Below are 49,620 nucleotides of genomic sequence, written 5' to 3' on the forward strand. Positions count from 1 at the left end.
GGGCCCGCGGGGGGGCCCCAAAACCCCCCCTTTTTTTTTCCCCCCCCGCCCCCCCCCCCACGCCACCCCACAACAAAAAACTGTCCCCAACCCGCTTTCGGGGGTTTAAAACCCCCCAAAACCGGCGATTTTGTTTTCAAGCCTGCGTTTCGCTCGAGCGACGAGGATCATGAACCCCAGGCGAATCCGGGGCATAAAAGGCGCCGAATTTCGAATATATAGGCATTGACAGCGGTGAACGATTGTCTTTTTACGCAACTTATTCTATGATGGAATCGAACCATTCAAGTCGCAGCCGTGATCGTCACGGTCAGAGAAAGGAGCCAGATCATGACACCGAATGATCTCGACGCACTACTCCGTGAAACACGCACCTTCGCCCCGTCGGAAGAATTTCGCCGTCAAGCGAATTACAGCGATGAAAGCATTTACGAAGAGGCCGCTCGCGATCCGGAAGCCTACTGGGCCAAACAAGCCCAAAATATCACCTGGTTTCAGGAATTTGAAAGCGTTTGCAGGTGGGATCCGCCCCACGCGCAATGGTTCATCGGCGGAAAGCTGAACGCCGCGTACAACTGCGTGGATCGCCATACGCTGAATCACCGCAAGAACAAGGCGGCCATCATCTGGGAGGGCGAGCCCGGAGACAGCCGGGTGCTCACCTACGACATGCTGCGCCGCGAAGTCGACAAGGCCGCGCACGCGCTCACACAGCTCGGCGTCAAGAAGGGCGATCGCGTCACCATCTATTTGCCCATGGTGCCGGAACTCCCCATCGCCATGTTGGCGTGTGCCAAAATCGGCGCCATGCACTCCGTGGTGTTTGGCGGCTTCTCCGCCCAGGCGTTGAAGGACCGCATTCTGGATGCCGGCAGCAAGCTGCTCATCACGGCGGACGGAGGCTGGCGGCGCGGCAAGGTCATTCCGCTCAAGCAAAACGCGGACGAGGCGGTCGAAGGCACGCCTATCGAGAAGGTCGTGGTCGTCAAGCGCATCGGGGACGCGGCGAATGCAGCGATGACTCCCGAGCGCGACGTCTGGTGGCACGAGCTGATGGCGAGCGCGCCCACGAAGCCCTTCCCCGCTGAACCGATGGACGCGGAGGACTACCTGTTCCTGCTGTACACGTCGGGCACGACGGGCAAGCCGAAAGGCATCGTTCACAGCACCGGCGGTTACCTGGTCGGCGTCAACACGTCCATGCGAACCGTGTTCGATCTGAAGGACGACGACGTGTTTTTCTGCACCGCGGACATCGGCTGGATCACGGGCCACACCTATATCGTCTATGGGCCGCTGTCGGCCGGTGCCACGGTGGTCATGTACGAAGGTTCGCCGGATTATCCAGACCGGGATCGCTACTGGGCCATCGTGGAGAAGTACGGCGCGACCATTCTTTACACGGCGCCGACCTCCATCCGGATGTTCATGAAATGGGGTCCGCAGTATGTCGAGAAGCACGACCTCAGCACGCTGCGGTTGCTCGGGTCGGTCGGCGAGCCCATTAACCCGGAGGCCTGGATGTGGTACCACAAATACGTCGGCCAGGAGCGCTGCCCCATTGTGGACACGTGGTGGCAGACGGAGACGGGGTGCGCGATGATCGCGCCGCTGCCGGGCATCGTCACGACGAAGCCGGGTTCCGCCACCAGGCCGGTCCCGGGCATCTCGGCCGACATCCTGGACGACGACGGGAACCCGGTGCCGCCCGGGCACGGAGGAAATCTCGTCATCACGAAGCCGTGGCCGTCCATGTTGCGCACGGTCTGGGGAGATGACGAGCGCTTCCGCAAGACGTACTTCGGCAAATTCGAGGGGATTTATCTCCCCGGCGATGGAGCATACCGCGATCAAGACGGGTACTACTGGATTGTCGGCCGCCTGGACGACGTGATCAACGTGTCCGGCCACCGCATCGGCACGGCCGAGGTCGAGAGTGCGCTGGTGGCTCACCCCGCCGTGGCGGAAGCGGCCGTCATCGGGCGCGCTCACGAAGTCAAGGGCCAGGCGATCACGGCATTCGTCATCCTCAAGGAGGGCTACACGGGCTCCGACGATCTCGTCGCCGAGTTGAAGCAGTTCGTCGTCGAGCAGATCGGCGCGATGGCGCGTCCAGAAGAGATCCTCTTCGCGGCCGATCTCCCCAAGACCCGAAGCGGCAAGATCATGCGCCGCCTGCTGAGGGACATTGCGGAGGGCCGCGTGGTCGGCGACACCACCACGCTTGCCGACCCGGCGGTCGTCGAGCAACTGAAGTCGCAGTACAAGGATCAGGAATAAGAGCGATGCGCCAGGATGGCAACGCCCTGCGCCTGGAAGGAGGTGATCCGGCAGGCGCAGGACGCCCACTCGTTTTCATGCCGAGCCGTAGTCAACCCACGAAAAGAGACGGAAAAGAGGGTGAAATCTATGTCCGATCAGGTGAAAATCGCTGACCCCGGCCCGCTTGGACTCGCCGGATTTGGCATCACCACGTGTATCCTGAGTCTGATCAACGCTGGCGTCACGAGCGCCGGAGCGCTGGGGGTCGTGCTGGGACTCTCCATCGCCTATGGCGGCACCGCTCAGTTCATCGCCGGGCTTTGGGAATTCCGCAAGGGCAACACCTTCGGCGCGACCGCGTTTTGCTCGTACGGCGCGTTTTGGTGGGCGTTTTATCTCATCAACAAATTCGCGCCCACGGCGGGGCTGGGACTCTTTCTCCTGTTCTTCGGCATCCTCACGCTGTTCCTTTGGTTCGGAACGTTCTATCTGAACAAAGCACTCTGGTTTGTCTTCCTGTGTCTGTGGATCACGTTCTTCCTGCTCGCCGCGCACGCCTTCGGCATCATCGGCAGCAGCGCCGCGGGCGGATGGGTCGGATTGATCTGCGGCTTGAGCGCGCTGTACACCTCGTTCGCGACGGTCTTGAACGAAACCATGGGCCACGTCTTCATGCCGTTGGGTCAACCGTTTGCGCAAAGGCGCACGTCTTCGAGTGGTGTAAGCGCTTAAACCTCTCGTTCGGAAATCGCTTATTTTGAACAGCAGTCCGATCCCGGTCGACTCGAGGCGGCCCTCGCCAGGCCGCCTCTTCCCGTTTGTCCCCTCCCCTCATGCCCACGGACATGTCACACTTCGTCTTGCGGACGGTAGGTAGGCAGACCGCCTTCAAGCAACCTGCGCGATTCATCGACATGCGACTGAATCACGCGCTTCACCCACTCCCCGTCGCCGGCGAGGACCGCCTCCGACAAGGCCCGATGTTGCGCAAGGGCACCACGCATGTCGGCATCCCCTCGCTGCATGCGCTTGCGCATCACCAGCGCAAGCGTGAGCTGTAACAGGCATCGAATATCTTCCCACAGCCGCATGATGCGGCGATGGTCCGCCGCGCGCACGATGGCTTCGTGATAGGCGAGATCGAGATCGGAAAACGCCTTCCAGTCCTTCCGGCGAACGGTTTCCTCCATGGTAGACACGATGGACGCGAGCAAGCGGGCGAGCGATTCTCGCTCCGGTCGGGGCCTTTCGCACACGCGGGCCGCGGCGAACTGCTCAATCAGGCTCCTGACGTCGTACAGTTCGCCGGCGTCGCCGAGATCGAGTCCCAGGACACGAGCGCCACTCCGGCTAAGTTCGATCAGCCCTTCGTATGCCAACTGTCTCAGGGCTTCTCGCACCGGCGATCGGCTCGTGCCAAAGCGGCGAGCCAAGACGTTTTCGCTTAACACATAACCAGCAGGCCATTCGCCATACACGATTTCCCTGCGGAGCACATCGGCAATGGCCTCTCCGAGCCTCTTGGCGCCTCCCAGATCCCGCTCCACGGCACCCCCTCCTTTTCCGACCCTTCAGACAGTTGACAGCTTCCACTCGGCCCTCTATGATGGATTCGCACCATACTTACGAATGGTAAGTATATGAGTGCGAGAGAGAAACCAGCGTGGAGGGCAGATCATGACCAACGTCCGTTTGACTATCCTTTACTATAGTGCAACGGGGACCAACTATCGAATGGCGCAGATCGCGGCGGAGGCGGCCCGCGAGCTTGGCGCGGAGGTTCGCGTGCGCAAAGTCGCAGAGCTCGCACCGCGAGAAGTCATTGAGACGTCTCCGGCATGGAAGGCTCATATCGAGGCCACCGCGCACGTGCCTGTCGCCACGCCTGACGATGTGGCGTGGGCCGACGCCGTCATCTTCAGCGTCCCAAGTCGGTTTGGAAACATCCCTTCGCAGATGAAGCAGTTTCTCGACACGCTTGGGCCGCTCTGGGCGAAGGGAGCGACGGCCAACAAGGTCGTGAGCGCGATGTCGAGCGCGCAAAATCCGCACGGAGGCCAGGAAGCGACGATTCTCTCGCTGTACACGTCGATGTACCATTGGGGCGCCATCATCGCTGCGCCTGGATTCACAGACGCTTCTGCGTACGCCTCGGGCGGTAACCCCTATGGAACCAGCGTGACGGTCTCGGAGAACGGGGAGATCGATCCCGGCACGCAAGAGGCCATTCGACATCAGGCGCGCCGAACCGTGACCATCGCGTCCTGGGTCAAACAAGGACAGGCCGTGACGGTCTGACACAAGGCCCGCCGTGCGGGCCTTGCTCATGTTCGCCGCGCGTCAGCGGAGAAAGTCCGGTTGTTTAAAACGGGGATTGGGATAGCGATAGAATCCCTCGCCGGACTCGCGGCCAAGTTTGCCCTGGTCGATCATGGCCTTCAGCTTGTCTGCGAGCTTCGCGTAGGCTTCGTTCCCCGACTTCGCCTTGCCCGCCGCAATGTTGTACGCGGTTCGGATACCCACCGTGTCCAGGATGGCAAACGGCCCCTCCTTCGCGCCGGTTGCAATCATCCACGTCTTGTCGATGGTCTCCGGGTCGGCCACATCGTTCACCCAGAGCATCTGCGCGGCTTCGAGGAACGGCACCAGCAGCGAGTTCAGGATGTAACCCGGCTGCTCCTTGCGCAGGGGCAACGGCACCATGCCAATGGCCCGAGCGAACTCGATCACGTCCTGAAACACCTGTTCGTCGGTTCCGGGATGCCTCATCACCTCGGCTGTGTTGTGCCGCCAAATGGAGTTGGCAAAGTGCAGCGCGAGGAACTTTTCCGGCCGCCCTGTCGCCTCCGCGAATTGACTGGGCAAGAGGGTTGAAGAGTTCGTGGCGAACACGGTATGAGGCGGCGCCACCGAAGCCAACTGTTCGTAGAACGCCCGCTTGACCTCTGGGATCTCGGGCACCGCCTCAATGACGAGATCCGCCGCGCGCACCGCATCGGCGAGATCGGCCGTCAGTCGAATCCGGCTAAGGGCTGCATCCACCTGCTCCTGGGACGCCCCTAGGTCCCGAACGTAGTTCGGTTTCAACTTCTCGAGCCGGTCCCTCACCTTGGCGAGCGCTTCCTCCGAGATGTCATAAATGACGACCGGAAAGCCGTGAAAAGCCGTCTGATAGGCAATCTGGCTTCCCAGCACACCCCCGCCCGCGACCGTGATGTTCCGAAACGTCATGTTCACTCACCCTTTCGCACGACAGGTCACTCGGGAACGATGGCCACGCGCTCCGACTCGACCGGTGCAGATTGATACGCCCTGGCGATCCCGACTTCCGCCGTGCGCCGCTTGTCCACCCATCGCACCGGCACGTCGCAGGCGAACGCGGCGCGGAAAGGAAACGGTTTCATCGCGATCCGGCCCGGCCCCGACCACCGGACCTCGATGGATGCCCCGACCACGTCCTCCAAATCGCCGAACGCGCCGTTCAACCACGGGACGAATGGACCGCGCCCGCTGCGGGGATCGCTCAGGCACACGTACAAGGATAGTTTATCGAGAAACTGAAGAATTCGCACATCGCGTTTCACATCGTCCGTCTTCACGCCCAACGCTCGCATCAGGCGAGTCTGCCGGGCTTGTTCGCGCGCCACGAACGCCATGGCGTCCGCATCCGTGGCATGGGCAAAGAAGGCGCAGTAGTGGCAACTGGCGAGGAGCGCCGCGTACGGGTCGCGCCTTTCGACCTCATCCACGCCCTCGCGGTAGTGAGCCAACTTCCAGGCGTCCGGAAGATCGATGAAACTGTACGGCGCGCCGCGGGCGTCATTCCATACGGGCACCTTGTCCATCCGGATCCAGGCCGCGTCGTGTTCCGACACGCCAATCAGAACAGAGGTTCGGCGGGATGGCGCTGAGAACAGTTCTTCGTCCAACCAGGCGCCCATTTCACCCGCGTGCAAACTGTGGTCGTACTGTGCAATCATGCGAAACGCGTTGTCCATATCCACGACGATCACGCGAGACCGCCCCTATCTCAAACGAAATGCCGCTTCTGGGAAGCGATGTTCCATCGCTTCGCCAGAGCGGCGCGCATTCCTGCCGGAACTTCACGAATTCACGGCCTCAGCGATGGCGCTTGCGAGCGCATCCTCGACGCGCGCTGCGACGGGATCGAGGGCGGGATCGCCAACCCAGCCGATGAGCGACGTCGGTCTGGGAAACGCGACCTTCGTCCGCTCGCCGTCTTGGTACACCACGACCTTGCAGGGGAGAAAATACCCGACCTGAAGGTTTTGCGACAGCACCTCGTGTGCAGCCTTGGGGTTACACACCTCCAGAATTCGGTACGGCGTCGAAAACGGCATACCTTTGGCGCTGAGCGTCTCGGGGACGTCCATCTGCCAAAGGACGCCGAACTGGCGCTTCTTCAGCTCCTGCGTGACTCGCTCAACCGTCTCATCCACCGAATGAGGGGAATCGTAAACGCGAGCCCAGGTTTCGCCCATGCTCCATCCCTCCCAACGTTTCACACCGACTTCAGGGCCCGAACCACGGCGTGTTTCGGCGTCAAACCCTGAACCCGAAACAAGGGCATTCCATCCCGACACCCGATCAGCGTCGGCATGCTCATCACCCCGCACGCCTGTGCAACGCGCGGACGATCATCCACATTCAGCTTGCCCACAACTCCCCGCCTTCTCACGACAGTCCTTGGTGTCAAGAAGACCGCCGCTTCGCGGCGTTCCAGGCCAGAATCCCACCCGTGACGTTACGGACGTCCTGGAAGCCATGGCGCGCAAGCCATCTTGCGGCTTGAGCGCTCCGCGCGCCTGATCGACACATCACCACCACGGGCTTGTCCTTCTTTAACTCCCCGCTCTTGGCAGGCAGCTCACCGAGCGGGATGTTCCGAAACCCTTGGACATGGCCGCCGCGGAATTCCGAAGGCTCGCGCACGTCGACGAACTGTGCGCCCGACGTTTTGTCCCGCATCAGCGCCTTCAACTCGTCGGGCGATATGGCGCGCACACCCCTCACGGGGCGTGATCGCCAAATCCAAAGCGCGGCGGCCGCGACCACCAACACGACCCAAAGCCAAGTCATCGCCGAACCCCTTTCGCGTGCTTCGTGCGCTTTCGATACCATACACGGTATAGTATATAGGTGCGCGGAAAGCCCGTCAATGAAAGCCGACAGGGAACGCGTCCCTGCCGGCCGCGAATCAGGGTGAGATGAACTGACGCGCCGCGACTCGCAGGCGCCACGCGAGGAGCATCGTTCCGGCAGCGAGGAAGATCATCGCCCCTGCCGCCACAAGGGGCCACGGCGCCCCTTCCACCGCATCGACCAACCGCCCGCCTTCGGCGAAGGCAGCCACCGCAACGGCGAGTTCGGCGAACAGCGCCCACCCGGTCCCGACGCTCCTGCCTGCCGTGAATAACGCCGCCGACATCATGGTGTTCCACGCGCCGGCCGCGACGCCCATGACAAGCGCCAGCAACACGGACAACGCGTCCTCGGTACACGCCGCCTGAGCCGCCTCGTGGTGCAGCAGAGCGACGGCGCTCGCCAACGCACCCACGCCGAGCCAAGGCAGCATGGTCACGGCTTCCGCAAGACCGAACCCGGCGATCACGCCATCCTTTCGAACGGGAAGCATGCGAAACCAATCGCCCATGTCACCGACGAGACCCGCAACGACGGCCCCTGACGCGAAGGACCACAGCCAAGCGCCCCCCATGAGCCCAGCTTCCACGCCCCTCACAAAAGCATGAGGATTTGAAGTTTTCCATCCGTACACCGCCACGGCGATCCCCGTCGCCAACCACGCCGTGAGGATGCCCCTCTGCGGAGCCCGGTTGGTCGTACGCGGGTGGAAGGACAACATCGCATGCGGAAACGCCAGACGAAACGCTTGGCGAGCCGCCTGGTATGCCTCGAGAAGCCCTGGGTGGTCAACCTTTCGGCCAGCCTGCACCGCCTGCTCGCGAGCGCCTGCGAAGCGAGAGCCCAGTGCCACCGGCCTGACGCTTTGCCGTGGCGCAGGGACGTCTTCCCCAAATGCCCAGGTCCCGCGGGTCAAGGCGCGAATCGCAAGCCCTTCACACGCGAGCGAGAGGATGACGTAGATGCACGCCAGCGCAAACCACACGCTGTGTTGGGTCGGAAGCGGTCCGCGCGCGGCGACGTCGTCTCCTACCAAGAGGATCAACACGGTCGACATGGTGCCCCATCCATTGCTGATCCAGCGGTACCCTGGCGTATTCCGCAGGACCACGAGGGCCGCGGCCTCGGCGGCCAGCCCCACCGCCGCGATGGCCAGCACCGCGAACATCGCCAGCCAAGTGTGCAGCGTGGCCGGATTGAGACCTCGCCCGATCACGGCAAGTTCCAGAAGGACAAGGAGTGCGCCTAACGCAAGCCACCCGAGCACTCGCAGGTATGACACGACCATGCGGGTGAAAATCAGGTCCCGTCGCCGGTAAGGCAAAAGCGCGAAGAGATAGAGATCGTCGCGAGATACGACCGCACGCGGAACAGTGACATAGCTCATCAGAAACCACGCGCATAGCATGACAAACGGAAAGCGGCTCCAAGGAAGCGATTCCAACCTGGTCAGCACTGCCGCGAGAACGACGGCAAAAGCGGCCGCCACCAAAGGGGCGGACCATCGCGCCTGAATCGTGTCGTATTTGCCCCTCGCGCGCGACCATTCAAAGCGAAACAGCGCTGCGAGATGCGACCATCGCGTCACTTGGCAAACACCTCCCTGTACCGCGCCGCAACCGACTGCCCGCGGGCACGGATGCTGTCGGCGCTCTCATCGGCGACAAGGCGGCCCTGGCCGATGAACAGGACGCGATCGAACAGCGATTCAAACTCGCGAACGTCGTGCGTGGCGACGAGCACGGTGCGGCCCGCCCCGCTGCACTCGCGCACGATGGCAGAAGCGATGGCCTCGCGAGACACCAGATCGATGCCGGTGAACGGCTCGTCGAGCAGCACCAGCGGCGCTCTCCGCGCGAGGCAAGTGACGAGCGCCAGCCGCACCGCCTCGCCTCGCGATAGCTTGGAGATCCAACCATCGAGGCGGATCTCGAACTCATCCGCCAAGCGCTTTTCCGCACGCTCGTCCCAATCCGGATAAAGCCTGCGCGCATGCGTCAACCAGTCGGCCGCCGTCAACCACTTGGGCAGATGGCCTCGCTCGGGCATGAGCGCCGTGTGGACGAGCGTCCGCCAGCTGGGGGACTCGCCGAACACGCGAATTCGCCCTCGATCCGGCAGCCCAATGCCTGCGATGGCTCGGAACAAAGTCGTCTTGCCGGCGCCATTCGGGCCAAGCACACCCACCATTTCCCCTTTTTCCACGCGAAACGTCACGCCGCGCAGAATGGGCCGTCCGCCGGCCGTCATGCACACATCGTCACATTCCACCGCCGCAAACATCCTCTTCAGCCCCTCCCTCCGAGTCAGCGCCGAGCCGAAGCAACTCCTCCAACTCCATGCCGAGATCGGCCGCCACCCGCCGGACGTGTTCAAGCGCCTGCGTGGCGATGCGCTTTCGGGCCCGGTGGGCCAACCGCTCGTCGCGCGCCACGAAGGTGCCCTGCCCGCGAAAGGTCTCAAGCAGGCCGTCCTGCTCCAGTTCCGCATACGCCCGCATCACGGTGTTCGGCGTGACGCGAAGCCTGGCGGCAAGATCGCGCACGGACGGAAGCCGCGTCCCCCTGCCGAGGCGCAGGGCGGCGATCTCGACCCGGATCCGATGCGCGATCTGCGCGTACAACGGCTGCGACGGGTCCAGTTCCCATGGCGGAGGTTGCCAAGGCGGATCCAAGGTCATACCGCTCCCTCCTCGCAGCCATGAATGTGTTGATTGTATTAAACCACGTGATACACGTCGGACGCAACGAGGCGTCTGTGCAGTCGTGCCGGGATCGAACGAAGCCGCGCGCAGCGCGGCCGATGGGCTTCGACCCGAGCTGAAATGCAGACGTGCCGGAAAACTTAGTTTTCCGGCACGTACACGTTGTTGTGGATGACATAGCCGGGCAGCGACATGGGGGGATGACCGTGGAACTGCTCGACCACTTGCTTCGCCGTGCGCTGGACGATTCCGTACGCGTCCTGCTGAAGCGGACTGTTGAGCATCGCGAGGATGGCCCGCCCCGCACTGTCCCGCTCTTCGGCCAGGGGCGATCCGGCGGGATAGGGGAAACGCAAGGCCCAGAGCAAGTCCGGAGGCAAATCGCCGTGGTTGACAATAGCCGGATCTTGATTCCACGCATGCAGCTTGCCCGTCTGATACGAGCGAAACGGCGGTACGCCCTGCACCTGAACCCCGACCTGGCTGTCCCAATAACTCGCGAGCATCTGCGCCGCGTCTCGCTCGTCGGACTGAAGATCGCTGAGCGCGGCGCGCGCCTCTCGATTCACATAGGCCGCGCTGGCCGCCCGTCGAATGGGATTTGTGCCGCGCACGACGGCGGACGCCCCCTTTGGCAAGTCCGGGACCGCCGGAAAGCACCCCACCCATTCTCCAAATGCCACCAGGACGTGATCGCCCGCCCTTGCGAACGCCGGCAGGACGGCATCCGGCGTCTCCATCTCGACCCATGCGCCATACCCGTAGCTCATGGGAATGCTGTATTCTACCGCCTGGCCGGTGAGCACGTTGAAGGCCACCAAACGGTCCCAATTGCGAAAGCCCCACAGAATGGGCTGCGAGTGCGGGTAGAAGGGCGGATTTTGCGGGCCCTTGAGCGCCACCCAGATCCAGTTGCCCACCTGCCCAAGGATGCGATTGTCCCATGCGCCCGGCGGCAGGGACTCCGGGTTGACGTCCGAGCCGTACATGGGGATGGCCGTGGGCCACTTTGCAGCGGGTTTCCCATGGACCTCCACGGTCACTGACACCGGATGAAACCGGGTGGGAAACGCGTCGGAAAAGGACAGTTGGACAGGGCCTGTGTAGGTGGGCTGCGCCTGGGCCCGGATGGTGCCTGCGGGCTGAAGCACTCCGGTGGCCGGGGTGAACCACACCACGTTCCACGTTTTTTGAGGGATGAATCCTTCGCCTTTGAGCTCATCGGTTCGCACCAGCAGGCGGAGTTTTTCGCCTGCGGAAGACAGACCTGCAATGACGGCCGCATCGCCGTAGCGTTGCCCGATAGGGACGAAATACCAGCCGTCACTCCATGATGAACTTGCGGCGGCCGCACCGACGGCGGGGCGGCTCGGTGCCGTCCCCGTCTCTGATGTCGCGGACCCTGCAGCCGACGCCGGCGATCCGCAGCCCGCAAGCGCCGCGCTGCCCAACACCGCGACGGCCATCGTACGAACAACACGCCCCATCATCATCCTCCCCCTCACCGGGAATGTTCGGCACCTCGCAAATCGGGCGCGCGACACGAGCCGGGCGCCGATGAAGACGCTGCCGACCGTCGTGCCATCCGAAAGTGGGCGATCACGCATTCAGCGCGTCCCATGCAACGGATGTCTCGTTATGGAGAATCGTGGTTCCGAGCGCGTTCGGATTCCACGTCACGCGGTCACCACGTTCCGAACCCAACAGGCACGACCTCTAGAACGGTCCCGGATAACGCTGCGATGTGCCGCTGTCTCCGGATTCACCGAACTCGAAACATCCGCTCATAAGCCCACCCCAAGGGCGTACCAACTCCGAATTCTGCGGCAACCTACACGAATGACAGTAAGATTTCGAACACAATCTACATCGTCGCCCGCTCCCATGATTCCATCAGGTCCTCGCGAAAGCCGAGGTGCGCAGCTGAGGAGATTGGATCGGGAGGTCTATCGACTCACCAAGTTTGAACTCGACAGGCCGCCTCTCATCATCTTTATGACGCTACTGCCCATGATACAGGAATCAGATTGAAAGATGGATCCACCTTTGGGTGAAACAACTGAGGGATCGGTAGCTTCCATGCGGGTGGCGTTCTCGGAGAAAACGGGTGTCGCGGCTGTGTCAAGAGCCCGTCCGCATGCGCGGCAGCACGGTCCTCTGTGCGTTGAGACCCAACACGGGTCATCACCATGCAGGCAACGGCTCTATCACCTCTAGACCTAGGACGCAGATGGAAGACGGTGAACCGCTGGCGCGGGCTTGCGCGCCGTCCCTGCACACCATTCGCCACGGAAAATGAAAAACGGGCAAACAGGCGCGCAACCCGTTGCCCTACATCCGCGCCACTGCGCGGTCCGTTTGGAGCCACCTGTCGGATTCGAACCGACGACCTGCTCATTACGAGTGAGCTGCTCTACCCCTGAGCCAAGGTGGCGTATGGTAGCGGCGGAGGGATTCGAACCCCCGACAGCACGGGTATGAACCGTGTGCTCTGACCAACTGAGCTACGCCGCCACGCGCAATCTGGCGGAGAGAGTGGGATTCGAACCCACGAGGCGGCGTTCACCGCCTACACGATTTCCAATCGTGCTCCTTCGACCACTCGGACATCTCTCCGCATTTCGCTGAAGCCAAGCGACGATTGTTATCTTAGCAGGATTGCGCTCTATCCGCAAGCACAAAATTCCCCAATTGGACCTTGGGCGACCGCGTTTTCTCCATCCCGGCCGCCTTCGGGCATGGATGCTCACCGAGGTGCTCCGCGCGGGCCGTGGGCCGCAGCCCGCGCTCGGCGTCACTCCACGGCCGCCAGGCTCAACACCCTGCGCAGCTCCAGGACGTTGTCGAGGATGTAGTCTGCGCCGAGGTCCTCAAACTTGGGCCGCGCCGCCTGACCCTCGAGTCCGGTCAGCACTGCGGCAAACGATGCCCCGAGCCGATCCGCGGCGAGCTTGTCGGCAATCGAGTCGCCGACAATCAGCACCTCGTCCCGAATGCCCTGCATGGGCAACTTCACCTGGAGCAGTTTCTCGACGTCCGGCTCGGCCATGAGAGATCGGAGATACGAGAACGGGTGCGGCTTCGACAGCGGCCGGGCGTGCGGCGCAGCCTCTTCGGCCGCAACCACGTCCGAGGCGTTCGTGACGCGCGCCGTATCAAAAAAGGACAGCCAGCCAAAGTGTTGAAGCGGCACGCGCGTCTCAATCTCCGGCCGCCCCGTCGCGATGCCCAACGTCACCCCCGCCGCCCGGAGATCCGCAAACAACCCGGCCAGTGCGGCCGGATCGACAATCGGGTACTCGCTCTTGAGAAAGCCCTCCTTGCCCGTCGCTCTGCCGCTGTAGCCGTCGCCGAGATACCAGGTCTGGAACGTCTCCTGGCCGATCTTCCACAGCGCGTGCGGATCCGCATCCGGGGCGTAGCGCAGGAGCGCCTCTCTCGCCCGCGCCATCAGGTCGGCGCGGGAGCCCGCCCCCTCATACAGCGCCTCGTACCCGCTCCACTCCACTGCGTAGCCCGGCAACGCCATGCGGACGATCTCGCCAAGCCGACGAAGGGCCTCTTCCGTCCATCCGTCCCGCAGCGCCTCGCGCGCAAGCGGCAGCACATCGCGATTCACAGCCTCGGCCTGGCGCAACGCCTGCACCAGCTCCGCCACGAACACGAAGTACACCATGTCCCAATTGGCGTTCACGCCGATGTTCTTCAGCCCCTCGAGCACCCGATCTCCCCGGAAGACGTGATCGCGGATAATCCGGATGATCTCGTCCGCGGGTTTTGGACTGAAGGCCGGCGAGATGGACCTGAGGCCGACGAAGGCCTCGTTCGTCAAAAGCTCGTGCACCGTCAGTGCCGAGGCGTCGAAGTATCGCTCCTCACTCAGCATCACGCCGTCCACGTCAAACAGAATGGTCTTGTACATCCCGTCCTCCTCGCTTCAATGCCGGCGGGCAAATTCGTCCATGAAGCCCGCGAGCCGCTCGGCGGCCTCCACCGGCACGGCGTTGTACAGCGATACGCGGCAGCCCCCGACACTGCGATGGCCCTTGAGCCCCACGAAGCCCTTCTCCTCGGCCTCGCGCAGGAACGCGCGCTCCAATTCTTCCGTCGCGAGCCGGAAGGTCACGTTCATCTGCGATCGCGCCCGCTTCTCGGCGTGCCCGCGGTAGATCTCCGGATGGCGGTCGATGGCTTCGTACACGAGCGCGGCCTTCTTCCGATTGCGCTCCGCGACGGCGGCCAGTCCACCCATCTCCTCCACCCACGCCAGCACCCGCTCCATGACGTAGATGGCAAACGTCGGCGGCGTGTTGTACAGGGAGTTGGACTTCACGTGCGTGCCATAGCGCAGCATCGTCGGCAAATCCTCGTTCGCCTCGGCCAAAAAGGCGTCTTTCGCGATGACCACGGTCACGCCGGACGGCCCGAGGTTCTTCTGGGCGCCCGCGTAGATGAGCGCAAAATCGGACACCTCGATGGGCCGCGAGAGGACGTCGCTCGACATGTCGGCCACGAGCGGCGACGCCGTCTTCGGCAGCACCGGCCACTGCGTGCCGTAGATCGTGTTGTTCGACGTGATGTGCACGTACCGAAAGCTCCCATCGTCCTCCGGGATGCCGTCGGGTACGTCGCGGTAGCCGCCCTTCGTCGCCCAGTCATTCACGGCGATCTCGCCAAAGCGCACCGCCTCCTCGCGCGCCTTCTCCGACCACGCGCCGGTCAGCACGTACAGGGCGCGCTGGCCCTCGCGCAAGAAGTTCATCGGGATCATCGCGAACTGCAGGCTCGCCCCGCCCTGCAGAAACAGCACGCGGTAATCGCTTGGGATGCCGAGCAGCCGGCGCAGGCGCGCCTGCGCTTCGTTGTGAATCGCTTCGTAATCCTTGCTGCGGTGGCTCATCTCCATGACGCTCATACCCGCGCCGCGGAAGTCGATGAGCTCCTCACGCACCTGTTCCAGCACCTCGAGCGGCAACGCCGCCGGGCCCGCATTGAAGTTATCCACCCGCCTCACGTTCTCCACTCCTTTAGCGCATCTCTCTCGCTGGCACAGGTACGCGCCTGCGCCTGTCTCTCACAGTTCAATCGCCCGCACCATGCGGATGCCCGGATGCTTGGCCATCTCGTCGATCACGTCCTGCGGCACGCTCTTGTCCACCGACAGAAGCATCACCGCTTCTCCGCCCGTCTCGCGCCGACCCACCTGCATGCCCGCGATGTTGATGTCGCGATCGCCCAAGAGCGTGCCGATGCGGCCGATCATACCGGGACGGTCCTCGTGCCGCGTGTAAATGAGAATGCCCTGGATGGGGGTATCAATGGGGTAGCCGTCGAGCTCGACGATGCGCGGGCCGTATTCGCCGAGAACCGTGCCCGTCACGCGGTGCGTGCCGTTGTCGGTGGCGACCGAGATCTCCACCTCGTTCGTGTAGACGCGCCCGCGCGACTCGCGCACCTCCTGCACCCGCAGGCCCGCTTCCTCCGCGTAGCGCAAGGCGTTCACATAGTTGACTTCGCCGTTGTACTGGAAGCTGAAGAAGCCCTTCAGCACCGTGCGCGTGAGATAGCCGCCGTCGGGATCGGCCGCGCCGCCGGCACAGCGGATGGTCATGCTGGAAGGCGCGCCCTGGGCAAGTTGCGCTGCAAAAAGGCCCAATTGCTCCGCCAGCGCCAGATAGGGGGCCAGGCGCTCCTTCTGCCGCGGACTCAGGCTGGGCAGGTTGACGGCGTGCTCGAAGGTGTCATCGCGCAACACCTGCACAATCTGCTCCGCCACCTGAATGGCGACGTTCTCCTGCGCCTCCACGGTCGAGGCCCCGAGGTGCGGCGTGAGCACGACGTTCGGGCAGCGCCGGAGCGGGTGATCCAGGGGCAGCGGCTCCGTCTCGAACACGTCGATGGCAGCGCCCGCCACGCGCCCCGCCTCGAGCGCCTCCGCCAGCGCCAGCTCATCGATGATGCCGCCGCGGGCGCAGTTGATGATCCGCACGCCCTCCTTCATGAGCGCGATCCGGCCGCGATCGATCATGTGATGCGTCTCTTTCGTCAGGGGCGTGTGCACCGTGATGAAATCCGCACGGCGGATGGCCGTCTCCAGGTCCGTGCGCTCCACGCCGAGGCTCTGCGCGCGCTCTTCCGTGAGAAAGGGGTCGTAACCGAGGACGGTCATGCCAAACGCCTTGGCCCGCTTCGCCACCTCGGTGCCAATCCGGCCCATGCCGAGCACGGCCAACGTCTTGCCGCGCAGTTCCACGCCAATCCACTTCTTGCGGTTCCACTGGCCCTGGAGGAGATCGTGATGGGCCGCGGGAATGTGGCGCGCGAGGCTGATCATCATCGCGAAGGTGTGTTCCGCCGCCGCAATGGTGTTGCCGTCCGGGGCGTTGATGACGAGGATGCCGCGCCGCGTGGCCGCCTCGAGATCAATGTTGTCGACGCCGACGCCCGCGCGGCCAATGACCTTGAGCCTGTTGGCGCGCTCGATCACGTCCTTCGTGACGCGCGTCTGGGAACGCACGACGAGCGCATCCGCGTCGGCAATGGCTTCCTTCAGCTCGTCCGGGGAAAGATTCGTCTTCACGACGACCTCCGCACCCTCTAGCCCGGAGAGGATGTCAATGCCCGCCTGGGAGATGTCGTCGGTTACCAAAATTCTGGTCGCCATGTTCGCTCTCACCACTCCATAAGTACAATGAACGGCCCCTAGTCACTGCGCGCAACGCGCGTGCAAGTGCCCAGGCGGCCGGCTCTCTGGCTGTCGCACTCCCCCGTGGTTCCCCACGTTCTCCGCCAGTCATGCGACAGCTTCTCTATCATCTTGGCTCACAGTTCTGACTATAAAAAACTATCGCGCATGGGTCAAGGGCGTGACGGCCTCTGCCTCGATAAACGCCTTGTGAAGCGCCTGCACGGCGGCCTCCACCCGATCGGCCGGAATCACGCACGACACCTTGATTTCGGACGTCGTCACCATGTGAATGGGCACCTTCGCGTCCCGGAGCGCCACGAACATCTGCGCGGCGACGCCCGGATTGGAGATCATGCCGGCGCCCACGATGGAGACCTTGGCGAGCGGCGACTCCTTTTCGATCTCCTTGAAGCCGAGCTTCGGTTGCAGGGAAGCGACGACCTGCTCGGCCTTGTCGAGATCGGCCTCGTTCACCGTAAACGACACGTCCACCGCCTGCGCGTCCACGACGCTCTGCACAATGACGTCCACGTTCACGCCGTGATCGGCGAGCGCCGAAAAGATGGACGCGAGCGCATGTTCTTCGACCGGCACCCCCACGACCGCGAGGCGCGCCACCTGCCGCTCGAACGCGATACCGGTCACGATCCTGCGGCCTTCCAGCTGATTCTCTGCCACGACTTCCGTCCCGTCCCTTTCTGTGAAACTGGATCGCACGACGAGCTTGACGCCGAAGTGCTTGGCGTTTTCCACCGCGCGGGGATGGAGCACCTGCGCGCCGAGATTGGCGAGCTCGAGCATCTCATCGTACGAGATGGCGTCGAGCTTCTGCGCCGCCTGGACCACGCGCGGATCCGTGGTGTACACGCCGTCGACATCCGTGTAGATCTCGCACAAGTCGGCGCCAAGCGCCGCCGCGAGAGCCACCGCCGACGTGTCCGATCCGCCGCGCCCCAGCGTCGTGACCTCGCCGTCGGCAACCCCTTGGAATCCGGTCACCACCGGCACCACGCCCTGGGCGAGGAGCGCACGCAAGGCCCCTGTGTCGATCCGCGCCACGCGCGCATTGCCATGCACCGGCTCGGTGGCGATACCCGCCTGCCAGCCGGTCAACGATTTTGCGGGCACGCCCAGCGAAAGGAGCCGCATGGCCACGAGGGCCGCCGACACCTGCTCTCCGGTCGCGAGCAGCTGATCCATCTCACGCGCGTCCGGCTTGTCCGTGACGGCGGCGGCGAGATCGACCAATTCGTCCGTGGTGTGGCCCATGGCGGAGACCACCACCACGACATCGTGCCCTTCCGCCTTGGTGCGGGCAATCCGATCCGCCACCGCCCGGATGCGCTCCGTCGATCCGACGGACGTGCCGCCATATTTCTGTACGACGAGCACCTTCTCCACTCCCTGTCTCCATGATGGCGCCATTTCGTCTATCTTACCTGATTCCACGTCGAGAGCGGAAGACAGGCGCAACCGCTCGAACCCGCGCCCGAGCGAAGGCGCCCGTGCACCTTAACTGTGTCCTTCGACCGCCTCTTTCGCGAGCGCAAGCTGCAGGCGCACCGCGGACGGCGCCGTGCCTCCGCGCGACTTGCGCGCTTCCACCACGCGCGCGATGTCGAGCGCCTCGTACGCGTCCTCGCCGATAAGGGGCGATCTCGCCCGCATCTCCTCAAGCGAAAGCCCCGCCAAATTGGTTCCCTTCGCGAGGGCGTCCGCCACGAGCCGACCCACCACTTCGTGCGCTTCGCGGAACGGAAGCCCTTTTCGCACCAGGTAATCGGCGAGATCGGTCGCGTTCGAGAAATCCCGGGCGAACGCCGTCCGCAGGCGATCCCGGCGGATGGTCATCGTCTCCACGGTGCCAGCCATGAGCTCGAGCGCCGGCACCACCGTGTCCACCGCGTCGAAGGCGCCCTCCTTGTCCTCCTGCAGGTCCTTGTTGTACGCGAGCGGCAAGCCTTTCAGCACCGTCAGGAGGGCCATCAGATGCCCGTACACGCGGCCCGCCTTGCCGCGAATCAATTCCGGCACGTCCGGGTTCTTCTTCTGCGGCATGATGCTGGACCCGGTCGCGTACGCGTCGGACAACTCGATCCACCCGAATTCTTCGCTCGACCACAGCACCAGCTCCTCGGCCAACCGGGACAGGTGCGTCATGATGACGGAGCAGTTGAAGAGAAGGCCGAGCAGATAGTCGCGATCCGACACGGCGTCCATGGAGTTTTCGTAGAGGCGCGAGAAACCGAGCTCTTCCGCCACCATCTCGCGATGGATGGGAAACGTCGTACCCGCGAGCGCCGCCGCGCCGAGCGGCATGCTGTCGATCTCGGCGCGCAGCGCGCGCAGGCGCGCCTCATCCCGCAACAGCATCCAGACGTACGCCAGAAGATGGTGCGCCAGGAGCACCGGCTGCGCCCGTTGCAGGTGCGTGAACCCCGGCACCACCACGTCCAGATTCGCCTCCGCCACGGCGATGAGCGCCCGTTCCAGGCGCTTGACGCCCGCGACAAGGGCGTCCACCGCATCTCGAGCCCACAGATGCATATCGAGCGCCACCTGATCGTTGCGGCTGCGGGCCGTGTGGAGCTTCTTCGCCACGTCGCCGATGCGCTCCGTCAGAATGCGCTCCACGTTCATGTGCACGTCTTCGTCTTCCAGACGAAACTCGAGCTTGCCCGCCTCGTAATCTGCCAGGATGGACTCCAGTCCGTCGATGATCGCCCTCGCTTCATGCGGCGCGAGGATGCCGGTCTCGCCGAGCATCCTCGCGTGCGCAATCGAACCGCGGATATCGTAGGGAAGGAGGCGCTTGTCGAACGAGATGGACGCCGTGTACTCGAGCACGAGCTGATTGGTGTCTTCGCTGAAGCGTCCGCCCCACAGCTTCATGCCTTGGCCTCCACCTCGTGGGCCAGCACCGAGTACGCGTCATCGCCGAGGCCCGAGGGCTTCTCCTCGCCAGCGTGCAGCGTGGCGTAGACGGTGGTCGGTAGGCCGTACAGCTGGATAAACCCGACGGCCGCGCCGTGATCGAACTTGTCGCCCGTCTCGTAGGTCGCGAGGTCGTGGCGGTAGAGCGAGTAGGGCGACTTGCGGCCCGTCGCCTGTGCCTGGCCCTTGTACAGCTTCACGCGCACATCGCCGGTCACGTACTTCTGCGTCTCGTCGATGAAGGCATCGAACGCGGCCTTGAGCGGAGAATACCACAGGCCGTTGTAGATGAGCTTCGCGTACTCGAGCTCGAGGCCCATCTTGTACTGCAGCACCTCGCGCGTCAGCGTGATATGCTCGAGCTCCTGGTGCGCGAGGATCAACACTTTGCCTGCCGGCGACTCGTACACCTCGCGCGACTTGATGCCGACCAGCCGGTTTTCGACGTGATCGATCCGGCCGACGCCGTGCCGCCCGGCGATTTCATTCACCCGGTGGATCAGATCGACGAGCGACAGCGGCTCGCCGTTCAGAGCGACCGGCTTGCCCTGCTCGAACGAGATGACGATCTCCTCCGGCTGATCCGGCGCCTTCTCGGGCGCCACCGTCCACTGGAACGCGCCCTCCGGCGCCTCTTGCCACGGATCCTCCAGCACGCCGCACTCGATGGCCCGGCCCCACAGGTTGGCGTCGATGCTGAAGGGGTTGTCGAGATCGACCGGAATGGGCACGCCGTGCTCCTTTGCATAGCGAATCTCTTCGTCGCGCGTGAAACCCCACTCGCGAACCGGCGCAATCACCTTCAGGTTCGGGTTCAGCGCGCGGATGGACACTTCAAACCGGACCTGATCGTTCCCCTTGCCGGTGCAGCCGTGCGCGACGGCCACCGCGCCTTCCCGCTCCGCCACTTCCACGAGCAGCTTCGAGATGAGCGGGCGCGACAGCGCCGACGCAAGCGGGTATTTGCCCTCGTACAGCGCGTTTGCCTTGAGCGCCGGCAGGATGAAAGACTCGGCAAACTGCGCCTTTGCGTCGATCTTGTACGACTTGACGGCCCCCACCTGGATAGCCTTGGCCTGCGTGGCGTCGAGGTCCTTGCCTTCGCCGACGTCGACACACATCGCAATGACGTCGTATCCGTAGTGATCCCGAATCCACGGGATCGAAACCGAAGTATCCAAACCGCCCGAATAGGCGAGCACCAGTTTTTCCGCCATCACAAATCCTCCCCGAATGCGCTCGCGTCCGCCATGGTGGCCGCGAGAACGGCTTTTTGCGCATGCAGCCGGTTTTCCGCCTGATCAAAGATGATGGAGTGCGGCCCGTCGATCACGTCCGGCGACACTTCCTCCCCGCGATGCGCGGGCAGGCAGTGCATAAAGACGTAGTCCGGCTTCGCGAGCGAGCAGAGCTTTTCGTTCACCTGATAGCCCTCGAAGTGTTTCAGGCGCTCTTCAGCCTCGCCTTCGTCGCCCATCGACACCCAGGTGTCCGTGTAGACGACGTCCGCACCCTCGATGGCCCGCTCGGGATCCGTCGTCACGAGGACTTCCGTTCCCTGCTGCACGGCATGCAACTTCGCCTCCTCGACGACCCACTGCATGGGCTGATAACCGGGCGGCGTGGCCACGCGAATGTTCATGCCGAGCTTCGGCGCAAGCTGCAACCACGAGTGCGCCAGGTTGTTGCCGTCCCCAATGAAGGCCACCGTGACACCCTCAAGGCGCCCCTTGTGCTCCAGAATCGTGAGGGCGTCGGCAAGCAGCTGGCAGGGATGGAACTCGTCCGTGAGGCCATTGATCACCGGAATATCGGCGTACTTGGCGAACTCCTCGATGTCCTGCTGTCGGAACGTCCGGATCATCACGCCATCCAGGTAGCGCGACATCACCCGTGCAGTGTCCGAAATCGGCTCGCCGCGCCCCGTCTGCAACATGTTGCCCGGCAGGAACAGCGCGTGACCCCCGAGCTGCAACATGCCGACCTCGAACGAGATGCGCGTGCGCGTGGACGATTTATCGAAAATCATGCCGAGCGTCTTGCCGGCAAGCAGCGTGTGCGTAAACCGCGACTTTTGCGCCTCTTTCAGCAACTCGGCGAGATGCACGAGATTGCGCAGATCGTCGCCGGAGAGATCGCTGAAGTGGAGCAGGTCCTTGCCCGCCATCACGCGATGACAGGACCAGAGCGCGTTCTGCAGTCTCACCGACAGGTAGTTCGAACCCAGCGGCACGACGGTCGACGATCCACGCCCCAGGGCGTTTTTCATATCCCACACTGCCACAGCCGAAACTCCTCCCCGCTCTCGCTGGAGCGATGTTTTTGTCTTTGCATCCGTGTACGGCAAGGCGTCACCAGTGATACGTCCTTGCATCATTATACACGAATCTGTATATCTATCAACCTCGGCTGTGTGTAGCGCTGATTCCCCGCCTAGGGCCGCGAGACGTCGAAGCGGCCGCCCCGAAGGACGGCCGCCGATCCGTGTCTCATCACTCCGTTGCGATGTCTTGATCCGTGATCTCGTGCGCGGGTTCGACCATGAGGAAGTGAAGCGACGGATTGTCGATGAGTTTCTGCAGGCGCCGCGCCTCCTCGTGCTGGCCATAGCGCCGCAGTTCGAGCTGATACGCGCCCAACAGCTCGACGATATCGTTGCGCCCCTTGGCGTCAATCACGCGCAGCGCGACTTTCGCGCCCTTCGCAATGCGCCGGCGGAGCGCCTTTTCGTCGAGTCCCCGTTCTGGATCGTGGCGCAGATAGACCCGTCCGCCGGTCATGCCGGAGCAAATCCACGGGCCGGGATCGCCCAGAACCACCGCGCGTCCGCCAGTCATGTACTCAAACGCAAAGCCCTTGATGTTCGCGCGATTCGCGATGTGCGACAGGTGCTCCTGCACCGGCGCCTCGATCTCGCCGCCAATCACGACATCTGCGCCGGACAACCGGATGCACGCGCGAGCATCTGCGTTGCCTTGGATGATGAACAGCCCCTTGGCCGCGCCGTAAGCCAGGCCCTTGCCCACCGAGCCGCCGCGCCAGACGCCGTCCGCGCACTTGCCCTTCAGGACCACGATTTTGCCGCCGAACGCCGCCTTGCCGACGCCGTCCTGCGCGCCGCCGAGCGCCACCGACACCATGCCTTCGGTGTGATACGCCGCAAATCCGGCTCCGGCCACCCCCTCGTGGACAATCGGGCCGACTTCGCCCCGCCGCTTCTGGCGGATGCTCTCACCGGACAGGCGCGTCCCGAGGGCCCGCGGAACCGCTCGAATCGACGTCACCCGGGAACCCACAGCTGTCACGACGCCGTCCGTACCCGTGGCGGCGCCCACCGTCGCCACGTCCTGGATGACGTCCCCATACGCTTCCTCGAACGTGCGGTAGCGAATGTGGCAGCCCTGACCGACAAATTCTTCGCGCACCCGCAGAAGCCAGGACGTGTCGAGGCGCGCATCCTCGCGCAGGTTGACCAGCAGATCGCTGCGCCCGACGAGATCCTGGGTGCGCTTCGCGCCGAGCTTGCGGGTCAGCGCCGCGACGTGCTTGCCGACCTCGGAGAAGAAGCGCACGAGCTGAGCCACCGCGCGATCGAAGTCCTGCGGCTCAAACTGCTTCAATCCCTTCGCCTGCGCCTCGGCGAGATCGTGCATCTGCGTGGCGATCCCGACGTGGCACGTATCCTTGTGGCAAGCGCGGCAAGCCGTGCAACCGATGGCCACCATCGCCATGGTGCCGAACCCGACGCGGTTGGCGCCGAGGAGGATGGCCTTCATGACGTCGTGGCCCGACTTCATGCCGCCGTCCGCCCACAGCTCGACGTACTCGCGCAGACCGGCCTCACAGAGCGCCTCGTGCGCCAACTTCACGCCGATTTCCATCGGCAGGCCGACGTGGCGAATCGCATGGGCGCGCGCCGCACCCGTGCCTCCGTCGAAGCCGGACAGCGTGATCACGTCCGCGCCCGCCTTGGCGATGCCGACCGCGATGGTCCCAATGTTCGGGACCACCGGCACTTTCACGGCGACCTTGGCGAGCGGGTTGATCTCCTTGAGCTCGAAGATCACCTGCGCCAAGTCCTCGATGGAGTAGATATCGTGGTTGTTGGACGGCGAAATGAGGTCCACGCCCTGTGTCGCGTTTCGAGCCGCCGCGACCTGCGCCGTCACCTTCGATCCCGGCAGGTGTCCGCCCTCACCCGGCTTCGCGCCCTGGCCGATCTTGATCTCCAGCACGTAGGCGTTGTTGCAGAGATCGGCGTTGACACCGAATCGCCCGGACGCGATCTGCCGGCCGCGGTTGCGCGGGTATTTTTCGAGCAGGTCTTTGATCTCGCCGCCCTCGCCGTTGAGACAGACGATGTTCATCCGATACGCCGCCTCCGCATAAGCTCGGTAGGCGGTCTCGTTCTGGGACCCGAACGACATCGAGCTGATGACGATCGGGTACGCATGCCCGTCGATGGTCGTGTCCACCTCGCCCTCGGCCGGCTCGAGATCCTCTCGGAAACCGAGCAAGTGACGGATGGAAATCGGGCTGTCCGACTCGAATTGTTGCAACTTGGCGACAAACTCCTCATAGGAGAGCTCGCCGTCGGCCACGGAGCCCGCCGTTTTCCAGATGCGCGGATACAGCTGGAACAAGCGCGTGGGCCGGATGCTCTTGCGATCTTCAGCCTGATACCACGTGCGCCTGAGCTCGGACTGCTCTTCCATGCGCGCGAACGTCAAGCCGGCCTTTTGCGAACCACAGAAGTTCGGAATGGCGAGATACTCCGCCACCTCGTCCGCCAACCCGATGGCGCTGAACAGCCGCTCGTAACCGCGCACCTCGTGGATGCCGAGCGTGGAGATGACCTTTTCAATCCCCTTCGTCAGCGCCTTGTACAGGTTTTCGACGGCGTGCAGCCCGCCCTTATGAGCCGCATACTCCCACATGTGGTACGGCACGACCGCGTCCGCGCCGAGCCCGATGGCCACCATGATGTCGTGCAAGTTCCGGATGCCGCCGCTGCGCAAGATCAAGCTGGAGCGCCGCCGCAAATGCTCGCCCTTCTCTTTCGCGGCCGGCCGCAGCAGCGCGCGGTGAACCGCCGACACCACCAGGAACGGATCGATGTGCGGCCCGCGGCGGAACTGCAGGCGATCATCCAGCACAATCGCGTTGGCCCCCGCCTGCACGGCCTCGAGCGCCTCGAGGGAGAACCGTTCCAGCGCCTCGGGCACGCTTTCGCCTTCGTGGCGGTGGATCAGAATTTCCGCCGTGCCGTTGGGGCTCGTGCGCAACATGGCGAGCGCGTCCTCGTAACACACCGTGCCGAATCGGTGCGCCAGGTTCTGAATCTCGTCATACTGCACGCCGTACGCCTCTGGCAGGCCCTCGAGCAGGATGGGCGCCTGAACCTCGACGCGCGGCGCCTCTTGGTACAGCCCGTCGAACGACGGCCGCCGCCCGAGCACGGAGCGGGTGCTGAAGTGTTCGATCTCGCGCTCCCGGTCGATGGCCGGGTTGGTCACCACGGCCACGGTCTCGTGCAGAAAGTCGGACAAAAGCGTCGCTTCCTCGGAGAGCGCGCCGATGGGACTGTCAAAGCCGAGCGACTTGATGGGCTCGGCGCCCGACTGGATCTCCTGATCCATCAGCTTGAGATCGTCGTCCCGGAACCCGAACGCAAGCATGCGAATGTCGAGCGGCTTCGCATCGCGCTTCGCGTGTGCCACGTCCTCGCTCACCCCGTAGGGCACGGCGAAGTGGAGATTCCGGTGTTCGCCGCGGAAGCTGAACCGCTGCTTCGCGAGTTCGAGCACCTCCTGCTGCAGCTCATCGTACGTGTAGAGCTTGACCCCCGTCTCGCTCCACTTGACGCCCACTTTCTCGCCGGGTGCAAGCGGCTTGGGTTCGGCCGTCCAGATGTCGAGGGGCACGATGCCCTGCTCCGACGAGAAGTAATACGCCGTGTCGGACTCGAGTTGCCACATGGGCCGCAGCCCCAGGGCGTCCACGCTGAACACCGCGGCATTCCCGTATCGCATCATCACGCCGGCCGGGCCCTGCGCGAACGGCCCCCACAGCGAACGATAATACATGTACAAGTCCGACAATTCTTCCGACATGGACTTGATCTCGTGAATGATGGGCGGGAACAGCAACTCCGCAGCCTCAAACAGGGACCATCCGCGGGTTGCAACCAGCGCACAGAGCGTGCGGTCGACCATCTGGGAGTCGCTGAACTCCGGCCGCACCGGCACGCCGATCATCTTCGACTCCGTGTAGAACCGCGCAATCGTGTTGATCTCGCCGTTGTGCCCAAGGCAAGCAAACGGCTGCACGCGCGGGAACGAGGTCGTGGTGTTGGTGGAGTACCGCGTGTGCGCAATGACAAACGCCGATCGACACAGCGGATTCTGCAAATCCTTATAGAACCGATAGAGCGTTTCGTCGTTGCCAACCACCTTATACACGACCTGGTCGTGCGACAGGGAAGCCACATGAACGCCTGGCAGCTCGTCGATCTCGGCAAACGCCGCAAACACGCGCGCGTCGTCTCGCTGGGGCAGACATCCCGCCATCTGTACGAAATGCGGCTTCACCTTCTTGCCGAGCGGTCCCAGCACCGTCTCATCCACATGATCCGAGACGACAGCGAGGGGTTCCATGCCGTGATGGGCGAGAACGCGCAGAATGGGGTCCTGGGAAACGTCTTTCTCCAGAAGGAAGTGTCCGACCCAAAAGCCGGGCTCGTGCACAAGGCGCCCCGGTTGTCCAAGGGCCTCAAGGCGCGAAGCCCAAAGCGCCCTCGGGATGTCCAAAAGAAGGCCGCAGCCGTCTCCTTCGTTCTTCACGTAGCCCGCCCGGTGGCGCATGGCCCGCAGGGCGTCCAGGCCGTTCCGGATGGTGTCGTATGAGGGTTGTCCTGATTTCTCAATCTGCGAAAAAATGCCGCAGGCATCCGATTCGCGTTGAAGGTCCGTCGTCAACTTCTCCAGATCCACCTGTGCCACTCCTTTTTTAGCACAATATTTTGACACTCTGTCTCTCTGCGCGTCAAGCCTTGGTGCGGACGAAAATTCGAGTCAGTGATCCGAAACGGCTATGAAACATTATACGACTTCTTGAATAATCATGCCATCCCGTGATATAACATGAGTGCAACGGGAGAGGAGGAGCCGCGTTGGACATCCGGAAGGCGACCTCAGCGGACGTCGAAGATATGCACCTGCTCATTCAACAATTTGCCGACATGGGACTGATGCTGCCGCGCACCATCAAATCCCTCTGCGAACATCTCCAGTGTTTCACGGTCGCGGTGGAGGACGGGCGCGTCATCGGCGTTGGGGGACTGCACGTCCTGTGGACGGATCTCGCCGAAATTCGATCACTGGCCGTCGCGCCCGAAGCGCACGGCAAGGGCGTGGGCAGCCAGATTGTCAAAGCCCTGTTGAAAGAGGCGGAAGACCTCGGAATCGCACAGGTGCTGTCTCTGACGTATCAGACGCGATTCTTTGAGAAACTGAACTTTCACGTCGTACGGAAAGAGACACTGCCGCATAAGGTCTGGAAAGACTGCATCTACTGCAACAAGTTCTATCATTGCGACGAAGTCGCCATGGTATATTACACACGCCATTTCCAACCGTTGAAACAGGCCCAAGAAGCGTGAAGCTCTGAGCTGGCGCAAAAACACTATATCAAATTCCGTTCAATTGCGAAAGTGCGTACGACGAAGGCCGCGCCTTACACGGCGCGGCCCATTTGCTTCACGATGGTCTCAAACTCCTCGATGTGCTTATCTTCGACGATGAGCGGCGGCACGACGCGAATCCGCTTCGGACCGCAAACGGTCACAAGCAGCCCTCGCTCGGCGGCTCGCTGGCGCCACAATGCCGCGTCATCCACGTCGAACCCCCACATGAGCCCGAGCCCTGTGACACCCTCGAAATGCGCCTCAAGCACCTGGCGCAGCGACTCGCCCACGGTGCGAACGCGTTCGAGAAACGCCGGATTGCTCACCACATCCACGACATAATTGGCCACCGCCATCGCAAACGGGTTGCCACCGAATGTCGAACCATGCATGCCGGGTGTGAACGCTTCTGCGACGTGCCGCTTGGCCAGGATGGCGCCTGTTGGGATGCCGTTTCCCAAGCCCTTGGCCATCGTGATGATATCCGGCGACAAATCGAAGTGTTCAAAGCCGAAGAAACGCCCCGTGCGGCCCACGCCGGTCTGAACCTCATCCACGATGAACAGCGCGCCGAGCTCCTTGGCGCGAGCCGCTAGCCGGTGAAGAACGTCCTGATCCACGGGCCGCACGCCCGCCTCGCCCTGCACGACCTCCACGATGCACGCCGCCGTCTGCTCGTCCAGCATCTCGACAGCGCCTTCGTAGGTGTCCGCCACTTCGAATCCGGGGACGAGAGGCGTCATCCCTTCGCGATACTTGGGATTCGAAGTGACCGAGAGCGACCCCATCGTTCGCCCGTGGAAGCTGTGCGGCAACGCCACCACGCGCGTCTTCTCCGGATGCCCGTTCACATACTGGTATCGCCGGGCCAACTTCAGGGCCCCCTCGTTGGCCTCCGTACCCGTGTTCACAAACATGGCCAGATACGGCCCTGTGCCGCGATCGGCCAAACGCGTCAGTTTTTCTGCCAGTGCGACCTGACCCTCGATGAGGAAGAGATTCGACACGTGCAACAAGGTCCTCGCTTGCCTTTCGATGACCTCTGTCACCCCAGGATGTGCGTGGCCGAGGTTGCAGACCGCGATGCCCGCGGTGAAATCGAGGTATCGCTTTCCGTCGCCGTCGTACAGGTATGCGCCTTCGCCCCGGACCAGGGCGAGATCGCGCTTGCCGTAATTCTGAAACAGAACCTGGTCCGCCAACTGCATGAGCGCCGTCTTCATGCCGTCACTCCTCGTATGCTTCTGTCCTCGCGCTGAGCCTCGTGCCAGAGGTCCGCTTGTCCTTCCTGCCCAACACAGCTGCCATCACGGCGTCTTCGTCTCGCCCGTCCACAATCCAGACCTCGCGCACCCCGTGCTGGACCGCGTACAGCACGGCCTCCACCTTCGGAATCATGCCCGTGCTGAAGGCGCCCTGTTCAAGAAGGCGGCCGAGTTCCTCGGCGGTTGTGTCGAGCAGCAGATCGCGCGCCGCGAAGTCGCGGTAGATGCCCGGCACGTCCGTCAAGAACACCAGGCGATCCGCGCCAAGCGCCTGCGCGATGTGGCTCGCGGCATGATCCGCGTTGACGTTGTACGGTGTTCCGGCGGCATCCCGCCCAAAGGGCGCCACGACGGGCACGCGCCCCGAGGCCGCGGCTTCCCGCACCGGTCCTGTGCGAATGGCCGCCACGTCCCCCGTGCGATCGCGCCCGACATCCTTCGCAACCACAATCTCGCCGCCGGCAAAGGGCGTCACGCGCACGCCATGCCGGGCGAGCGCGACCGAAATGTCCCGGTTGCAATCGGCGAGCGCCTCCACGACGTGCGGCATGGCTTCCGCCGTGGTCTGCCGCAATCCGTTCACAAACGGCAACTCGATGCCCGCATCCCGCAGGCGCTTGGAGATGCGCGGGCCCCCGCCATGCACCAAGACCACCGCCCACCCTCGCCGACCGGCCTCCTGGACAGCCCGCGCAAGCGCCGTCTCTGCGCCGCCCTCGAGCGAGCCGCCGAGCTTGATGACGATCACGTCCGTCTCACCTCACATCCACAGCGGAACAAGATGGAGCCCCTCGCGCTCAGGCCATCCAAACATGAGATTTGCGTTCTGAATCGCCTGGCCCGCCGCGCCTTTGCCGAGGTTGTCGATGGCGCTGAACACCTGAAGGAGACGAGTTCGCTCGTCCCAAGCCACCGACAGGTGACACTCGTTGGTGCCGTTCACCGCCTTGATGTGAGGCATCTCGCCGCGCGGCAACAAGCGCACGAACGGTTCGCGCTCGCAAAAGGACGCGTACCGATCATACACCACCGGCGCCACGTCCGGCGGAATGGGGATGTAGGCGCACACGAGGATCCCGCGCGGGACAGGCAGAAGCTGCGTGGTGAGGAGCACTTGAAGCGCGCCGCCGAGCGCCTGCTCGATCTCCGGCGTGTGCTGATGCTTGCCCACGCGATACGGATACACGTCATTCGCCAGTTCGCCGAGGTGGAGGTGTTCCTTCGGCGCGCGCCCCGCCCCCGTCACGCCGGACTTCGCGTCGAACACGACGGGGCCCCGAACGGTGGCGAGCAAATCACCCAAGGGTAACACCGCGAGTGCGCATGCGGTCGCGTAACAGCCGGGATTCGCGACGAGCCAGGCCTGGCGAATCGCATCGCGATGCCGTTCAGGCAGGCCGTAGCGTGCCTCCGCGATGGCCTCTTGCGGCAGAGGCTGTCGGCCGTACCACGTTTGATACACCTCCGGCGGAAGGCGAAAATCGCCGGACAGATCGATGACCCTGACGCCGCGCCGGCGCCCGGCCTGCAAGATCTCCCACGCAATGCGCCCCGACTCTCCGGATGGCAGCGCGACAAAGACGAGATCGCACACCTCAGCGGCCTTTTGGACATCCAACGCCTCCACAGGCGGCAAGACGTCTGCGAGCGCGTGCAGATGAGGAAGGTGCGCGTCGAGCGGCCCCGTACGGGCCCCGGAGCCCGCAAGGTAAACCAAGGTCATGCGGGGATGTCCCGCCACCAGGCGAACCAGTTCCATGCCCGCGTATCCCGTCGGGCCTACGATCCCGACCCGCACATTCGCCATGTATAAACATCCTCCATTCTGTATTGATATTCAGTATAGCGAAAGCAGGACGCAAAGAGAAGTCCAACTCCCTATATTTGCCATTCGCGCCTAGATCGCGGGCTCTGTGCGAATGCCCGTATCGCCGGGCCGATGTCCCATCATTTCATGCAGTAACTTCGCAAGGAGGGATGTTCGCATGGGTGCATTTGGCGGTTACACCCGCTGGGCCGTGGTGTTCCTGGTGATTTTCGTGCTCTTCTTCTTGCTCGTCCCGGCAGGCATGGGCGCGTATCACGTACCTGCAGCTCCGGCGCCTGTCGCTACGGTCGCGTACACGGAGTACGACGAAATCATCGAAACGGGGCCCATGTATGGCTATGCCCCGCATCACCCCATGGATCATGGCCCTGTGATGTATGAGGAATACCACGCACACGATGAAACCGACGATTCGAGCAGCCTTTGATCCGCAAAGCGAGCCCCAGGCCCATGGAGCCCACCGCGCCGTCCAGCGTTGACCGCTGGACGGCTTGCATTCTTCTCGCCGCCCTGCTATGATACATATCGTCGCTTGCGTCCGTAGCTCAGTGGATAGAGCGCTGGCCTCCGGAGCCATAGGTCGGGGGTTCGAATCCCTCCGGACGCGCCACAACAAGGGGGACTTTCCGATGGGAAGTCCCCCTTGTCGTATCTCCAGAGAAAGGCGCGCAGACGCTCGAACCGCAACCTGCGCGCCCTATCGTCCCTGTCTCCGCAAAGATCTTCTCGCGTCACTTGACCACAGCGGATCTCGCGCGCGATCCCGTCAGGACATCGAGAATCGCCCCCGCCTTGAAGTGACACTCGTTCCATTCGCGCTCGGGCACGGAATCGTACACCACGCCCGCCCCCACCTGCACATACTGGACATCGCCGATGGCCACCACGCTTCGGATGAAGATGGCCGTGTTGGCGTTCGCCCAAGCGTCGACCATGCCGATGAACCCGCCGTAGGGCCCGCGCCGGTACGGTTCGAGTTCGTCGATGATCTCCATGGCCCGAATCTTCGGCGCACCCGACAGCGTCCCGTTGGGGAACGTGGTCAAGAGCGCGTGGAAGACGCTCACGTCGTCGCGCAGTTCAGCCGTGACGCGAGACACGAGATGATACAGGTGGGAGTATCTCTCCACCACCATCAGGTCCGGCACCGCGACCGTGCCGGGCTTTGCGACGCGGCCGAGATCGTTCCGGCACAGATCCACCAGCATGACGTGCTCCGCGTTCTCCTTGACGTCCTGTTTCAGTTCTGCCACAAGTCGCGCGTCCTCTTCCGCCGATCGACCGCGCCCGCGCGTCGTGCCCGCGATGGGCTTCATTTCCGCGCGCCCCCGGAGCGCGCGAAACTGCACTTCGGGGCTGGCACCGTAGAGAACCAGGCCGGGATACTCCGCCACGAACATGTAGGGAGACGGATTGAGGCGGCGAAGTCGATCGTACGCCACGAGCGGCGGCAACCCGCCGCGCACCTGCATGCGGGTGGAAGGGACGACCTGAAAAATGTCGCCCGCGCGGATGTATTCAATGGCGATCTCGACGTTTCGGCAGTACATCTCCTTCGGAACATCGTAGGTGATGACAGGTTCGCCGAGGCCCTCCCGCTCAAGGTCTTCCAGAACACGCGGGACGCCGATCCCGTCGCGGCAGGCCGCCTCGATGATCTGTTCGACCACGTCGAGATCGGATCGCAATGCACGGTCGTCCTGAAGGATGGGGGCGTCATCCTGCCGAAACAGCGCGACGCTGTCCCCCGTCAACTGGGCAACGGCCGCGTGCCACAGCAAGCGGATTTCGGGCAGATGGCGATCGTCCTCGGCGGTCATGGGCACGCGCTCGAGGTAGCGAATGGCGTCGTACGAGACGTAGCCGAGAAATCCCGCGCTGAAGGGCTCTCCCTCACGGTCGCACAACAGCCCGCAGAGATGCCCTCGGAGGCTGTCGAGAAGGGCCATGGGGTCTTCGACCCGCACGTGAACCGCGTCGCCTTGAATCACGCTTTCCCAAGGATAGGGAGCCTGAGGCACCTCTGCGCCAGCCGATCGCACGGACGGAAACAGGCGCGACGCGAGCACGGGGTGGGCGAACACGCTCACGACGTGATCGCGCACCTGCACCTCGACAAGCGGCGCGACGCCGATCAGGCTCATTTGGTAATCGCTCGGAATGTCCTCCCGCCCCGCTTCGAGCAGAAACACGCGCCCAGGCCCAAGTACCTCTCGGAGCGCCAAGGAAAGATAGAAAGGATCGACGCTCGTCTCAGCGGAAATACGCGTTTGTTTCATGTGATGACTCCCCTCCGTCTTTCGATCACGCCACGTCCTGGAGGAAGTTGCGAATCAAGGTCTTCCCGTGGTCCGTCAAGATGCTCTCGGGGTGAAACTGCACGCCGACAGCTCCCGTGGGCTTGTGTCGCATGGCCATAATGTAACCGTCGACTTCGGCCGTGACGACAAACGCCTCGGGAAGCGACTCGCGCTCGACGACCAGGGAATGATATCTCGTGGCCCGAAAAGGAGAGGGGATCTCGCGAAACAAGGGGTCTCTTCCGTCATGGAGAATCATCGAGGTCTTGCCGTGCACGGGCTCGCGCGCGCGGACAACCTTTCCGCCGTACGCGTACCCAAGGGACTGATGGCCAAGGCACACGCCCAGCAACGGGACGCGCCCCGCGAAATATCGAATGGCGTCCACCGAGACACCCGCTTCGCGTGGCGAGCAGGGCCCAGGAGACACCAAGACACCTGCGGGCTTTAGCGCCTTCAGTTCCTCTAATGAAGCGTCGTTGCGGCGCACGAGGACCTCTGCGCCCAACTCCATGCAGTACTGAACGAGGTTGTAAGTAAAAGAGTCAAAGTTGTCGATCATCAACAGCATGGTTTTTCTCCGCTCCCCTCAACTCCACGGGCCTCTCGGCCCCCTCCACTCGGCTGATCTCACCTCATGATCGGTGATACGTCTACAATACGCTGCCCCCCGGCGCGCGTCAAGGCGCCGGGGCAACCCCCGTAGACTCCCTCACAATGAGTTCCGTCTGCAGTTCGATACTCCTCCGATCGGACGAGTGCCCTTCCACTTGGTCCAGCAAGATTTGAACGAGCATGGCCCCGACATCCGCCTTGGGAATGCGCGCAGTGGTCAGGGCAGGCGTCGACATCCGCGCCAGTTCCACGTCATCGATGCCAATCACCGAGACATCCTGAGGCACGCGAATGCCGCGTTCCATAAGGGCACGAATTGCACCTAGTGCCAAGAGATCATTTGACGCGGCGACGGCCGTGAAGCGGATGCCTTGCTCAATCAGCGCCGCGGTCCGTTCGTATCCCTCCGTCATCGTGTCCCGCATGTATGGCACCAGCTGAACCAGCGGCGCTCCGGTCACGAGGCCATGGTCGCGCATGGCGTCCAAGTAGCCGGCATAGCGAGGATTCTCTTCGTGATCGTCATATTCACCGAGAAACACAATCTCTCGATGTCCAAGTTCAATGAGATATTCCACGTTCCGGCGCATGGCGTGATACAAATCCACACGGACGTGCGGCAAGCCAAAGTCGGCGCTCCGGTCTTTGTAGATGCAGAGCGGGATTTTGCGCGACAATTCTCTCAGATCCACCACGTTCATGACCTCGTATGGGGTCAAAACCATGAGGCCGTCGTAGAAACCCTCCAATATGAGTTTCATGTAGGCTTCGCGATCGCGCGTCACGTTGTACAGCGAAAAGGTGTAACCGCGATCCAGCGCAGCTCGCTCGATACCGAGCAGGACCTCGTGATAGAACGGGTTGCTCAACGAGGAGATGATGCAGGTGAACTGACCGCACCGCTTCATCTTCAGGCTTCGCGCCATGCGGTTCGGCACATAGTTCAGTTCCTTGATGGCTTGAAGCACGCGCTTGCGGACGTCCGCCGCCACGTATCCGTTTTCATTGAGCACCCGCGACACCGTCGTCGGCGAAACGCCAGCCCTTCGTGCCACATCGACTCGCGTGGCCATGCCATTCCCCCCGAGTCCCGCGATCGCGCCCGATGCCTCGAGACCATGTTGGCGTGATCGCCTGATTCTTTGTTATACATCAGTTTTATTCTAGGAGATCTGTGTGTGAATCAGCAAGACATCCCTCACGCAACGCGTGCCGTCTTGAACGGAGCGGTTGCGAGAACCGTCCTTCATCCGGCCATGCCGCACGCGATTCAATCTCAGGCGCGTTCTAAGAGAAATTTGACTGGTGATAAGGTATGCTTGGAGCGCCACTTCAAAGTGCTAGGAGGACGAACCATTGGCTATGCTCTGGCGCGCGAACCGATATCCCGTCCGCCTTTTGGCTGGCGCCATGGCTTTGATGATGCTCATCCTTTGCGTGATCAAGGAGTGGCAGGGGCTGGGCAGGCTCCACTTCCTCGGCTACGACTACGCTTTCTTCTACAATGCGTTCTTGCACGTGTTGGAAGGTCAAACGGATTGGACACACTTGTACGATCCGTCCGCGGAACGAGCCTTTTTGTTGGCACAGCACGATCCCATCGATCCACACAATCACTACGTATATCCACCCCAGTTCGCGTGGATGTTCGCTTGGCTTGGGCTCGTCCCATTTGGAATGTCACTCGCGATTTGGCGAGCGCTCTCCGTCGCGGCTGGAATCATGGGCGTCTATTGGACCACGAAGACCCTTTGGCCGCGGATTCGGCGCGGACATCTCATCCTCGCCGTGGCGGCCGCGCTGACATTGACCCCTTTTCAGTTGGATCTGGCCGTCGGCAACGTAAACACAATTCTCTTTGCGCTTCTGGCCCTTTCATTTTACGCAATCTACCGCATGGACAGGCCCACGCTGGGCGCCATGGCCCTGGTTGTCGCCGTGTTCATCAAGGTGACGCCCCTTGTCATTCTCGTGGCCATCGCGCTTCAAGGGCGGTGGCGGGTGGTGGTTCGCTCGGTTCTCTTCATCTTCGCCGGGCTCGCCTCTTCATTCTTATTTCTCGGCTGGGAAAGCACCGCCGAGTATGCAGCCCATTTCCTCCAATTCGGGCGACAAAGCATGGAAAACGGCCCGGCACCTTACAACCAGTCGCTTCTTGGGGTTCTCGAGCTGGTATGGGACAAAGGTCGGCCGGGCCCGTTGCCCGTATGGCTGAATGTCCTGTTCGATGTCTACGCGGTTGCGATGTTGATCGTCATCGGATTCATGGTCGGTCGCAGGCCGGACGCGCACGCCTCCATCCGAATGGGCTTGACGGCTCTGCTTCCCGTGGCGATCTCGCCGCTCGTCGAGCAGCCGCACATGGTGCTGACGTTTCCCGCGCTCATGGCGTCGTTCTATCTCGTCCGACGCCAGGTCAGGAAGCGCGAGCGCAAAATCTATGCCATCCTGATCGCTGGCGCATACGGCCTGCAGACCCTGCCCGTCACGTTCCTGCTCAACGACGCGACGCATCTCCTGCCGTCGATCTACTGGATCCACATCCAGATGTTCGTCTCGTTCGCGTTCATGTTGGCCGTGCTATTGGAGATGGCTCGTCGAGAACCGTTCTCATCAGCCGTGCGCAGAGTGCGCTTCAGCTAATCGTTCATGTACTCCGCCATGACGGCGAAATCAGCACCTCGTATCAGGTCCCGTCGGCCCGCCCGCCATCTCCCGGGCGGCGTGTCCGCGGAAGTTCCCTGGGGGCAAACCTCTGGTGCTTCCCGGTGCTCGTCACGGGAAAACACTCGACCATCGCCACCTGAGGATGCCTCTGTACATGGGTACGATTTCAGGTCGAGGTGCATCAGAGAAGAATTCGGAGCTAGGGGTGGGACTGGGAGGGTTTCCTTGGAGAAGAGAGCGGGCGAATTGCCGTGGAAGACCTATTCTTCTCTTTTCACCGACTTCGTGAAGAAGAACGTAAAGGTTGCAAGCAAAATCCCCATGAGGTACACCGCGCCAAGCGATGGGACCACTTGGATTGCCTTACCCAACGTGGCTTGTTTGTTCCTTGACTCTGCTGATTGCGCCACCCCGCGCACCCCCCATCAAAACGGACGAATGACACTGGTGACCAAACTGCCGAAGTCGCGAGCGAACTCCCGCGCGGTCGGCGTATAGCCTTCCACGGGTTCCGAGCCAAACAACGGTCCACTTACAACAATCGTAAACCGCCCAGTCGTGATGTACGTACCAATGACCTGTAGCTCGTTGACAATGAGCAAAAGGGCCGTCACAAAGTCGATCACGTCCAGCAGCCGTTGATCGGCGTCGCTCCTCCCTTCAGCTCCGGACCCTGTAAAAAAGCCGGACAGCGATAGCGAGAAACTTCCAGGTGAGATAAACACCCCGCCAACCGTGATCTGGCGCGTGAGAAGCAAAATCGCCGTTCCGATTCCAAGCGTCCGGTGAATTGGCTTCGCTGGGTCATGCTTGGCTTTCTGGCTCCTCACGCCTCACCACCTCGGACCTTGGCATTGCCATCCTATGCGAAACCCCCGTCATGCGAGCGGGCTGAGAAGTCCTGCTGGAGTTGTGATCGCCTCGCGTGGTTTCACACGATCCCGACGGACAGCGAGACTAAGACTTTTTTTACAATCTCGGTCATCTCCTGCGGAGTCTCCGGGCAACCCTTGGAGACCCAATGAGATAACACGTTAAAAAAACCGCCTACGCCAAAAATCGAAGCATAAGTGATCTCATCTGGACTACCGGCAATATGCCATGGTGCATGAATGGTTCCATACATGTTACGAAGCCACTGATTCGCCTTTTCTAATACACGTTCAAACATCCCATTATCCAGTAATAACTTTAGCTGAGCGTGGTATTTGCCCCAGTAGTCAAAGAAAGTGAAGATGACCTCTTCAGAACTGATCATTCGTTGTTGTTTTAATAGTTGCTCATAACCCGAGAATAGATGCTCGAGATAGTGGTCAATCAGATCGTCTTTTGTTTTAAAATGGCGATAAAACGTGCGTCGAGATAGTTGAGAGCGATCCGTTATGTCTTTAATTGTAATCTCTTCGTAAGGCTTAGAACCCATTAACTCAAACAATGACTCCTCGAGCCACTTTTTTGACTGCTCTACGATCCTAAGATGCCCATTTGTCATAGAACGACCCCCAGCCATGTTCGACACTCCGATACCAGATCAGGAATCGCGAAACCGCTCAGTCACTCATAGTGTCACATAGAAGAGCCATTTGTATCACTTTCATTGGTCTTCTTGACCCAAAACTCTGGTTTGATTATACCTACATACGGGGTTTATGTCACACATGAGACATCATGCGTCTGGTGTGACACATAAGCCACGACGAAGTTTTGAGAACGCAATCTATATTCTTGCTCAAGCAGGAGGCATCATCTATGCAACTGAAGTATCGCCTGGACGAAATTCCAAAGGGCAGCACACTTGTGCTTTCATCCATTCAGTGGTTCGTATTCACGTTGGCGAACGTCATCACCATCCCCATCGTACTAGGCCAAGCTTTTGGATTGTCGCAAGGAGACATTGCCCTGTATATGGAACGAGGCTTCTTTGTGGCTGGATTTGTCGGTTTGCTGCAGGCCTTCATCGGTCATCGTTACTCCATCATCGAAGGACCCGCGGGCATGTGGTGGGGCGTGTTTCTGGTACTTATACAGGTGACGAAAGACGAAGGCGGATCGCTACCCATGTTGCTTCGCGAGATCGAATTTGGACTCCTCATTGCCGCCGCTGTCTTTGTTCTCCTTGGGGCATTCGGGTGGCTCGGAGTCATCCACAAATTGTTTACCCCGATCGTATCCGGCACATACCTGGTGCTCATCATACTCCAGGTGTCCAAGTCTATCATCGATGGCATTCTGGGCATTGGTTTTCACAACCGCTCGACCGTTTCACCAGAAATCATCCTGCTGTCCATCGTGCTCGTTGCTCTGACGCTGTGGCTCATGTTCAAAGGGAAGGGCATCATTCAGTCCATCGCTGTTCTCATCGGTCTCGTGGTTGGTTGGGCGTTATACGCCGCTCTCGGATTGGTAGAGGCGCCCCAGACAAAGGCACCCGCGTTTCACCTGCCTAACCTGTTTCCGTTTGGTCCACCGAAATTTCATTTGGGTGTCACCATCACTTGCGTGCTTACAGCCATCATCCTGCTATCCAACCTGATAGCCAGCATTCAAGTATTCAGCGACGCTGCACAGGAAAAGGCGGGAAATCGAGAGTACAATCGCGGATCGCTCGTGACCGGAATCGGGACAGCGCTTGCTGGAATTTTTGGTACTGCAGGAATGGTTCCGCTGACCGGCTCGGCAAGCTTGGTCTCACTTACAGGAATTGCATCGAGACTGCCGTTTGTGATTGCATCGGCTGGTGTCGCACTGCTTGGGTTCTTTCCTGTCATCGGACAGTGGGTAGCTACACTGCCGGCTCCGGTTGGCTATGCCGTTTTGTTTCCTGTATTTGGCCAAATGTTCGGGTTCGGGCTCCAAAATTACAAACGTTTGGCCCTCAATCAACGCGACATCGTGATCATTGCGCTTTCCGTGGTCACGGGCGTGGGTATCTTTTTCGTCCCTGCGACTGCATGGCTCGGCCTGCCACCCGTTTTAAGCTACATCCTGGACAACGGTCTCATCGTCGGTATTATCCTTTCTCTGATTTTCGAACATGTGATTTTCCGTTCAAGAAACAAGAGCGGACAGTCGTCCTGACATCTGCTAACAGCAAACGTCTACAGCATGAACCTCATGACACCATTTGGCATACCCAGAAGTGTGTCCGAGTCGCCGTAACCATCAACTGCATCCCTTGCGCATCGCATTCACGAAGGCTCTGCCGTCTGTGGGGAAGGGCCTTCGTATTTTCATTTTCCCTGTCTCCAGCGGATCTCCTTACGAAGCGCTTCGGGCCGTGGCCAGCAAGGTCTCGAAAGTCGCATCGTCTGCCAGCTTCATGCTTGACCCGCGGCCGATGACCGCCACAAATCACAAACCGCCGAAACGCCTCATGATGGAAGGCATTCCGGCGGTTCACAATATCTCGTTTGGTGGGCCCAGGTGGACTCGAACCACCGACCTCACGATTATCAGTCGTGCGCTCTAGCCGACTGAGCTATGAGCCCATAAAAATGGTGGGCGGTGGCAGGATCGAACTGCCGACCCCTCGCGTGTGAGGCGAGTGCTCTCCCGCTGAGCTAACCGCCCATCTCGACTGCGGGTATCAAGGTGTATCCACAGCCCCGCTTGACGGGGAGTTCAATGGCTCCCCGAGTAGGATTCGAACCTACGACCCTCCGGTTAACAGCCGGATGCTCTACCGCTGAGCTATCGAGGAATGTGGTGGAGCTAAGCGGATTCGAACCGCTGGCCTCCAGAGTGCGATTCTGGCGCTCTCCCAACTGAGCTATAGCCCCACATGGTCTCCCCGTCAAGCGTTGGTCCCGGAGGCCGGACTCGAACCGGCACGGTTTCCCGCACGATTTTGAGTCGTGTGCGTCTGCCAATTCCGCCACTCCGGGGATTGCGTGGCGTGCCCGGAGAGATTCGAACTCCCGACCTTTTGATTCGTAGTCAAACGCTCTATCCAGCTGAGCTACGGGCACGCGTCTTTGTCGCTCGTCTCTGCCTGTCGGCCTCACTGACGAAGTCGACGTTGAGTAATGTACCACGGGTCTCGCGAAAATGCAAGTCCCTCGGCTCAATTTTTTTGCCGCCCGCAGGTCACGCCGATCGCCGTGTCCCGCGGGCATGCAGTCAAACCTGCGTGAGGCTCGGTTCGTCGCTCAACCAGTGGAAGTGAAACACGCCGTCCCGGTCGATGCGCCGGAAGGTGTGCGCTCCGAAGTAATCACGTTGGGCCTGCAGCAGATTCGCCGGCAATCGCTCCGCGCGATAACTGTCGTAATAGGCTAGAGCACTTGAGAACGCCGGAACGGGCACGCCGTACGTGACGGCCGTCGCCACCACACGCCGCCACGAATCCTGATACGTCGCGATGGACTCGCGGAAATATGGATCGAGAAGCAGATTCGGCAGATCCGGGTTTCGGTCATACGCTTCCTTGATGTTGTGCAGGAAACGCGCTCGGATGATGCATCCACCGCGGAAGATCATGGCGATCCCGCCGAGATCGAGATCCCAGCCGTACTCCTGTGAAGCCTGGCGCAGTTGCGCAAAGCCCTGCGCGTACGAGCAAATCTTGCTCGCGTAGAGCGCCCGGCGCACGTCTTCGATGAAGATCTCGCGGTCCAAGGACTCCGTGGGCCTCTCGGGGCCCGGAAGTTGCCTGCTCGCCGCCACGCGCTCCTCCTTCATGGCCGAGAGGAATCGGGCAAACACGCTCTCCGTGATCATCGTCAGCGGTACGCCGAGATCGAGCGCGCTTTGGCTCGTCCACTTGCCGGTGCCCTTCTGGCCAGCCGTGTCCAGAATCACGTCAACCATCGGCCGCCCCGTCTCCGGGTCCCGCTTGGAGAAAATATCGGCTGTGATTTCGATCAGGTAGCTGTCGAGCTCGCCCTTGTTCCACTCCGCGAACACGCGGTGAAGCTCATCCGTCGAGAGCCCGAGCACTTCGCTCAGCAGGTGGTAGGCTTCGCAAATGAGCTGCATGTCGCCGTATTCGATGCCATTGTGCACCATCTTCACATAGTGTCCCGCGCCATCCGGGCCAATGTAGGTGCAACAGGGCTCCTCCCCGACCTTGGCGGCGATGGCGGTCAGGATGGGCTCCACCAACGCATACGCCTCCCGGCTGCCCCCCGGCATGATGGCCGGGCCTTTCAACGCGCCTTCTTCTCCACCCGAAATCCCTGTCCCAATAAACAGAATCCCCTTGGCCTCGAGTTCCGCGTGGCGTCGGCGCGTGTCTTCGAAGTACGAGTTTCCCCCGTCGACGATCACGTCTCCCGGCTCGAGCAGCGGAACCAGTTGGTCGATGGCCTCGTCCACAGGACGCCCCGCTTGCACCATGAGAATGATGCGCCTCGGCCGCTCGAGCAGACCCACGAAGTCCTCCAGGGAATACGCGGGCACAATGCGCTTGCCCTGCGCCTCATCCTCGAGTTGCTGCGTCCGCGAAGCCGTGCGATTGTAGACCGCGACGGTAAAGCCTCTGCTTTCGATATTCAGGGCCAGGTTTTTTCCCATGACCGCCAGGCCCATCACGCCAACCTGTGCCTGCGCCAAGCTCTCCACTCCTTCTCTCGTCGTTTGTTCTCCTTGAGGCGGATCGCCACCATCATAGAACAGGCGAAACTATTCGACAAGTCCATAAAGTCGAGAGATTTGGAGCGAAACGGCCTCGCATCTACGCCAACATGACAAAAGGAGCGAACCCGTGGGCCGCTCCTTTTGCAAAGGCTGTTGACACACCACTAGACTACGCGTCAGCGTCCGTCTTCGCGGCACATCAACCTCCTGTGGTCACATTTTGCCCGAAGGCCCTGCGAGATATACACTGAACACATCCCAGTTCGTGAAGCAGGGAAGTGATGCGATGACCTCAAAGAGCGACTGGCTGAAGTCCCTCGGCGTGCGATACCCCATCTTTTGTGCGCCCATGGCCGGCGGACCGTCCACGCCCGAACTCGTCGCGGCGGTGAGCGACGCAGGTGGTCTCGGATTTCTCGGCGCGGGTTATCTGTCGCCGGACGAGACGCGCAGGGCGATCCGGCGCGTACGCGTATTGACCCAAGCGCCGTTTGGCGTCAACGTGTTCATCCCCGAGACAGTCGCGGATGAAAGGGATGCCGTGATCGCGATGAAAGCGTGGCTTCGGGAGCAGGCCCGTGATGACGCGCTGAAGGCCGAAATCGACGCCGTCCATCCACATCCCACGAGCGCAGAGACATTCGCGGAGCAGATGCAAGTCATCCTTGAGGAACAGGTGCCCGTGATCAGCTTCACGTTCGGTTGTCCCGAACCCGACATCATCGCGAAGTGGAAGGCGGCCGGCGCATGCGTGATGGGCACGGCCACGACGCCAGATGAGGCGGCGGCGCTCGAACAGGTGGGCTGCGACGCTGTCGTCGCACAGGGGTATGAGGCCGGCGGACATCGGGGCACGTTCCTGGCCATGGACGAGACCCGTCTCATCGGAACCATGGCACTCGTTCCCCAGGTGGCCGATCGCGTCCGTGTGCCGGTCATCGCCGCGGGAGGCGTCATGGATGGTCGCGGCCTTGTGGCGTGCCTAGCGTTGGGAGCTCAGGCCGTACAAATGGGCACTTACTTCCTGGCGGCAGCAGAGAGCGGCGCAAATCCCGCCTACAAAAAGGCCCTCCTGGAATGGCGCGATCGCGGCACGATCCTCACTCGAAGCTTCTCCGGCAAGCTTGCTCGCGGCATTCGAAACGACTTCATAGAGGCCATGGCGCGAAGTGGTCTCGACATACCGCCATATCCGCTTCAGAACGCGTTGACGCAACCGATTCGCCGCGCGGCTGCAGCGACGGGCGACGCCGAACACATGTCGCTCTGGGCGGGACAGGGATATGCGATGGCCAAACCGATGCCTGCCAGAGATTTGGTGCGAACGCTTGTCGAAGAAATGGAGCGCGTGAAATCCCTCTTGTGTTGAAGGGGTACGAAGAGCGCTGGGCCCGGGAGAACCCAGCGCTCCGCGCAGAAAACGTCAATGGACGCCGCGGTGCTCGGTCAACTCCTGCACATCGACCTCATATCGATAGTCCGGGTTTTTCAGGTGATAGACCTTGGCCTTTTGCGATCGCTCGTCCACCGACTGGATGTACACCTGATGACCGCTGTGGGTGACGTGTGCCATCACCGGTGAGGACGCGATTTCCTTGGCCCGCTCCAGATCCATATCGCACACCTCCTTCAAGTCGGCTTTGATTCTTTCCCATCTCGCCGCCGGCATACGCGCCTGATTCTGGAACCGGTTGTCGATGCGCGCTTGGCTTCGCATCCGTGATCGCCAAGCCAAGCCGCGGGTACCCCCGACCGCATCATGAGCTTAAAACTTCTCCACGAATTCGTTGTACACCTTACGGTGGACCATGATGCGGTTGATCGCGATGCAGATCTGCCCCCGACGGATGAATTCCCCGCAAAACTCCCGCCGAAACCGCCTGAGCGACCTCCGCTGTCATGCGGTGCGCGTACTCACTCGAAACTTTCCTCGATTTGCGCTAGCATAAGGGACAGCTTGGAAAGGAGCAGCTCAGATGGTTGTTCGTCCGAATTGGCGACGAGATCGCCGCGTTTTGGCAGTGCTTCTTGGTGCCAATCTGGTCATCCGATTCGCCTGGATATCGTTCATGCATCCCGAGCAGCAAGCGGACTTCGCATGGTACTACGATCGCGCCGTCGAACTGGCCCACAATCAGGGCTATCATTGGATGGGCCATCCGACGGCGTACTGGCCGATCGGATGGCCGTTGTTCCTGTCTCTCATCTATCGTGTCACAGGGCCTTCGGTCGGCGTTGGACTCGCGGTCAACGCGCTTTTGTCGACGGGCATCGTGTGTCTGATCTACCTCTTGACCCGAAAGTTGTTCGACGATTGGCGACCCGCCGCTTGTTCGGCCCTGGCCTATACTCTGCTTCCGAGCCAAATCGTGTGGAATAGCGTGCTTGGTTCCGAAGAATTGTTCACATTGCTCGTCCTGGTCTTCTTCGCCCTATACCTTCGCTACAAGAGCCGTTCGAAGGGCCTTCTTTGGCTGACTCTTTCCGGCTTGATCCTAGGGCTCGCATGTGATGTGCGGCCGATTCCTCTCGCCTTTCCCGTATTTTTGTTCGCTTACGAGTGGTGGCTTGGCGAGACAAGCGGGAGCTCTCACTTCCTGTCTTGGTCGCGCGTGGCGCAAGCCCTCATCCGCTCCATTTCGGTTGGCATGTTCATGTTCGTCGGCATCCTACCGGTCACCGTTCGAAATCTCGTCGCGATGCGCCACTTCGTGCTCGTGTCCACGAATGGCGGAACAAATTTGTGGCAAGGCGTACACGTCAACGGGGGTTACTGGTGGTCCTACAACCCTTATATCAATCCGCTGGTTCGCGTGAATAACGAGGTGGTGAAGAATGAGCTTGGAGAACATCTCGCGGAGCAATATATGCTTCATCACCCTTGGAAGACGTTTTTGAACGGATGGATGAAGCTTTTCGACTTATACAAGGACGATGTCAACGCGAATTGGTACACCTTCCGCCTTTCCGTGAAATGGCATTCTGTTCTCCACGTGATCGACGCCGTCACAACGACGGCGTACTGGATTCTCATGGCCCTGAGCCTGCTAGGCATCCTCTATGTCTTCGTCTTCGCGAAAGAGCGCAGATCGCGGCGAAAAGCCGCGCTTCTCCTCACATTCATCGCGTACTACACCTGCTTCTTTTTCTTCTTTCCGGCGTGGGACCGGTTCCGTTATCCCATTATGCCTCTGTTCGCGGTGTTTGCAGGACCGGCCTGCATGTGGTTATGGCAGCGATGGAAGCGGGGATTCGGCGCAAGCGGGTGACGACCTGCCTCGTCGCCCGCGCAGAAGGACGAGATCGCCAAACGTTGAGCGATGTGATATGGTAGCTATTAAAAATGATATCGCTTACAAGGAGGAACGCGGATGCCCAGTCCACAGGCTCTCTCCGTCCGATCGATGTTGCAACAACTTCGCGCATCCCAGAATCCAGCCGAACAAAGCCTCGAGGCGCAGCGCTCGGGTCTGGATCAGATGGGCCAGACCATTCCAAAGCCCGATCACGTCCTGGTGGAGCGAACCTCGTTCGACGGCGTGCCCGGCGAGTGGATCTCGATTGCCGGTGCCCCGACCGAACGCGTGATTCTCTACCTCCACGGCGGTGCGTACTACATGGGTAGCTGCGAATCCCACCGAAGCTTGGCATGGCGCTTGGCCGAGGCATCTGAAGCGCGCATCGCACTTGTCGAATACAGGCTTGCCCCTGAACATAGGTTTCCAGCAGCCGTCGAGGACGCCGTGAAGGCGTACAAATCGCTCCTCGCGCAGGGCATCGAACCAAATCGTATCGCCATCGCGGGAGACTCTGCCGGAGGCGGCCTCACCATGGCTACGCTTATCTCTCTTCGCGACGAAGGTACATCGTTGCCGGCCTGCGCTGCGCTTCTCTCCCCTTGGACCGATCTGGCAGGGACAGGCCCGTCGATGGAGTCACGAGCGCCCTACGATCCGTGGCTTGAACCCGAAGGCATCCGCAAAGCCCCCCTCTTGTACTGCAGCCCGGATCAATTAACCCACCCGCTCGTATCTCCTCTTTATGCCGATCTCGCCGGACTGCCACCTGTCCTCATCCACGTCGGGCGCGATGAATGCCTGCTCGACGACTCCGTCCGGCTGTACGACAAAATTCGCGAAGCAGGAGGAGAGGCGCAGTTACACATTTGGGAAGACATGTGGCACGTCTTTCACAGTTTCCCAATCCCTGAAGCGGATGAGGCCCTCCGCGAGATTGGCACCTTCATTCAGCGACGCATCCCGCGCTGAATACGACGGCGACCTCGGCATCTCGAATCAACACCCAGATGCCGAGGTCGCAAACGCAGCCAAATTCGACTTATCAGATCTCCGAACCTGCGCATTCCACAAAGTTAGATGATGTTGTTGTTCAGTCGGATAGCTTGCCGCCTTCGTTTGATTCCCTTTTCGAATTCGAATTGTCGAACATTTCGATTTGAGAGGGATTCGTCTGTTGCAGGGCGTAGTACGCCTTTGTCACAAGGTCACCGGGTCCACTGACCATGACCAGATACTCACCCTCGCGAACCGAGCGCTCAAACTGTACAGCCTTCTCGTGCTTCAGGCCCCATCCCACCAGAAGACCTGCGATTCCGCCGAACAAGGCTCCTTCGACGGCGGACGTCAAGGCGTACGCGATGGGTCCAAAGAGCAAGAGCGGTCCTGTCACGGGTGCGAAAAAGACCGTGAAGCCCAAAAGCAGCCCCAGGATACCGCCCCACAGGGCTCCGAACTTGCTGCCTTCCTTCGCGACGCCGCGAATCGTCGTGAAACCAAGCGGCCGGTCCTCAATCGAGAAATTCTTACCCACGAGCGAAATATGTTCTGCTGGAATTCCACGTTCTAAGAGCATCTGCACGGCCCGCTCGGCATCCGCGTACTCGGCGTAGGTGGCCGCGACGTGATCGGAATGCCGATCATGGAGCTCGTGATCCTGGGCCGTCGGAGAGAGGTTGGTTAAATGTTCCATTTGTACACTCCTCTTTCGGCGCAGGTCCGGACGTTCTCACTGTATCAGTGGAAATGCAATTGGGCAACTGCAACGAATGCGTGGTGCGTGTCAAGGTATCGTAGGGAACCTCACTGCGTCATGGGTTCACGTGTCAACTGCGGATTCTTGAGCGGATTCTCGAGCCTTTTGCAGAATCACGAGCCCTTGCGCGGCGATCCAGGCATACACTACTTCCGGTCGTTGGTGAAGATGCGCATGGCTTTTTTTAGGATCTCATTCTCCTCTCGCAATTGGCGATTTTCTCGCTCCAGATCTCGCATCGCTTTCGTTTCCGGTCTCAGGTTCCCACTTCCGACGAATGGGTCTCAGGATCTTCACGATACTTCGCCATCCACCCATACAAAGTCTTCACGGATATCCCGAAGATCACGTGCGATCTCGCTTGCTGGCTTGTGGCCTTTCAAAGCGAGTTGAACAGCATGGAGTTTAAAGTCGTTGTCGTACTTTTGGGTCACGTGGCTCACTTCGAATCGACTTATTCTTACATTCTCGATTCGCTGTGTCCACTGTTTTAACCTAGCACCAGAGGTAACACGCGCGGAATTCGATGACGTTTGCCTGTGGGACGACTCAGCAGCGCCAACTTGACCTTCCGTGGTCAACAGACTCCGCACCCGCTCGTCCGATGACGCAGACCAGCCTCGGGACATCCGCCCTTCCACACCGATTTGTCGCAATAACAGCTTCGCGCACGCAGGCCCTGCGCCGTGACGAATACTGGATGGTGAACGGAGTGGGCGACCGCAACGTACACACCTGAGCATGAGAAATCCCCTCCCAGTGAGATTGGAATCTCTCTTGGAAGGGGAATGGAGGGCGAGCGCGCGATCAGACTATTCACATACGTTTCCTGTAGAAAATAACAAACCGCACACATGCAATACTTACGATCACCGCACAGACGGCCATAGAAGCACAAGCCAATCCCGCTAGGTACCATCTTGCATGTTGTTCGATCCACGGAACAGAATCAAGGATCCAAAATAGCAGTGCTGTGCACACAATGGCAACACCTGCTTTATACATTACTTCAAGTTGTTTTGCCGCTTTATTCACTATTACCCCTCCTTTCTTTTTTCGTCCGAAGAAGAAAGAGTGTTCACAGTAGAAATAATTGCTCCTCCAAGATCTCCGTAAATATTGCGAACAACCTTCCATTGCTCCTCAGATCCGCTAAAGTGCTCAGCACTTCGTTGGATCCCACATTTCGCGCCGCGCGACAGAAACTTAGCTGGAAACTCGAGCGAGGTAGCCATCTGAGCGTCCGACGACTGTGGGACTGGAAGGGTGTGGGCTATCGAAAGCGCGATCTTTTTGAGAAATGTTCAGTTTTGGAAACCCTGTGCACACGGACCCAAACGTTGATCAAGCCGTTTTTTGCGCTTCCGTGTAGATGCTCAGGTCCATGTTCAGCAGCTTAAGAACCCTCATGATCTGAGGATTATGAGGCGTTGCAGGTACTCGCTGCCACGTGTCGCCGACCTGCATGTGCACGGTCGTCATTCCATCCAGCATCTCGAGGATGGCCAACCCTGTTGGACGAAAACTCTTTCGTTTGCCTGGCAGCATGAGCGGTTCCGTTTCCCGCTTCATCTTCTCTCGGATGAGATATTCCAATACGCTATACAAGAGCAGGGATAACAGCATGACGAAACCGAACGCTTTCACCCGTGTCGGCTTATGCAGGTAGATGGGACCCACGTGATACGGGCTTTTCAGATACCGAAAACGCGCCTCCACCTCGTGTTGTTCCTTATACAGGCGGAGGATCTGTTCATCTGACACACGCTGATCATCGCGGATGTCGGTGATGAGCACAAACGTCGCTTCCTTCTCTCGCCACTGCTGAACCCGCTCCTCAGAAGGCGGTAAGATCGCCACTTCCACACGGTACTGTGTATGCACCGGCGGTGGCGGGTCATCTTTGCGCGGGCGACCGCGACGCGCGCGTTTTGCCTGCACCTGCTCGGCACATATGCGGGCGGAGATGGGATGCAAAGTGGCACGGTGTTCGTGCATGAAGGTCTGCATGGCCATCTGCGCATCTTGTTCACAACTGTAGACGTTTTGGCTCATCGCCTTGGCCGCTTTCTCGAGCGCAGCCTTCTCACGCTTGAGCACCTCTTCGAGCTTGCGCTCCTTCCGGGTATCCAGGCTGGAGGAGCGCACCACCACGAATCGATACGTTCGCCCGTACAGCGTGCGACGGAAGGCCTGGATCCTGTAATGGGCGCTGTCTTCCGCCTCAGCGAGCCGACCGACTTCTTTCCAGCTGTTTTCTTTCTCCCATGCCGCTCTCTTCAGGTCCTCGGATAGCTTATACGTCCCCGGCAGTCGTGAGATGAAATGGATGTCTTCCTCCGCCAAAAGCTCAAGGTTGTCCTTCGTCACCAACGCCGCGTCCGCGACGTAGACGCTTCTCTTTCGCGTCTCCTCATCGAGCTGGCTCAGGAGTTGCTGGATGTTCTCGAAATTCCATGTGTGATCGTCCAAGTTCCCAGGGTTGACGTTCGCGCATAGCCCCAGACCATGGACGGTGCAAAGTCCAAACACAATTTGCTTGAGATCAGGCCGGTGGTCCTTGGAGAATCCCCGGTCAATCCGAAACGCTGTTTGGTCCAGGTACTCGCCTGTCATAGAGAGCGACGTGGTATCCGCATGGATGGGGATGAGTTCGTTGGAATCGCTGAGCACCCGGAGTCTGCGTAGCGTGTGGAGGGCGATACGCGCGTATAATGCCTCGAGACCTGCGTCGTACAAGGCATCCAGAGCCCGGGCCAAAGCGTCATCATGGAGATCGTCTGGGTGTGTCAAGAGAACTGTGTAAACTCCATGTAAGCAATTCTCGGACCTCGTCATCCGCCTCGGCCCAGGTCACTTTGTGAGGCTGTCAAGGTACGTT

Annotated in this window: 41 protein-coding genes, 10 tRNA genes, 2 pseudogenes and 1 riboswitch; of the genes and pseudogenes, 11 read left to right on the forward strand and 42 right to left on the reverse strand. The window is 61.2% G+C overall.

Annotated features, from left to right (window positions below; genetic code table 11):
* Window positions 1-330 precede the first annotated feature (330 nt).
* Both acs and J3481_RS12425 read left to right on the forward strand, forming a co-directional pair.
* On the forward strand, window positions 331-2,280 hold the full coding sequence (gene acs, locus J3481_RS12420) for an acetate--CoA ligase (RefSeq protein WP_206832553.1): 1,950 nt from the start codon (window positions 331-333) through the stop codon (window positions 2,278-2,280).
* A 129-nt stretch (window positions 2,281-2,409) separates the two neighbouring features.
* Window positions 2,410-2,994 carry an acetate uptake transporter gene (locus tag J3481_RS12425; protein WP_206832554.1) on the forward strand — a complete coding sequence of 195 codons (585 nt, stop codon included), beginning with the start codon at window positions 2,410-2,412 and terminating at the stop codon, window positions 2,992-2,994.
* Between the two features lie 116 nt (window positions 2,995-3,110).
* On the opposite strand, the gene J3481_RS12430 is transcribed toward J3481_RS12425, so the two are convergent.
* Window positions 3,111-3,809, reverse strand: coding sequence for a GntR family transcriptional regulator (locus J3481_RS12430; RefSeq protein ID WP_206832555.1), 699 nt, complete (start codon window positions 3,807-3,809; stop codon window positions 3,111-3,113).
* A gap of 130 nt (window positions 3,810-3,939) precedes the next feature.
* On the opposite strand from J3481_RS12430, the gene wrbA reads away from it, so the two are divergent.
* On the forward strand, window positions 3,940-4,560 hold the full coding sequence (gene wrbA / locus J3481_RS12435) for an NAD(P)H:quinone oxidoreductase type IV (protein ID WP_206832556.1): 621 nt from the start codon (window positions 3,940-3,942) through the stop codon (window positions 4,558-4,560).
* A gap of 42 nt (window positions 4,561-4,602) precedes the next feature.
* Here the strand turns inward: wrbA and J3481_RS12440 are convergent, their stop codons facing one another.
* The 20 genes from J3481_RS12440 to J3481_RS12535 all read right to left on the reverse strand — a co-directional run bounded on the left by J3481_RS12440 (window position 4,603) and on the right by J3481_RS12535 (window position 26,743).
* A complete protein-coding gene (locus tag J3481_RS12440; protein WP_206832557.1) occupies window positions 4,603-5,493 on the reverse strand; it encodes a 3-hydroxyacyl-CoA dehydrogenase in 891 nt (296 codons plus the stop codon).
* Between the two features lie 26 nt (window positions 5,494-5,519).
* Window positions 5,520-6,275 (reverse strand): DUF3891 family protein, encoded by a 756-nt coding sequence (locus J3481_RS12445; protein WP_206832558.1) that lies wholly within the window; start codon window positions 6,273-6,275, stop codon window positions 5,520-5,522.
* A gap of 90 nt (window positions 6,276-6,365) precedes the next feature.
* Window positions 6,366-6,764 carry a DUF302 domain-containing protein gene (locus J3481_RS12450; protein WP_206832559.1) on the reverse strand — a complete coding sequence of 133 codons (399 nt, stop codon included), beginning with the start codon at window positions 6,762-6,764 and terminating at the stop codon, window positions 6,366-6,368.
* Between the two features lie 20 nt (window positions 6,765-6,784).
* Window positions 6,785-6,943, reverse strand: a complete 159-nt coding sequence (locus J3481_RS12455) for a thioredoxin family protein (protein ID WP_236011647.1) — start codon at window positions 6,941-6,943, stop codon at window positions 6,785-6,787.
* Between the two features lie 32 nt (window positions 6,944-6,975).
* Entirely contained in the window at window positions 6,976-7,362 is a 387-nt protein-coding gene (locus J3481_RS12460; RefSeq protein ID WP_206832560.1) for a rhodanese-like domain-containing protein, read from the reverse strand.
* A gap of 118 nt (window positions 7,363-7,480) precedes the next feature.
* Window positions 7,481-9,013, reverse strand: coding sequence for a hypothetical protein (locus J3481_RS12465; protein WP_206832561.1), 1,533 nt, complete (start codon window positions 9,011-9,013; stop codon window positions 7,481-7,483).
* On the reverse strand, window positions 9,010-9,696 hold the full coding sequence (locus tag J3481_RS12470; RefSeq protein ID WP_328702141.1) for an ABC transporter ATP-binding protein: 687 nt from the start codon (window positions 9,694-9,696) through the stop codon (window positions 9,010-9,012). The genes J3481_RS12465 and J3481_RS12470 overlap by 4 nt, the downstream gene beginning before the upstream one ends.
* On the reverse strand, window positions 9,686-10,105 hold the full coding sequence (locus tag J3481_RS12475) for a GntR family transcriptional regulator (RefSeq protein WP_206832563.1): 420 nt from the start codon (window positions 10,103-10,105) through the stop codon (window positions 9,686-9,688). The genes J3481_RS12470 and J3481_RS12475 overlap by 11 nt, the downstream gene beginning before the upstream one ends.
* A gap of 164 nt (window positions 10,106-10,269) precedes the next feature.
* Window positions 10,270-11,616: a hypothetical protein gene (locus J3481_RS12480; protein WP_206832564.1), complete on the reverse strand. Its 1,347-nt coding sequence runs from the start codon at window positions 11,614-11,616 to the stop codon at window positions 10,270-10,272.
* Between the two features lie 872 nt (window positions 11,617-12,488).
* Window positions 12,489-12,563: transfer RNA gene (locus J3481_RS12485), tRNA-Thr, on the reverse strand.
* A gap of 3 nt (window positions 12,564-12,566) precedes the next feature.
* Window positions 12,567-12,643, reverse strand: a tRNA-Met gene (locus J3481_RS12490).
* A 10-nt stretch (window positions 12,644-12,653) separates the two neighbouring features.
* Window positions 12,654-12,745 (reverse strand) — tRNA-Ser (locus tag J3481_RS12495).
* Between the two features lie 178 nt (window positions 12,746-12,923).
* Entirely contained in the window at window positions 12,924-14,051 is a 1,128-nt protein-coding gene (locus J3481_RS12500; protein ID WP_206832565.1) for an HAD family hydrolase, read from the reverse strand.
* Between the two features lie 15 nt (window positions 14,052-14,066).
* Window positions 14,067-15,143, reverse strand: coding sequence for a 3-phosphoserine/phosphohydroxythreonine transaminase (gene serC, locus J3481_RS12505; protein WP_206832566.1), 1,077 nt, complete (start codon window positions 15,141-15,143; stop codon window positions 14,067-14,069).
* Between the two features lie 60 nt (window positions 15,144-15,203).
* Entirely contained in the window at window positions 15,204-16,793 is a 1,590-nt protein-coding gene (gene serA / locus J3481_RS12510) for a phosphoglycerate dehydrogenase (protein WP_206832567.1), read from the reverse strand.
* 61 nt (window positions 16,794-16,854) lie between these two features.
* A riboswitch (ZMP/ZTP riboswitch) is annotated at window positions 16,855-16,936 on the reverse strand.
* A gap of 37 nt (window positions 16,937-16,973) precedes the next feature.
* On the reverse strand, window positions 16,974-18,209 hold the full coding sequence (locus J3481_RS12515; protein ID WP_328702142.1) for an aspartate kinase: 1,236 nt from the start codon (window positions 18,207-18,209) through the stop codon (window positions 16,974-16,976).
* 120 nt (window positions 18,210-18,329) lie between these two features.
* Window positions 18,330-19,709, reverse strand: a complete 1,380-nt coding sequence (argH, locus tag J3481_RS12520; RefSeq protein ID WP_206832569.1) for an argininosuccinate lyase — start codon at window positions 19,707-19,709, stop codon at window positions 18,330-18,332.
* On the reverse strand, window positions 19,706-20,968 hold the full coding sequence (locus J3481_RS12525) for an argininosuccinate synthase (protein WP_236011648.1): 1,263 nt from the start codon (window positions 20,966-20,968) through the stop codon (window positions 19,706-19,708). Before J3481_RS12525 ends, argH begins: the two co-directional genes overlap by 4 nt.
* Window positions 20,968-22,035 carry an ornithine carbamoyltransferase gene (gene argF / locus J3481_RS12530; protein WP_206832571.1) on the reverse strand — a complete coding sequence of 356 codons (1,068 nt, stop codon included), beginning with the start codon at window positions 22,033-22,035 and terminating at the stop codon, window positions 20,968-20,970. The genes J3481_RS12525 and argF overlap by 1 nt, the downstream gene beginning before the upstream one ends.
* A gap of 208 nt (window positions 22,036-22,243) precedes the next feature.
* Window positions 22,244-26,743 (reverse strand): glutamate synthase-related protein, encoded by a 4,500-nt coding sequence (locus tag J3481_RS12535; protein ID WP_206832509.1) that lies wholly within the window; start codon window positions 26,741-26,743, stop codon window positions 22,244-22,246.
* Window positions 26,744-26,922: 179 nt separating this feature from the next.
* Between J3481_RS12535 and J3481_RS12540 the strand changes: the two genes are divergently transcribed.
* Entirely contained in the window at window positions 26,923-27,411 is a 489-nt protein-coding gene (locus tag J3481_RS12540) for an N-acetyltransferase (RefSeq protein WP_206832510.1), read from the forward strand.
* 74 nt (window positions 27,412-27,485) lie between these two features.
* Here J3481_RS12540 and J3481_RS12545 read toward each other — a convergent pair whose 3' ends face one another.
* Genes J3481_RS12545 through argC form a run of 3 tightly spaced genes read right to left on the reverse strand, consistent with a single transcriptional unit; the run spans window position 27,486 to window position 30,507 of the window.
* Entirely contained in the window at window positions 27,486-28,658 is a 1,173-nt protein-coding gene (locus J3481_RS12545; protein WP_206832511.1) for an aspartate aminotransferase family protein, read from the reverse strand.
* A gap of 4 nt (window positions 28,659-28,662) precedes the next feature.
* Window positions 28,663-29,448, reverse strand: coding sequence for an acetylglutamate kinase (argB, locus tag J3481_RS12550; protein ID WP_206832512.1), 786 nt, complete (start codon window positions 29,446-29,448; stop codon window positions 28,663-28,665).
* Window positions 29,449-29,460: 12 nt separating this feature from the next.
* Window positions 29,461-30,507 (reverse strand): N-acetyl-gamma-glutamyl-phosphate reductase, encoded by a 1,047-nt coding sequence (gene argC, locus J3481_RS12555; protein WP_206832513.1) that lies wholly within the window; start codon window positions 30,505-30,507, stop codon window positions 29,461-29,463.
* Window positions 30,508-30,685: 178 nt separating this feature from the next.
* Here argC and J3481_RS12560 point away from each other — a divergent pair, with 178 nt between their 5' ends.
* Window positions 30,686-30,955: a hypothetical protein gene (locus tag J3481_RS12560; protein ID WP_206832514.1), complete on the forward strand. Its 270-nt coding sequence runs from the start codon at window positions 30,686-30,688 to the stop codon at window positions 30,953-30,955.
* Between the two features lie 107 nt (window positions 30,956-31,062).
* Window positions 31,063-31,138, forward strand: a tRNA-Arg gene (locus J3481_RS12565).
* 121 nt (window positions 31,139-31,259) lie between these two features.
* On the opposite strand, the gene J3481_RS12570 is transcribed toward J3481_RS12565, so the two are convergent.
* The 3 genes from J3481_RS12570 to J3481_RS12580 all read right to left on the reverse strand — a co-directional run bounded on the left by J3481_RS12570 (window position 31,260) and on the right by J3481_RS12580 (window position 34,516).
* Window positions 31,260-32,807, reverse strand: coding sequence for an anthranilate synthase component I family protein (locus tag J3481_RS12570; protein WP_206832515.1), 1,548 nt, complete (start codon window positions 32,805-32,807; stop codon window positions 31,260-31,262).
* 25 nt (window positions 32,808-32,832) lie between these two features.
* A complete protein-coding gene (locus J3481_RS12575; protein ID WP_206832516.1) occupies window positions 32,833-33,399 on the reverse strand; it encodes an anthranilate synthase component II in 567 nt (188 codons plus the stop codon).
* 109 nt (window positions 33,400-33,508) lie between these two features.
* The gene (locus J3481_RS12580) at window positions 33,509-34,516 is read right to left on the reverse strand and encodes a LacI family DNA-binding transcriptional regulator (protein WP_206832517.1); all 1,008 of its coding nucleotides are present in this window, start codon (window positions 34,514-34,516) and stop codon (window positions 33,509-33,511) included.
* Window positions 34,517-34,805: 289 nt separating this feature from the next.
* Here J3481_RS12580 and J3481_RS12585 point away from each other — a divergent pair, with 289 nt between their 5' ends.
* Window positions 34,806-36,086, forward strand: a complete 1,281-nt coding sequence (locus tag J3481_RS12585) for a glycosyltransferase family 87 protein (RefSeq protein ID WP_236011656.1) — start codon at window positions 34,806-34,808, stop codon at window positions 36,084-36,086.
* Between the two features lie 449 nt (window positions 36,087-36,535).
* On the opposite strand, the gene J3481_RS12590 is transcribed toward J3481_RS12585, so the two are convergent.
* The gene (locus tag J3481_RS12590; RefSeq protein WP_206832518.1) at window positions 36,536-36,940 is read right to left on the reverse strand and encodes a hypothetical protein; all 405 of its coding nucleotides are present in this window, start codon (window positions 36,938-36,940) and stop codon (window positions 36,536-36,538) included.
* 101 nt (window positions 36,941-37,041) lie between these two features.
* Window positions 37,042-37,602, reverse strand: a complete 561-nt coding sequence (locus tag J3481_RS12595) for a TetR/AcrR family transcriptional regulator (RefSeq protein ID WP_206832519.1) — start codon at window positions 37,600-37,602, stop codon at window positions 37,042-37,044.
* A 257-nt stretch (window positions 37,603-37,859) separates the two neighbouring features.
* Here J3481_RS12595 and J3481_RS12600 point away from each other — a divergent pair, with 257 nt between their 5' ends.
* Window positions 37,860-39,188 carry a purine/pyrimidine permease gene (locus J3481_RS12600; RefSeq protein WP_206832520.1) on the forward strand — a complete coding sequence of 443 codons (1,329 nt, stop codon included), beginning with the start codon at window positions 37,860-37,862 and terminating at the stop codon, window positions 39,186-39,188.
* 333 nt (window positions 39,189-39,521) lie between these two features.
* On the opposite strand, the gene J3481_RS12605 is transcribed toward J3481_RS12600, so the two are convergent.
* The 7 genes from J3481_RS12605 to gnd all read right to left on the reverse strand — a co-directional run bounded on the left by J3481_RS12605 (window position 39,522) and on the right by gnd (window position 41,663).
* Window positions 39,522-39,598 (reverse strand) — tRNA-Ile (locus J3481_RS12605).
* A 7-nt stretch (window positions 39,599-39,605) separates the two neighbouring features.
* Window positions 39,606-39,680: transfer RNA gene (locus J3481_RS12610), tRNA-Val, on the reverse strand.
* 55 nt (window positions 39,681-39,735) lie between these two features.
* Window positions 39,736-39,810, reverse strand: a tRNA-Asn gene (locus tag J3481_RS12615).
* Window positions 39,811-39,813: 3 nt separating this feature from the next.
* Window positions 39,814-39,889, reverse strand: a tRNA-Ala gene (locus J3481_RS12620).
* A gap of 22 nt (window positions 39,890-39,911) precedes the next feature.
* A tRNA-Leu gene (locus J3481_RS12625) sits at window positions 39,912-39,994 on the reverse strand.
* Between the two features lie 7 nt (window positions 39,995-40,001).
* Window positions 40,002-40,078, reverse strand: a tRNA-Arg gene (locus tag J3481_RS12630).
* A gap of 151 nt (window positions 40,079-40,229) precedes the next feature.
* The gene (gnd, locus tag J3481_RS12635) at window positions 40,230-41,663 is read right to left on the reverse strand and encodes a decarboxylating NADP(+)-dependent phosphogluconate dehydrogenase (protein WP_206832521.1); all 1,434 of its coding nucleotides are present in this window, start codon (window positions 41,661-41,663) and stop codon (window positions 40,230-40,232) included.
* 310 nt (window positions 41,664-41,973) lie between these two features.
* On the opposite strand from gnd, the gene J3481_RS12640 reads away from it, so the two are divergent.
* Window positions 41,974-43,056: an NAD(P)H-dependent flavin oxidoreductase gene (locus J3481_RS12640; RefSeq protein ID WP_206832522.1), complete on the forward strand. Its 1,083-nt coding sequence runs from the start codon at window positions 41,974-41,976 to the stop codon at window positions 43,054-43,056.
* A 54-nt stretch (window positions 43,057-43,110) separates the two neighbouring features.
* On the opposite strand, the gene J3481_RS12645 is transcribed toward J3481_RS12640, so the two are convergent.
* Window positions 43,111-43,302, reverse strand: coding sequence for an H-type small acid-soluble spore protein (locus tag J3481_RS12645; protein ID WP_206832523.1), 192 nt, complete (start codon window positions 43,300-43,302; stop codon window positions 43,111-43,113).
* A gap of 153 nt (window positions 43,303-43,455) precedes the next feature.
* A pseudogene (locus tag J3481_RS15000) lies at window positions 43,456-43,576 on the reverse strand (aldehyde dehydrogenase family protein); the annotation flags it as partial.
* An 87-nt stretch (window positions 43,577-43,663) separates the two neighbouring features.
* On the opposite strand from J3481_RS15000, the gene J3481_RS12655 reads away from it, so the two are divergent.
* Both J3481_RS12655 and J3481_RS12660 read left to right on the forward strand, forming a co-directional pair.
* A complete protein-coding gene (locus J3481_RS12655; protein ID WP_206832524.1) occupies window positions 43,664-44,956 on the forward strand; it encodes a glycosyltransferase family 39 protein in 1,293 nt (430 codons plus the stop codon).
* Window positions 44,957-45,058: 102 nt separating this feature from the next.
* Window positions 45,059-45,955: an alpha/beta hydrolase gene (locus J3481_RS12660; RefSeq protein WP_206832525.1), complete on the forward strand. Its 897-nt coding sequence runs from the start codon at window positions 45,059-45,061 to the stop codon at window positions 45,953-45,955.
* 121 nt (window positions 45,956-46,076) lie between these two features.
* Here the strand turns inward: J3481_RS12660 and J3481_RS12665 are convergent, their stop codons facing one another.
* From J3481_RS12665 to J3481_RS12675, 4 genes and pseudogenes are all read right to left on the reverse strand, one after another.
* Window positions 46,077-46,676: a general stress protein gene (locus J3481_RS12665; RefSeq protein WP_206832526.1), complete on the reverse strand. Its 600-nt coding sequence runs from the start codon at window positions 46,674-46,676 to the stop codon at window positions 46,077-46,079.
* 356 nt (window positions 46,677-47,032) lie between these two features.
* Entirely contained in the window at window positions 47,033-47,482 is a 450-nt protein-coding gene (locus J3481_RS14725) for a DUF6011 domain-containing protein (RefSeq protein WP_236011649.1), read from the reverse strand.
* Between the two features lie 73 nt (window positions 47,483-47,555).
* Window positions 47,556-47,774, reverse strand: coding sequence for a hypothetical protein (locus tag J3481_RS12670; RefSeq protein ID WP_206832527.1), 219 nt, complete (start codon window positions 47,772-47,774; stop codon window positions 47,556-47,558).
* A gap of 309 nt (window positions 47,775-48,083) precedes the next feature.
* Window positions 48,084-49,520, reverse strand: a pseudogene (locus J3481_RS12675) (IS1634 family transposase); the annotation flags it as partial.
* Window positions 49,521-49,620 lie beyond the last annotated feature (100 nt).

This window comes from Alicyclobacillus fructus (assembly GCF_017329605.1).
GTDB classification, from domain to species: Bacteria; Bacillota; Bacilli; order Alicyclobacillales; family Alicyclobacillaceae; genus Alicyclobacillus; species Alicyclobacillus fructus.

Bases quoted from the DNA above. Each gene is read 5' to 3' on its own strand.
- acs (WP_206832553.1), top strand. From the start codon at position 331: ATGACACCGAATGATCTCGACGCACTACTCCGTGAAACACGCACCTTC.
- J3481_RS12425 (WP_206832554.1), top strand. From the start codon at position 2,410: ATGTCCGATCAGGTGAAAATCGCTGACCCCGGCCCGCTTGGACTCGCC.
- wrbA (WP_206832556.1), top strand. From the start codon at position 3,940: ATGACCAACGTCCGTTTGACTATCCTTTACTATAGTGCAACGGGGACC.
- J3481_RS12440 (WP_206832557.1), bottom strand. From the start codon at position 5,493: ATGACGTTTCGGAACATCACGGTCGCGGGCGGGGGTGTGCTGGGAAGC.
- J3481_RS12450 (WP_206832559.1), bottom strand. From the start codon at position 6,764: ATGGGCGAAACCTGGGCTCGCGTTTACGATTCCCCTCATTCGGTGGAT.
- J3481_RS12460 (WP_206832560.1), bottom strand. From the start codon at position 7,362: ATGACTTGGCTTTGGGTCGTGTTGGTGGTCGCGGCCGCCGCGCTTTGG.
- J3481_RS12475 (WP_206832563.1), bottom strand. From the start codon at position 10,105: ATGACCTTGGATCCGCCTTGGCAACCTCCGCCATGGGAACTGGACCCG.
- J3481_RS12480 (WP_206832564.1), bottom strand. From the start codon at position 11,616: ATGGGGCGTGTTGTTCGTACGATGGCCGTCGCGGTGTTGGGCAGCGCG.
- J3481_RS12500 (WP_206832565.1), bottom strand. From the start codon at position 14,051: ATGTACAAGACCATTCTGTTTGACGTGGACGGCGTGATGCTGAGTGAG.
- serA (WP_206832567.1), bottom strand. From the start codon at position 16,793: ATGGCGACCAGAATTTTGGTAACCGACGACATCTCCCAGGCGGGCATT.
- argH (WP_206832569.1), bottom strand. From the start codon at position 19,709: ATGAAGCTGTGGGGCGGACGCTTCAGCGAAGACACCAATCAGCTCGTG.
- J3481_RS12525 (WP_236011648.1), bottom strand. From the start codon at position 20,968: ATGGCGGAAAAACTGGTGCTCGCCTATTCGGGCGGTTTGGATACTTCG.
- J3481_RS12545 (WP_206832511.1), bottom strand. From the start codon at position 28,658: ATGAAGACGGCGCTCATGCAGTTGGCGGACCAGGTTCTGTTTCAGAAT.
- argC (WP_206832513.1), bottom strand. From the start codon at position 30,507: ATGGCGAATGTGCGGGTCGGGATCGTAGGCCCGACGGGATACGCGGGC.
- J3481_RS12560 (WP_206832514.1), top strand. From the start codon at position 30,686: ATGGGTGCATTTGGCGGTTACACCCGCTGGGCCGTGGTGTTCCTGGTG.
- J3481_RS12570 (WP_206832515.1), bottom strand. From the start codon at position 32,807: ATGAAACAAACGCGTATTTCCGCTGAGACGAGCGTCGATCCTTTCTAT.
- J3481_RS12575 (WP_206832516.1), bottom strand. From the start codon at position 33,399: ATGCTGTTGATGATCGACAACTTTGACTCTTTTACTTACAACCTCGTT.
- J3481_RS12580 (WP_206832517.1), bottom strand. From the start codon at position 34,516: ATGGCCACGCGAGTCGATGTGGCACGAAGGGCTGGCGTTTCGCCGACG.
- J3481_RS12585 (WP_236011656.1), top strand. From the start codon at position 34,806: ATGCTCTGGCGCGCGAACCGATATCCCGTCCGCCTTTTGGCTGGCGCC.
- J3481_RS12595 (WP_206832519.1), bottom strand. From the start codon at position 37,602: ATGACAAATGGGCATCTTAGGATCGTAGAGCAGTCAAAAAAGTGGCTC.
- J3481_RS12600 (WP_206832520.1), top strand. From the start codon at position 37,860: ATGCAACTGAAGTATCGCCTGGACGAAATTCCAAAGGGCAGCACACTT.
- J3481_RS12640 (WP_206832522.1), top strand. From the start codon at position 41,974: ATGACCTCAAAGAGCGACTGGCTGAAGTCCCTCGGCGTGCGATACCCC.
- J3481_RS12645 (WP_206832523.1), bottom strand. From the start codon at position 43,302: ATGGATCTGGAGCGGGCCAAGGAAATCGCGTCCTCACCGGTGATGGCA.
- J3481_RS12655 (WP_206832524.1), top strand. From the start codon at position 43,664: ATGGTTGTTCGTCCGAATTGGCGACGAGATCGCCGCGTTTTGGCAGTG.
- J3481_RS12660 (WP_206832525.1), top strand. From the start codon at position 45,059: ATGCCCAGTCCACAGGCTCTCTCCGTCCGATCGATGTTGCAACAACTT.
- J3481_RS12665 (WP_206832526.1), bottom strand. From the start codon at position 46,676: ATGGAACATTTAACCAACCTCTCTCCGACGGCCCAGGATCACGAGCTC.
- J3481_RS14725 (WP_236011649.1), bottom strand. From the start codon at position 47,482: ATGCTCAGGTGTGTACGTTGCGGTCGCCCACTCCGTTCACCATCCAGT.